Raw genomic sequence first — 50,925 nt, 5'->3', positions numbered from 1 at the left:
GTCAGGGCCAGGCCCAGCATCAGCACGCCGAGTCCGACCGCGAAGTTGAGCCCGATCTGCCGTGCCAGCGCCGGCGTGCCGCTGCGCCAGAACAGGCGCGCCCCCAGCGCGAGTCCGACGGCCAGGAACAGCGCCGGCGCCACGAAGCCGGCCAGGTGCCAGATCAGATCGACAAGGTCCACCGCGCGCGCCGTTCTTGATACGAGTCAAGTTCATATCTCATCATGAGACACGAGCCAGCGGTCAATTTTATAATCGACGCCCATGACCGTCTGGGCTCTCGGACTGAACCACCACACCGCGCCGCTTGATCTGCGCGGCCGGTTCGCGTTCGCGCTGGATCAGATCGCGCCGGCGCTGCACGGTTTGCGCCAGTCGCACGCGCGTCACCCCGAGGCCGCCATCCTGTCGACCTGCAACCGGACCGAGGTGTACTGCGCCTCCGACAAGCCGCAGATCGACCACACGCTGGACTGGCTGGCCCAGGCCGGCCACGTGCCGGCCGACGCGCTGCGCGAGCACACCTACGTGCTGCAGGACGGCCAGGCCGCGCGCCACGCCTTCCGCGTCGCCAGCGGGCTCGACTCGATGGTGCTGGGCGAGCCGCAGATCCTGGGCCAGATGAAGAGCGCGGTGCGCGCCGCCGAGGATGCCGGCGCGCTCGGCCGCACGCTGAACCAGCTGTTCCAGCGCAGCTTCGCGGTCGCCAAGCAGGTGCGCTCGTCGACCGAGATCGGCGCCCATTCGATCAGCATGGCGGCCGCGGCGGTGCGGCTGGCCGGCAACCTGTTCGAGGACCTGAGCCAGATCAAGGTGCTGTTCGTCGGCGCCGGCGAGATGATCGAGCTGGCCGCCACGCATTTCGCCGCCAGGGACCCGGCCACCATCGCCATCGCCAACCGCACGCTGGAGCGCGGCGAGAAGCTCGCCACCCAGTTCGGCGGCGAAGTCATGCGCCTGGCCGATCTGCCGGCACGCCTGCACGAGTTCGACGCCGTGGTCAGCTGCACCGCCAGCACGCTGCCCATCATCGGCCTCGGCGCGGTCGAGCGCGCACTGAAAAAACGCCGCCACCGCCCGATCTTCATGGTCGACCTGGCGGTGCCGCGCGACATCGAGCCGGAAGTGCGGCAGCTCAACGACGTCTACCTGTACACGGTGGACGACCTGGCCCAGGTGGTGCAGACCGGCCACGCCAACCGCCAGGCCGCGGTGGAGCAGGCCGAGGTCATCATCGACGCCGGCGTGCAGAGCTTCCTGCACTGGCTGGACCAGCGCGACCCGGTCACCGGCGTGGTGCCGCTGATCCAGCAGCTCCACTCGCAGGCCGACGAATGGCGCGCGCTGGAACTGCTCCGTGCGCGCCGTCGCCTGGCCCGGGGCGAGGACGTCGAGGCGGTGCTGGAAGCGCTGTCGCGCGGGCTGACGCAGAAGATGCTGCACGGCGCCATGGCCGAGCTGCACACCGCCGACCCCGAGCACCGCCAGCGCACCACGCAGGCGATCGAGCGCCTGTTCCTGCGCGGCGCGCGGACCAGCCCCGGCTCCCGGCCTTAGCTGCGCTGGCAGACCACGGGCAGCGTCGCGCAGCCCGGGCACGGCGTCACCCGTGCCGCATCCGTGGCCCTCAGGCCGACCGCGCCAGCGCTGGTGCCCCGCCCCCCTCATCCCGCCCATGAAAGACTTCCTCCGCCGGCAACTCGACCGCTACACCGACCGCCTGGGCGAGCTCGACTTCCTGCTCTCGCGACCCGACATCATGGCCGACATGACGCAGTTCATGCAGCTGTCGCGCGAACACACCGAGGTCGGCGCCATCGCCGAGCGCTGGGCGCGCTACCGCCAGCGCGAGCGCGACCTGCAGGCGGCGCAGGAACTGCTGGACGACGCCGACATGGCCGCCATGGCCGAGGAGGAAATCACCGCCTGCGAAGCAGAGCTGACCGAGCTGGAGGCCGAACTGCAGCGCATGCTGTTGCCCAAGGACCCGGATGACGCGCGCAACGCCTTCATCGAGATCCGCGCGGGCACCGGCGGCGACGAATCGGCCCTGTTCGCGGGCGACCTGGCCCGCATGTACACACGCTACGCGCAAAGCCAAGGCTGGCGCGTCGAGGTGATGAGCGAATCGCCGGCCGAGCTGGGTGGCTACAAGGAGCTGGTGCTGCGCATCGAGGGTGAGGACGTGTATGGCAAGCTGCGCTACGAATCCGGCGGCCACCGGGTGCAGCGCGTGCCGGTGACCGAGACCCAGGGCCGCATCCACACCAGCGCCGCCACCGTCGCCGTGATGCCCGAGCCCGATGCGGCGGAGGCGATCACGCTGAACCCGGCCGATCTGCGCATCGACACCTTCCGCGCCAGCGGCGCCGGCGGCCAGCACATCAACAAGACCGACTCGGCGGTGCGCGTGGTGCACCTGCCCACCGGCATCGTCGCCGAGTGCCAGGACGGGCGCAGCCAGCACGCCAACAAGGCCAAGGCGCTGCAGGTGCTGCAGGCGCGGCTGCAGGACAAGGAGCGCAGCGAACGCGCCAGCAAGGAAGCCGCCACGCGCAAGGGCCTGATCGGCTCGGGCGACCGCTCGGACCGCATCCGCACCTACAACTTCCCGCAGGGGCGCCTGACCGACCACCGCATCAACCTGACGCTGTACAAGCTGGCGCAGGCGATGGAAGGCGATCTGCACGAGGTGGTCGAGGCCCTGCAGGCCGAGCGCCAGTCCGAGATGATGGCCGAGCTGGAAGTCAACGCCTGACCTCCGGGAACGTTGAAAGCGCGCCGGGCGGGCGCTGGCTATGATGCGGCAGCGGCCCGGCACCGAACCCGAGCAAGGAATTCGCCCATGCACAAGCTGACCACCAAGACCTCGCGCGCCCTGCTGCTGGCCGCTGCCGCCGCGCTGCTGGCGGGCTGCCAGGGCGGCACGCCCTGGGGCGCGACACCGCGCGAGATCCCGCTGCCGGACATCCGCCTGCCGAACCTGGAGGCGATCCCGGCGCACGTCGAGGCCGGCACCACCGCCGGCTCGCAGCGACTGGCCGAGCGCGTGCGTGCGGCGCTGGCGGCGCAACCCGGCTTGAGCGATGCCCGGCTCACGGTCGACGGCTACGAAGGCGGCGTCATCATCCTCGGCGGCACGCTGGCCAGCGCCGCCGACCGGTCGCTGGCGATCCAGACCACGCGCCAGGTGTTGGGCGTGCGCGACGTGGTCGACCGGATGAGCGCGCCGTGAGCGCCCGCGCACGGTCCGATCGACATCCGCCCGACGCCAGCCGCATCAGCCGCCCATCGTCAGCATGACCCTGGCCGAGGCCTTGGCGCAGGTGCAGGCGCGCGGCCTGCCGCGCCTCGAAGCGCAGATGCTGCTGCTGCACGCGCTCGACCGACCCAGTCACGCACGCGCCTGGCTGCTGGCACACGACCGCGAGCCCTTGCCGCCGGAGGCGGGCCAGCGCCTGCGCGCGCTGACGACGCGCCGCCTGGCTGGCGAGCCGATCGCCTACCTGATCGGCAGCAAGGCCTTCCACGGCCTCGAACTGCAGATCGATGCCCGCGTGCTCGACCCGCGCGACGACACCGAAACCCTGGTCGACTGGGCGCTGGAACTGCTGCCAAGCGATCAAGCCAGCCGCGTGCTCGACCTGGGCACCGGCAGCGGCGCCATCGCGCTGGCGATCGCACAGCAGCGGCCGCGGGCATCAGTGCTAGCGGTGGATGCCAGCACCGATGCGCTGGCCGTCGCCGACGCCAACGCCCGGCGCCTGGGTCTGGCCGTCGAGTTGCGCCACGGCGACTGGTTCGCGCCGGTGGCTGGCGAACGCTTCGATGTCATCGTCAGCAATCCGCCCTACATCGCCGAGGCCGATCCGCACCTGGCGGCGCTGCGCCACGAGCCACGCCAGGCCCTGGCCAGCGGCGCCGATGGGTTGCGCGATATCCGCCGCATCATCACCAGCGCACCCGCACATCTGGCACGGGGCGGCTGGCTGCTGCTGGAGCACGGCTGGGACCAGGCCACCACGGTCCACGGGCTGCTGACCGTGGCCGGTTGCACGCAAATCCAGTCACGGCGCGACCTGGCTGGCATCGAACGCTGCACGGGCGGCTGCTGGCCTGCAACTGGCGGCGTCGGCTGACAAGCGCCCGGGTGCGTTAGGGCTAGTATCGAGCCATCGTGCAAAGGAGCCCCGACATGATCCGAATCCACCTTCGTTCGCTCACCCTGCCCGCGCTGGCAACCGGTCTCATGGTGCTGGCCGGCTGCGCGGGTGGCGGCTATGGCTGGGACGCGCCGCGCGAGGGTCCGATGTCGAACCGCGAGGCCGCGCGCCAGGCACAGGAGCAGAACCTGGAGGATCGGGTGATGGCCGCCTTGCGCGCTGACCCGCGCGTAGGCGCACAAGGCCTGTACGTGCACTCGCAGGGTGACGGCGTGATCGTCATCAACGGCACGCCCGCCAACGGCCCGGCCGGACGCGACCTGGCGCTGCGCATCGCCAAGGGCGTCTGGGGCGTGCGCCGCGTGGTCAACAACATGGTCATGAACTGACCGCGGCCGGGTCCGGCGCGGGATCGACGTCCAGCGCCGGATAGCGCAGCGGCAGCAGCGACAGCAGTCCGAACTCGCCCAGCAGAGCGCGCAGCCGCTCGCCGGCGCTGCGCTTTCGGTGGCCGGTGAAGCGGGCGATGATCAGTTCGTTTTTCAGGCTGTGCTCCCAGCCGACCAGTTCGGTCACCGTGACGGCGTAACCCTGCGACTCGAGATAGAGGCAGCGCAGCACGTTGGTGAGCTGGCTACCCATTTCGCGCGTGTGCAGCGGGTGGCGCCACAGTTCGGCCAACGGCGTGCGCGACAACTGCAGCGCCTTCGACTGCCGCAGGCGCGCCGCCAGTTCGGCCTGGCAGCACGGCACCAGCACCATCGCCTGCACCTGCTTCGCCAGGCCGAAGGCGATCGCATCGTCAGTGGCGGAGTCGCAGGCGTGCAGTGCCGTGACCACGTCGATGACGGCCGGCAGCGCCGCGTCGTGCGCGGCATCGGCGGCGCTCAGCTCGTGGAAGCGCATGCGCTCGAAACCCAGGCGTTCGGCCAGCGCCCGCGAGCGCTGCACCAGCTCGGGCCGGGTCTCGATGCCGTGAACCCAGCCGCTGCCGTGCCCCTTGAACCAGCCGTCGTACAGCATGAAGCCCAGGTAGGACTTGCCGGCACCGTGGTCGGCCAGCGTCGGCTCGGCGCCAGCCGGGCTCAGTTCGTCCAGGATCGGGGTGATGAACTGCAGCAGGTGCCCGACCTGCTTGAGCTTGCGACGCGAATCCTGGTTCAGCCGGCCGTCGCGGGTGAGGATGTGCAGTTCCTTCAGCAGCTCGATCGACTGGCCGGGGCGCAGCTCGGCCAGCACCGGGTCCGCGGCGCCAGCCGGCGGCTTCCCGCCTGCCGTATGCGTCGGAGTCGCTGCCGACATCGAAGCGCGAGAAACGGGTTTGCCACGTGCGCGGCTCATGGCGCCGGCTCCTCGCCGGTCACGCCGTCGCCCCCACTCGGCCCCACGTCCAGCGCCGCCCAGCCGGCGTGGCCCAGCTGCTCCAGCGTCGCCATGTTGGCCTCGTAGATCGTCTCGGCCTCGGGAAAGGCATCCACCGCGCGGTCGATGCTGGCCTCGCGGATCAGGTGCAGGGTCGGGTACGGTGACCGGTTGCTGGCGTTGGTGATGTCGTCGTCCGCCGTGCCGGCGAACTGGAAACGCGGATGGAACGGCGCGATCTGCAGCACGCCCTCGAGCTCGAGCTCTGCCAGCACGGCATCGGCCCGATCAAGCAAGTCGTTGAAGTCGAGAAAATCCGCCAGCATGCGCGGCGCCATCAGCAGCGTGGTTTCTCGTTCGGTCGGCTCGACCGCGGCCAGCGCCTGAAGTTCGGCACGCAGCAGCGCCAGCAGATCCTGCGGATCGTCGCTGTCGCAGACCGCGTAATGGATCTGGCCCTTCACGTGCGGCGCCTTGGCGAACGGGCACAGGTTGAGCCCGATCACCGCGCGCTCCAGCCAGCGGCGGGTGTCGGCGATGACGGTGTCGGTGGTGTTCATGGCCGTATTAGACCGCCAGGCGCCGGCCCAGCCGCCAGGCCAGCAGCGCGCCCAGCAGGCTGCAGGTGCCCAGCACCACCCAGGTCCACTGCCAGGTCCCGCTGCGGCTGGCGACCCAGGCCACCAGCGGCGGGCCGCTCATCTGCCCTACCGCCGACCACTGCGTGAACCAGCCCACGGTGGTGGCGACGGTGCGCTCGCTCGGCGCCAGCCGAGGCGCCAGGCCGAACAGGCTGCCCGGAATCAGTCCGCCGACGGCCGAGAACACGATAACGCCCAGGTAGCGCAGCACCGGGCTTTGCTCGGTGAAGCTGGCAAAGCCCAGCAGCGTACCCAGCGCCATGGTGCCGAAACCCAGCCACAGCAGGCGCTGCGGCGCCACGCCGTGCGACAGCAGCCGCCCGGCCGCGACGTTGCCGATGATGTTGGCGGCCGCCACCAGCGCCGTCAGCACCGCGCTCAAAGCGCCGCCCCAGCCGGATTCGGCGTACAGCGCCGGCAGGAAGCCGATCACCGCCAGCCACTGGGCCGAATACACGCTGAAGACCAGCGCGCCCAGCCAGGGCCCCGCCGAGCCCAGCGTCTGCGTCAGGCGCCGACGCCAGTCGCTGACCGCGATCACCGGCCCCGCGTGCGGCGGATCGGCCGGCACGCGCGCCCGCACCCAGAGCGCCATCGCCGCCGTCAGCAGCGCGATCAGCCACCACCAGCCCGGCCAGCCGGCACCGGCGATGACCGCCGGACCGAACAGCAGGGCCATAGCGGTGCCGAACGGCATGAAGGCGCCCCAGAAACCCAGCATGCGCGTCAGCTTCGATGGCGCCACGGTGCGCCGCACCAGGCTGGGCGCCGCCACCGTGACCATCAGGAAACCCACGCCCTCCAGCGCGCGCAGCACCAGCAGGGTGCCGATCTCGCGCGCCCAGCCGCCGGCCAGGCTGGCGGCAAACAGCAGCCACAGGCCCGCCATCATGCTGCGCCGCAGGCCGACGCCGTCGGCCGTCAGACCGGCCATCACGCCCAGGCTCATGCCGGCCAGCTGCACCAGCGACAGCAGGAATCCGGCCTGCACCAGCGTGATGCCGAGCGCCTGTTGCAGCGCCGGGATCGCCGGCGGCAGCTTGGCCACGTGCAGCGCGGCGCAGACCCCGGCCAGGATCACGACCCAGGCGGCCCCGGTTTCACTGCGCAGGTTCATGTCGCCAGCAACCGGCGCCCGGTCAGCCGCTCGTGCTCGCGCAGGGCGAAGCGGTCGGTCATGCCGGCGATGTAGTCAGCCACGGCGCGCTCGCGGTCGGCGCGCGCGGCGAAGCTGGGGCGCAGCTCACCCGGCTGCGCCAGGTAGGCGGCAAACAGTTCGCGCACCACCTGCTGCGCCTGCGTGGTGGTCTCGATCACCTGCGGATGGCGGTACAGGTTGGCAAACAGGAAGCGCTTGAGCTGCAGCGAACGCTGCCGCATGTCGTCGCCAAAGCGCACCAGCGGCCCGGCCATGCGCGCAGCGTCGGCACTGCCCGGCCCAGCCTGGTGCAGCGCCGCGCCGGTGGCGTCGATGACGTCGTAGACCTGCGCCGACAGCATGCGGCGGATCGACTCGTACAGCACCCGCCGGCCCTGCAGCCCCGGATGGTCGCGCTGCACGGCCGCCAGAAAGCCGGCGAACAGCGGCACCTCGGCCACCTGCTCCAGCCGCAGCAGGCCCGAACGCACGCCGTCGTCGATGTCGTGAGCGTTGTAGGCGATCTCGTCGGCGAGGTTGGCCAGCTGCGCCTCCAGGCTCGGCTGCGTGCCGTCGAGAAAGCGCCGCGCCACGCCGTCCGGTTCGGCAGCCTCCAGCCGGCGCGCGTTGGCGGCCGAGCAATGCTTGAGGATGCCCTCGCGCGTCTCGAAGCTCAGGTTCAGCCCGTCGTGGTGCGGATAGCGGTGCTCCAGCTCGTCGACCACGCGCAGGCTCTGCAGGTTGTGCTCGAAGCCGCCGTGCGCCGCCATGCATTCGTGCAGCGCATCCTGCCCGGCATGGCCGAACGGCGTGTGGCCCAGGTCGTGCGCCAGCGCGATCGCCTCGGTCAGGTCCTCGTGCAGCCCGAGCGAACGCGCGATCGAGCGCGCCAGCTGCGCCACCTCGAGCGAATGCGTCAGGCGCGTGCGGAACAGGTCGCCCTCGTGGTTGAGGAACACCTGCGTCTTGTAGACCAGGCGCCGGAACGCAGTCGAGTGAACGATGCGGTCGCGGTCACGCTGGAAGGCGTTGCGCGTCGGCGCCGGCGAGGCCGGGTGGCGCCGGCCGCGCGAATGGGCCGGGTCGCTGGCGTAGGGAGCCAGCGTTGCCGTCACCTGCATTGCCTCGCCCTGGTTCATGAGCCGTGATAAACGCCCCGCTGACGGCTCAGGCGCAGCAGCGGTCGATCACCTGGCGCACCAGCGCATCCGGCACCGCACGCACGACCGCGCGACCCGGTCCGTCAATGAGCACGAAGCGGATCTCGCCGCCCTCGGCCTTCTTGTCGATGCGCATCAGCTGCAGGTAGCGGCCGGCGTTGTCCTGCGCGTCCAGCACCGGGCCGCGCGTCGGCAGGCCGGCGCGCTCGATCAGCGCCGTCAGCCGCTGCACGAAGCCGGCGTCCACCAGCCCCAGTTCGCGCGACAGCTCGGCCGCCATCACCATGCCGGCGCCCACCGCCTCGCCGTGCAGCCAGGCGCCGTAGCCCATGCCGGCCTCGATCGCATGGCCGAAGGTGTGGCCGAAGTTGAGGATCGCGCGCAGCCCCGACTCGCGCTCGTCCTGGCCCACCACCTCGGCCTTGATCTCGCAGCTGCGCTTCACCGCCTGCGCCAGCGCAGCCGGATCGCAGGCGCGCAGCGCGTCGACGTGGGTCTCGATCCAGTCCAGGAAGTCCATGTCGGCAATCGGGCCGTACTTGATCACCTCGGCCAGGCCGGCCGACAGCTCGCGCGGCGGCAGCGTCTTCAGCACGTCGAGGTCGCACACCACCGCCAGCGGCTGGTAGAACGCGCCGATCATGTTCTTGCCGAGCGGGTGGTTGATGGCGGTCTTGCCGCCGACCGACGAATCGACCTGCGCCAGCAGCGTGGTCGGCACCTGCACGAAGGGCACGCCGCGCATGTAGCAGGCGGCGGCAAAGCCGGTCATGTCGCCCACCACGCCGCCGCCCAGCGCATACAGCGTGGTCTTGCGGTCGGCGCCGCTGCCGAGCAGTTCATCGAAAACCAAGTTGAGCGATTCCCAGCTCTTGTGCTGCTCGCCATCCGGCAGCGCCAGCTGACGCACCTGCGGGTGGCGCCGCGCCAGCACGCGCGCCAGCCGTTCGGCGTACAGCGGACCGACGGTGGCGTCGGTGACGATCAGCGCCTGCGTGCCGGCGCGCGCGGCGTCGAACGAGGCTGGATCATCGAGCAGGCCGGCGCCGATGGCGATGTCGTAGCTGCGCTCGCCGAGCGCGATGTGCACCTGCTGGGCGGAAGAAGAACCGTTCATGCCGGCAAGTGTAGGGGCTGGCGCACGCGCTCAGCCGCGGTCGCGCGCCGGTTGCAGCTCGAGCTGCATCAGCACCCGGTTGACCAGCATCGACAAGGATGTGCTCTGCACGTCGATGACGTAATGCGCCACCTCGCGATACAGCGGATCGCGCTCGTGGTACAGCGCCTGCAGGCGCTTGTACGGATCGGCCACCTGCAGCAGCGGGCGCTTGGTGTCGCGGCGCAGGCGCCCGATCAGCTTGTCGGGGCTGGCGTGCAGGTAGACCACCGTGCCACGCGCGTGCAGGCGCTCGCGCGTCGCTTGGCGCAGGACCGAGCCGCCACCGGTAGCCAGCACGCCGCGCGCGCCGAGCGTCAGCTCGTCCAGCACGCGCTCTTCCAGATCGCGAAAAGCGTCCTCGCCGAACTCGTCGAAGAAGGTGCGTATCGGCATGCCGGCACGCCCCTCAATCACCGCGTCCGAGTCGATGAACGGCAGGCCGACACGCCGGCCCAGCTGTCGGCCCACGGTCGATTTTCCGCAGCCGGGCAGGCCAACCAGAATGATGTGCATGGCGCGATTGTTGATGAAAAAAGCCAGCCGCGCGGGCTGGCTTGAGTCACTGTCCCGATTGGATCCGCATCACGGACACGGGATCTCGATATCGTCCTTGTTCTTGCCCTGGTCCTTGATCACCAGCGTGGCGACTGCCGACGTGCCCTGCGCATCGATCACCAGCATCTGGATCGTCCGGTCACCGCCCGTGATGCACAGGTTGGAGCCCAGCGTGGCCGTCATCAGCGCATTGTCGGCCGACACGCTGGCGCCAGTCACGAAAGCTCTGTCGGCACTGCCGACCGACACGCGGAACGGCGGCGCATCACCGGACAGTGCATAGGTAATGTTGCCGCCGCCCGCGGTCTCGCTCAGGGTGCGCGTTTCGGGGTTGATCGCCAGCTTGGATGCAGTCACCGTGACGCCGAACAGCACCGTCGTGCCGATGCTGTCACGGACAGCGACCTGGGTTTCCCCGGGCAGCAGCAAACCCACTTTCACCGTACTGGCCGACAGTGCTGCATTAGCAACCGAGGGATTGCTCACACTCACCGCATAAGGCGCGACGCCACCCGCTATGCCGAATGTCAGTTGCGAACCGACGACGCCGCTGCCTTGTGTCGGCGCGACGACCAGCGTGCTGACGTTCACGCTCACGTTGATGGTGTAGGCCTGACCAAAAGCATCGGTGACTTGCAGATTGGCCGTGCCCGGCAAATGGCCAGTCACGACGTAGGAACCTGCAGCACCGGCTACGGTGGCCACTGCATCGTCACTGCTGAGCACGGCGTAGGGGCCTACTCCGCCCGCGATCGTGAACATCTTTGACTGATTCGGCATCAGGTTGATGGCCGAACCGACCGAACTGATCAGTGCCGTGGTCTGCGATTCGACCGTCAGCTTGATGGTCCGCTGGCTGACACTTGAATCCTGCACCGACACCTGGGACTGTCCGGGCGACAACGCCCAAACGCGCAAGGTGCCGTCATCCAGCAGATCAGCACGGACGGAAGCATCCGACGACATGACGTAGTAGGGTTGGACACCCTGCGAGATCACCGCCAGATCGGTGAAGTACCCCACCGGAAGCGCTGCCGAGTCGAGCAGCGGCGACATCCTCAACTCATTCGTTGGCCCGGTATCCCCCGCATAGCCGCCACCGCCGCCGCACGACGACAGCAGCAGTGTCAGCACGACTCCCAGCAGCCCGATCAGTTTGCGCATACAGCCTCCGAATAAGACGTTCTGGTTCGTTTCAATCCGCACCTCAGCGCACGGACCCATAGTCGGAAATGGTCTTCGGCGTGATGAAGACCAGCATCTCCTGTTTGTCGGCCTGCCGGGTGCGCTGCTTGAACAGGTTGCCGACCACCGGGATGTCGCCGAGCAGCGGCACCTTGTTCTCGCTTTCGGTCTCGGTCAGCTCGAAGATGCCGCCGATCACCACGGTGCCACCGTTCTCCACCAGCACCTGCGTACGCACGCGCTTGGTGTTGATCGACATGGCGCCGGCCACCAGGCCGCCCGGACTGTCCTTGTTGACGTCCAGGTCCAGGATGATGTTGCCCTCGGGCGTGATCTGCGGCGTGACTTCCAGCTTCAGCACCGCCTTGCGGAATGCCACCGCCGTGGCGCCGCTGGAGGTGGCCTGCTGGTAGGCGAACTCGGTGCCCTGCTCGATCAGCGCCTTGGTCTGGTCGGCGGTCACGACGCGCGGGCTGGACACCACCCGGCCCTTGCCGTCGGCCTCCAGTGCCGAGATCTCCAGATTGAGGAAGCGGTTGGCGGCGGAGTTGAAGAGCGAGATTGCGAAGTTGGCCGGCGCCGCGCCCTTCAGCGCCAGCGCGGGCAGGTTGATGATCTGCGAGCTCAGCAGGTCATGGTTGTTGATGCGCGTCTCGTCGAGATAGGGGTACGGCCCCTCGCGCGTGGTGCGCGTGATGGCGTCGTAGGTGCCACCGAAGGCCACGCGGTTGTTGCCGCCGACCCGGTAGCCGGCATCCCCCCCGCGCACACCGCGCAGGTCTGCACCACCCAGCTTGACGCCCAGCGACTTGCCGAAGGTGTCCGTCGCCTCGACGATGCGCGCCTCGATCAGCACCTGACGCACCGGCACGTCAAGCTTGGCGATCATCTCCTGCACCTGCGCCAGGCGCGAGGGGATGTCCGAGACGAACAGCTGGTTGGTGCGGGGTTCGGCGATGACCGAGCCGCGCGCGCTCAGCAGCCGGGTGCGGTCGCCGGACCGGCCCATGCCCATGCCTTGCGCGCCACCGATCGATTCGCCGGTCAGCTGCGCCGCGATCTCGGGCGCCTTGGCGTAGCTGAGCTGGAACGACTGCGTGCGCACCGCCTCCAGGTCGCGGATCGCCGCCTGCGCCTCCAGCTCAGCCTTTTCCTTGGCAGCGATCTCCTCCTTGGGCGCGATCTGCAGCACGTTGCCGACCCGCTTCATGCCCAGATCCTTGGCGTGCAGGATGATGTCCAGCGCCTGGTCCCAGGGCACGTCCTTCAGCCGCAGGGTCAGGCTGCCCTGCACGCTGTCGGAGGTGACGATGTTGAAGTTGGTGAAATCGGCGATCACCTGCAGCAGCGAACGCACGTCGATGTTCTGGAAGTTCAGCGACAGCTTCTCGCCGCTGTAGCCAGGCCCCTTGGTCAGCTTGTCCGGGTTGCTGCGCTGCTGGCGCACCTCGACCACCAGCTGGTTGTCGCTCTGGTAGGCGCTGTGCTCCCACGGGCCCCGGGGCTCGATCACCATGCGCACCCGGTCGCCCGACTGCACCGTGGTGATGGTCTGCACCGGAGTGCCGAAGTCGCTCACGTCGAGGCGCCTGCGCAGCCCTTCGGGCAGGCTGGTGCCGAGGAACTCGACCACCAGGTTCTGGCCCTGCTGGCGGATGTCGACCCCGGTCTGGTTGCTGGCCAGGTCGACGATGACGCGGCCGGTGTTCTCGACACCGCGGCGGAAGTCGATGTCCTTCAGCGGCAGGGCGCCGCCCGCACGGCTGTCGGCCGGCGCCGGCGCCAGCGCGCTGGGCACCTGCGTCGCCACCGCCACCGGCTCGAGCGTGACCAGCAGCGAGCGGCCCTGCAGTTCTGCGCGGTAGCCGGTGGCCTGCTTCAGGTTCAGCACCACGCGGGTGCGGTCGCTGGCCTGCACCACGTTGGCGCCCAGCAGGTTGCCCTGGTTCAGTTCGACCACCGGCTTGGCCAGTCCCGAGCTGACGCCGGGGAAGTCGAGCGCGATGCGCGCCGGCGACTGCACCATGAAACCGGTCGGCACCGCAGTCAGCGGCTCGGACAGCTCGATGCGCACCATTTCGGCACCGCCCTGCACCGAACCGCTGAGCGATTCGATGCGCGCCTGCGCCCACACCGCTGACGCCAGGCCCTGCGCCAGCAGGGCCACAACCACGGCGCGCCAGGCCACCCTCCCGTTGCCGAACCAGTTTCTCATCTTGTTTTCTCCTGCAACTGCAACACCGCCTTGCGCTCGACCCAATCGCTGGCGGCGTCCTGCACGATCTCGCGCAAGGCGACCTCACCTTCGGTGATCGCCGTCACCCGGCCGTAGTTCTGGCCCAGGTAGTTGCCGGCACGCACCTGGTAGAGCAGCTCGTTGACCCGCACCAGCGCCACGCGCTGGCCGCCGCGTTCCATGCTGCCCACCAGCGTCATCGCGTCCAGCGGGTAGGCCTCGAGCGGCTCGCGGCGCCGGATCAGCTCCGGCGCAATCAGCGCGGCACCGGCGCTGATCGGCCCCGAATCACGGCGCAGGGCCTGCGTCAGGCGCTCGGGGCCGAACGGATCGGCCGCCGCGGCCTGCGAATAGTGCAGCGGGATGTAGCGGCTCGGCGCCTCGACCGGCGTCACCTTGGGCACCATCTGGCGCCGCTGCTCGGCCATCCATTGGCGCAGATCCTCGTGCGCCGGCATGCAGCCAGCCAATCCCAGCCCGACCAGCGCGAACAGGAACCCGGCGGCAGCGGCGCGCAGCATCATTTCTTGGCCTTTGCCTTTTTTTCCGCCGCCCGCTGGGCCGCGACCTCGTCGGCGTCCAGGTAGCGGAAGGTCTTGGCCGTGGCCTCCAGCGACAGCATGCCGCTCTTGTCCTTGTCGGTGCTGGGCGTGATCGACAGGTTGTTGAGCGTGACGATGCGCGACAGGTTGGCGACGTCGGCGGTGAAGGCGCCGAGATCGTGGTAGCGCCCGGTGACCTTCAGGGCGATCGGCAGCTCGGCGTAATAGTCCCTGATGGCGATCTGGCCCGGCCGGAACAGCTCGAACTGCAGGCTGCGGCCCAGGCCCGCTTGGTTGATGTCCGACAGCAGCGCGTCCATCTCGGCCTTGCTGGGCAACTGCTTCTCCAGCAGGTTGACGTAGTGCAGCACCTCGACGCGCTGCTTCTTGAGCTCTTCCAGGCTGACCGCCTTCTGCAGCTTGGCCCGGTAGTCCGCGCGCAGCGTGACCTCGCGCTGGCGTGCGGCATCCAGTTCGTCGTTCAGGTGGCGCAGCCAGACTACCCACAGCAACCCGACCACCAGCGCCGTCACCAGCAGCAGCAGCAGCTGGCGCGGCAGCGTCGGCCAGGCCCAGGCCTGGCGCAGCTCGAGGTTACGGAACTGCGCGCCAAACGGGCGGCGCGGCGCGATCGGAGCGGCGTTGGCGGAAGTCTGGCGTGCCATGGGGATACCCGTCGCGGCCTTCAGCGCTGCAGCGTTGCACGTTCAGCGCTGGCGGTACCCGCTGGTGTGGCCACCGGCTGCGCGTCGGCGCTGCGCTGCAACTGCGCCCGCACCACGAAGTTGTGGACGCGGCGCTGCTCCTTCGGGCTCAGGGCCAGGTTAGCCGCCACGATCTCGACCAGCTCGGGCCTGGTGACCCGGTCGCCATGCCGCGACAGGTTGCGCAGCAGCTCGGACACGCGCTCGTTGGACTGGGCCGCGCCCGTCAGCACCACGGCCTGGTTGTCCTGTTTCAGGCTGCGCATCACCATGCCGTCCGGCAACTGGCGCACCACCTCGTTGAGCAGGTGCACCGGCAGGTTGCGGTCGGCCTGCAGGTTCTCCACCGCCTCCTGGCGCGCCTTCAGGGCGGCGATCTCCTCCTGCAGCGTCGCGACTTCCTTGATCTGCTGCTCGAACTGCTTGATCTCGCCCGCCAGCAGCGCATTGCGCTCGCGCTGCCCGTCGATCTCCTGCTGCTGGAAGATGTAGATCGCACCCGCGATCAGGGCGCCGACCAGCACCGACAGGCCGAGCGCCACCCTGAACAGCTGGCGCGCGCGCTGGCGTGCCAGCTCGCGGTGCGGCAGCAGGTTGATCAGGATCACCGCACGAACCTCCGCAGCGCCAACCCGCAGGCAGCCAGGTAGGCCGGCGCCTCGTGCAGCGCCTGCTGGTGGCGCAGGTGGCGCCCCATCTGCATGCCCTCGAAGGGGTTGGCGATCTCGCACGGCATGCCGTTGCGCTGCGTCACGAGTTCGGCCAGGCCATCCAGCCCGACCACCTCGCCCGCCAGCATGATGCGGTCGACGCGCTGGTACGAGGTGCTGGTGAAGAAGAAGCGCAGCGCGCGCTCGATCTGCGACGCCAGATCGTCCATGTAGGGCAGCAGCACCGCCTCGACGTGATCCTGCGGCAGCTCATCGGTGCGTCGCCTGGCCCGCGCCTGCTCGAAGCTCAGGCCGTAATGGTCCGCCAGCATCTGCGTCAGCTGCCCGGTGCCGAACGGGAAATCGCGCTCGAACAGCAGATCATCATTGCGCGAAACCTGCAGGTTCGAGGTCGTCAGCCCCAGCTCCACCAGCGCGACCAGCGCGCCGTCGGCACTGCCCGGCAGCCGCTCGATTAGGCGTGCGACCGCCAGGCGCGACGCGTAGGAGTCGACGTCCAGAATCGCCGGCGTCAGGCCGACGGCTTCGGCCAGGCCCTGCCGATCCTCGACCTTCTCCTTGCGCGAGGCCGCGATCAGCACCTCGACATCGCCCGGCGACGTGCGGCTGGGGCCGATGACGCAGAAGTCGAGGCTGACGTCATCGGGCGGGAACGACAGGTACTGACTGGCCTCGGCTTCGACCTGGAATTCCATCTCGCGCTCGCTCAGGCCGGCAGGTAAAATCACCCGCTTGCTGATGACCTCCGAGGCCGGCAAGGCCATGGCGACGCTCGAGGCACGGGTGCCGGTCCGGCGGATCAGGCGCCGGGTGGCATCGACCACCTCGTCGAACTTCTCGATGTTGCCGTCGATGATCCAGTCGCGCTCCAGCGGCTCCATGCCGCAGCGCTCGAGAACCAGATGACCGGCACGATCCTGACTCAACTCGACCAGCCTGGCGCCGCCAGCGCTGACGTCCAGCCCCAGCATCGGCGCCGACTGACGGCTGAACCACGAACCCAGTACCAAGTCAACTCCCTGTCGTCATTGTTGTAAAAATTTTCTTCGATTCCGTGAATTTGTTGTTCTTGTTGCCGCGATGCTAGCAGCATCGCCAGCACCGGAACAAGGAAACACGCGCAGACTCGAAGAACGGCTGTTACCAAAAACTAACGTCACCCACATTTGATTACACCAAGCCGCCGTTTGCCATCCACCGCGTCCAGCCATACTGCGGTCGACCAGCACGCCGTGTCGACCGTTTCCAAGCTAGGATGCGACCCATCGTCACGCAGACGCAACCCGTGGGCCGGTACGCCGGCCCGCCGCCTGGCGGCCGGCCGCTGAGCTTCTTCCATGGCCACTGAACGTTCCCAATCCCCCAAGCGCCAAGTCCCCGCCAAGTCGAGTGGTGGCTGGTTGAGCTGGCTCACCAAGCTGGTGGGCTGGACCGCCGGGCTGGCGCTGGCCGCCGTGCTGTGCGTCGGCATGGCCGGGCTGATGGCGCTGGCGATCGCCTACCCGAACCTGCCCGACGTGTCGCAGCTGTCCAACTACCGGCCCAAGCTGCCGCTGCGCGTCTACACCTCGGAAGGCACGCTGATGGCCGAGTTCGGCGACGAGCGCCGCAACCTGACGCCGATCAACCAGGTGCCCAAGGTGATGAAGGACGCGGTGCTGGCGATCGAGGACGCGCGCTTCTACGAGCACGGCGGCGTCGACTACGTCGGCGTGGCGCGCGCGGCGCTGGCCAACCTGGGGCGCGAGAAGGCGCAGGGGGCGTCCACCATCACCATGCAGGTGGCGCGCAACGTCTACCTGTCGTCCGAGAAGACCTACACGCGCAAGATCTACGAGGTGCTGCTGACCTTCAAGCTGGAACACCTGCTGAGCAAGGACCAGATCCTGGAGATCTACATGAACCAGATCTTCCTCGGCAACCGCGCCTACGGCTTCGCCGCCGCCGCCGACACCTACTTCGGCAAGCCACTGCAGGATCTCACCGTGGCCGAGGCGGCGATGCTGGCCGGCATCCCCAAATTCCCCTCCACCGCCAACCCGATCGCCAACTTCGCGCGCGCGCGGGAACGCCAGCTGCACATCATCGACCGCATGCTGGAGAACAACTTCATCACTGCCGAGCAGGCCGCCGAGGCCAAGCAGCAGGAGCTGCAGATCCGGCCGCCGCGCGACGGCAAGCGCGTGCATGCCGAGTACGTGGCCGAAACCGTGCGCCAGATGGTGTTCGCGCAGTACGGCGAGGAAACCTACAGCCGCGGCCTGAATGTCTACACCTCGATCAACAGCGAGGACCAGGACGCCGCCTACGAGGCCCTGCGGCGCGGCATCCTCGACTACGAGCGCCGCCAGGCCTACCGCGGCCCGGAGAAGTTCGTCGAGCTGCCGAAGGACCCGAAGCTGCTCGAGGAAGCCGTCGACGACGCGCTGGCCGACCGGCCGAACGTCGGCGACATGCTGCCGGCCATCGTGCTCGAAGCCAGCGCGCGGCGCGTGACCGCCATGCGCCAGGGCGGCGAGCGCATCGAGATCAACGGCAACGACCTGCGCGCGACGCAGTCGGGCCTGTCGGCCAAGGCGGCGCCGGGCATCAGGATCCGCCCCGGCGCCGTGATCCGCGTGGTCCAGAACGCGCGCGGCAACTGGGAAACCACGCAGTTGCCCGAAGTCGAGGGCGCGCTGGTGGCGCTCGATCCGCGCAACGGCGCGGTCAAGGCGCTGGTCGGCGGCTTCGACTTCGACAAGAACAAGTTCAACCACGTCACCCAGGCGTGGCGCCAGCCGGGCTCCAGCTTCAAGCCCTTCATCTATTCGGCCGCGCTGGAAAAGGGCTTCTCGCCCACCACCATGATCAACGACACGCCGCTGTTCTTCGACTCCAGCGTCACCGGCGGCCAGCCCTGGGAGCCGAAGAACTACGAGGGCGGCTTCGAGGGGCCGATGACCATGAAGCGCGGCCTGGCGCGCTCGCGCAACATGATCTCGATCCGCGTGCTGCAGACCATCACGCCGCAGTTCGGCCAGGAATGGGTGACGCGCTTCGGCTTCGACACCGACAAGCACCCGCCCTACCTGACCATGGCGCTGGGCGCCGGCTCGGTGACGCCGATGCAGCTGGCCAGCGGCTTCGCGGTGTTCGCCAACGGTGGCTACCGCGTCAACCCCTTCCTCATCACCCGCATCACCGACCACACCGGCAGGATCCTGGTCGAGAGCCAGCCGTCGGTGCCGACCGAGGCCAACCGCGCCATCGACGCGCGGAACGCCTTCATCATGAACGCCATGCTGCAGGACGTGACGCGCAGCGGCACGGCCTCGCGCGCCCAGGCCACGCTCAAGCGCTCGGACATCGCCGGCAAGACCGGCACCACCAACGATTCGATGGACGCCTGGTTCGCCGGCTACCAGCCGAGCCTGGTGGCCGTGGTCTGGATGGGCTACGACACGCCGCGCAACCTGGGCGCGCGCGAGACCGGCGGTGGCCTGAGCCTGCCGATCTGGATTAACTTCATGCAGAGCGCGCTCAAGGGCGTGCCGGTGGCCGAGGCCAAGCCGCCCGAAGGCGTGGTGAAGGTGGGCGGCGACTGGTATTACGAGGAATACGCGCGCGGCGGCGGCATCAGCAACCTGGGCGGCGCCGGACTGGCCCCGCGGGAGCCGGAACCGGCCATGCCCGAAGCCGGCAACGTGCCGGCGCCATCGGAGGAGCGCAACCGCATTCTCGATCTGTTCAAGAACTGAGATCGCCCGCACGCGCCCAGCGATGCAAGTCTGAGCCGGCGTTCGAGCCGAAGCGAGCGTGGCGCCCGCCGCCACGCTCGGCGCGCGGGCACCTTGCGACCGGCACTTGAACAATTGCCCATCCGCCCTGCTGCTGCACCACCGAATCCATGGGCGGTCATTACAATTCCGCCCATGCCTTTTCTGCCACGGCGCCGCCGCATTCCGTTCAGCATCCCGGCGCTGATGCTGGCCGCCGCGCTCGGCGCCTGCGGCCAGAAGGGGGCCCTGTACCTGCCCAACACACCGGCCGCGGCCCAGCGCGCCACCCTGCCGCAAACGGTTTTCGGCACGGGCAGCGGCAGCGCCGCGGAGCCCGCGAGCAGGACCGCGCCGCCGGCACCGCCTCCACCCGCGCTACCGAACCTGCCCGACATCCAATGAACCCAAGCCCGTCGACGCCGGCGCCGCTGCCCGGCGCGCCCTTCCTGCACTACCAGGACGGCCAGCTGATGCTCGAACAGCTGCCGCTGGCCGAACTGGCGCGCCAGCACGGCACGCCGTTGTTCGTCTATTCGAAAGCTGCCATCCTGGCCGCGCTGGCCGCCTACCAGCGCGGCCTGGCTGGCCGCCAGGCGCTGGTCTGCTACGCCATGAAGGCCAACTCGTCGCTGGCCATCCTCAAGCTGTTGGCCGAAGCCGGCTGCGGCTTCGACATCGTCTCGGCGGGCGAACTGGAACGCGCGCTGGCCGTCGGCGCCGAGCCCGGAAAAATAGTCTTTTCCGGCGTCGGCAAGACGCGTGCCGAGATGCGTTGCGCGCTCGAGGTCGGCGTCGGCTGCTTCAACATCGAGAGCCAGGCCGAACTCGACGTGCTGAGCGAGGTGGCTACCGCCGGCGGCCACGTGGCGCCGATCAGCATCCGTGTCAACCCCAACGTCGACGCCCGCACGCACCCCTACATCTCCACCGGCCTGAAGGGCAACAAGTTCGGCATCGCGCACGAACAGGCGCTGGCCGCCTACCGCCACGCCGCCACCCTGCCCGGCTTGCGCGTGACCGGCATCGACTGCCACATCGGCTCCCAGATCACCGAGTCCACGCCCTACCTGGAAGCCATGGACCGCGTGCTCGATCTGGTCACCGCCATCGAAGCCGCCGGCATCCCGATCCAGCACATCGACTTCGGTGGCGGCCTGGGCATCGACTACAACGGCGACACGCCGCCGGCCGCCGACCTGCTGTGGCAGCAGCTGCTGGCGAAGATGGACGCGCGCGGCTTCGGCAAGCGCAGGATTTTGATCGAGCCCGGCCGCTCGCTGGTCGGCAATGCCGGCATCTGCCTGACCGAGGTGCTGTTCCTCAAGCCCGGCGAGCAGAAGAACTTCTGCATCGTCGACGCCGCCATGAACGACCTGCCGCGGCCGGCGCTGTACGAGGCTTTCCACCGCATCGTGCCGCTGGCGGAAGCGGCGGCGGATGCCGTCACCACGACCTACGACGTGGTCGGCCCGGTGTGCGAAAGCGGTGACTGGCTGGGCCGCGACCGTGCGCTGGCGGTGCGGCAGGGCGAGTTGCTGGCCGTGCTGTCAGCCGGCGCCTACTGCATGAGCATGGCGAGCAACTACAACACCCGTCCGCGTGCCGCCGAACTGCTGGTCGACGGCACCAGCGCCCGCGTGATCCGGCAGCGTGAAACGCTGCCGGACTTGTGGCGCGCGGAATCAGTCTGATCAGCCACCGCCGGCGCGTCATGCGAAATCGCGTTCAGTAAGCATGAGGCGTCCGGGCCGAACTTGTCGAAGCCCGGTCCCGACCCCGCACTTCGACAGGCTCGGTGCGAACGGACTCCTGGATGTTGAACGCGAATCGGTATCAGGCCTGCTTCGGCTCGAAGTAGCGCAGCAGCCGCTCCAGCAGCAGCACACCGATGACGACGGCGTACATCGCCACCTCCGCGTAGTCGTTCTTGCCGCTGCGCATAGAGAAGAAGTGCAGCAGCGCCAGCGGCGCGATCAGGTAGATGAGCCGGTGCAGTGACCGCCAGGCGCGTCCGCCCAGCGCCCGCACGGCGCGGTTGCTCGAGGTCAGCGCCAGCGGCAGCAGCAGCAGCCAGGTGGTGAAGCCATCCAGGATGAACGGCCGCTCGAGGATATCGCGGCTGATCTCGATGACGTCGAAACCCTTGTCGAGCCAGCCGTAAGCCAGCATGTGCAGGCAGGCGTAGAAGAACACGAACAGCCCGAACATGCGCCGAAAGCGCGCCAGCTGCGGCGTGCGGGTGCGCAGGCGCAGCGGCGTCACCGCCAGCGTCAGGCACAGCATGCGCAGCGCCCAGTCGCCCAGGCCGCGCGTCAGCGCCTCGGCCGGGTTGGCGCCCAACTGGTCGGTGGCAGCGCCGAACACCAGCCAGGCCAGCGGCAGCAGGCAGAGCAGGAAGACCAGCGGCTTGGCCAGCGGGTGGAGCAGCAGCGAACGCACGTATGACTTGACAGCCGGCGGCTCAGTAGTTCTTGCGCAGGTCCATGCCCGCGTAAAGCTGCCCGACCTGCACTTCGTAGCCGTTGAACAGCAGCGTCTTGCGCTTCTTGTCGAACAGGCCATCCTCGCCGATGCGGCGCTCGGTCGCCTGGCTCCAGCGTGGATGCCGGACATCCGGATTGACGTTGGAGTAAAAGCCGTACTCGTTGGCGGCGGCCTTGTTCCAGGCCGTGCGCGGCTCCTGCTCGACGAAGCGGATCTTCACGATCGACTTGGCGGACTTGAAGCCGTACTTCCACGGCACGACGACCCGTACCGGTGCGCCGTTCTGGTTCGGCAGCACTTCACCGTACATGCCGAAGGCCAGCAGCGTCAGCGGGTGCATGGCCTCGTCCATGCGCAGCCCCTCGGTGTAGGGCCAGTCGATCACGCGCGAGCGCACGCCAGGCATCTGCTCGCGGTCGGCCAGCGTGACGAACTCGATGTATCTGGCGCTGCCCTGGGGTTCCACCCGCCTGATCAGTTCCGACAGCGAGTAGCCGACCCAGGGGATCACCATCGACCAGGCCTCGACGCAGCGCAGGCGGTAGACGCGCTCTTCCATGGGGCTGAGCTTGAGCAGGTCCTCGATGGCGTAGCGGCCCGGCTTATTGACCAAGCCCTCGATCTCCACCGTCCACGGGCTGGTCTTCATCTGCGCCGCATGGCGCGCCGGATCGTCCTTGTCGGTGCCGAACTCGTAGAAGTTGTTGTAGCTGCTGACGTCGGCGTAGCCGGTGAGCTTTTCCATCGTCACCGCGCCGGCCACCTTGGACAGCGATCCCGGCAACGGCGGCAGCTTGCCCGGGCGCGCCGTCTGCGCCTGCGCATCGCGTGCGGGCCAGCCGGCCATGGCAGCGCCCGCAGCGCCGGCCGCCAGACCCTGCAGCCATTGGCGCCGGTTCTCGTAGACGCCACGCGGCGTGATTTCGCTCGTCAGCCGATGAGTGAAACCGCGGCGATCGCTGCGGATCAGCATGATGGTTCCTTTCCTGCTCCGGCGGATGCCGGCATCATGCCCGGACGCGTTACAGCGAACCGTAGCTGTGCAGCCCCGACAGGAACATGTTGACGCCGATGAAGGCGAAGGTGGTCACCGCCAGCCCGGCCAGTGCCCACCAGGAGGCGACGGTGCCGCGCAGCCCCTTCATCAGCCGCATGTGCAGCCAGGCGGCGTAGTTCAGCCAGACGATCAGGGCCCAGGTTTCCTTCGGATCCCAGCTCCAGTAGCCGCCCCAGGCCTCGGCCGCCCACAGGGCGCCGAGCACCGTGGCAATGGTGAAGAAAGCGAAGCCGACCGCGATCGACTTGTACATCACGTCGTCGAGCACTTCCAGGCTGGGCAGGCGCTCCGCAATGCGCTTGCGGCCGAGCAAGATGCCGCCGACGATCAGCGCCGCGATCAGCGAATAGACGAACCAGTAGGTGCCACCGGCCTCGTCAATGCCGCGCTGGCGGAAGGCGATCGGCACGAAGCACAGCGCGATGCCGAAGATCCACAGCGGTGCCAGCTTGTGCCAGCGCCGCTCCTCGGCCTGCTGCTTGACCAGGTAGGCGAAGCCCAGCATGGCCGCCAGCGCGAAGGTGCCGTAGCCGATGAAGTTGGTCGGCACGTGCAGCTTCATCCACCAGCTCTGCAGCGCCGGAATCAGCGGCTGGATCTCGTGCGCCTCGCGCACCAGCGTGTACCACAGCAGAAAGCCCACGGCGGCGCTGACCACCAGCATCACGAAGGCGCCCATGGCGCGGGTCTTGTACTGCGCCTCGTAGTAGAGGTAGAACAGCGCCGTCATCCAGCAGAACATGACGAACACTTCGTACAGGTTGCTGACCGGGATGTGGCCGATGCCGGGACCGATCTGGTGGCTTTCGTACCAGCGCACCATGGTGCCGACCAGCGCCAGCGTCACCGCCACCCAGACCAGCTTGCTGCCCAGGCCTTCGAGCGCGTCCTGCTGGCCGCGGATGAACATGCCGCCCCAGTAGAACACCGTGCTCATGAAGAAGATCACGCACATCCACAGGATGGCCGACTGGCTCGACAGGAAGTACTTCAGCCAGAACACGCTGTCGCCGCGCCGCAGGTCGGCGCCGGCCTCACCCTGGTAGCTGTAGATGGCCAGCAGCGCCAGCGCCGCCACCACCAGCATCAGGTTGCGCAGCGGGCGCCAGAACCAGCCGAGCCAGATCACCATCGGCACAGCGCCGACCAGGATCGACTTCTCGTACACGTCCATGGCGCCGTGGTACTGCTGGAACGCGAACAGCGCGCCGACGACGGCCAGCAGCGCGAACAGCCAGTCGCCCCAGTCGCGGCGGGCGAAGTAGCCTTCGTTGAGAGTCAGCGTGCCATTACTGGCCAGCACGGTGGTGTTCATCGGCGAACTCCATCAGGTGAGATTCAACAATTTCTGACGCAACTGCGCGAACTCGCGGTCGGCGTCCAGGGTCTTGCGGTTGCTTGACAAGGCCATCATGGCCTTGGCCCCATCGCCGTCGGGTGCCAGCCAGACCCACAAGCGCCGCTCGCGCACGTAGAGCATGGCAAAAACGCCCAGGATCAGCAGCAGACAGCCCAAGTAAACCACGTTCTGGCCCGGCGCGCGCGCGACCTGGAACACGCTGGCCTGCACGTGCTTGAAATCCTGCAGCTGGAAGGTCACCGGCGCCGGGTACAGGCTGACGTCGGACAGCGCCAGCACCGCCTGCGTCATGTAGCGGCTGGCGGCCTCACCCTCGACCAGCGGCGGCTTGCCCTGCGACTCGCGCGCCACCGAACTCAGCTCGAACAGCGTGCCGTTAAGGATGCGCAGCAGCATCTCGCCGGCGCGTTCGCGGTCGCCCTCGGGCACCGCCACCTCCATGAAGTCGGCGATCGCCTGCAGGCCGGCCACGGTCTTGCCGCTCACCGGCTCGGCGCCGGCAAACAGATCCAGCGCACGCGAGGCCGACAGCGTCAACTGATCGGCCAGCTCCGGACGCCCGGCCTCGACCGCCTGGGCGACGTAGCGCGCCACCGCGCGCTGGCGCTGGGCCGGATCCTGCAGCGCCGCACGCAGGCGCACGAAGCCCTCCATCGAGCTTTCCTCGTCGGCCGGCACGCGCAGGTAGCGGAACGGCTCGGCCTGGGTGTCGCGCACGCCCAGCAGGAACACCGGCGCGCCGTCGCCCATGTCGACCGGCAGCATGTAGTTGTGGAACTCGCGCGCCTGGCCGGCGGTGTCGCGCAGCTTGTAGGTGATGCTGGGGCCGACGTTGCGCAGGGTGCGCTCGCTCACGGTCTTGTCGGCCGCGCCCAGGCGCTGCGCCAGCGTGTTGCCCAGATCCACCCGGCGCACATCGGCGCCGCCGCCGCGCTCGGAGCCCGCCAGGTTCTCGACGTTGATGACGCGCAGCGCCGTGTATTCCAGCGTCAGCTGCTGGTCGCCGTTGGTGATCTGCGAGACGCCGCCGATGGTGCCCTCGACCTCGAACGGCAGCGCCGCGCCATTGATCGGCAGCGCCTTGAGCCGGACGTTGGAGCCGCCGTCGTCGAAGCTGCTCTGGTAGATCTGCACCCCCTTGTAGCTCGCCGGGTGGTTGACCTCGACGCGTGCATCCCGTTTCTCGCCGGTCTCGCGGTCGTGGATCACGATGTCGCTGGCGAACAGCTTGGGCATGCCGGTCGGGTAGTAGTCGACGGTGAATTTCTTCAGCTCGACCGCGAACGGCAGTTCCTGCAGCAGCACGCCGTCGGACTGGCTCAGGATCGCGGTGGAGGATGCCGTGCCCTCGGTCACCACCAGGTTGCCGCGGAAGGTGGGGTTGTTGGGCGGCAGCCGGTGCTCCGGCTTGACGTCCGACACCAGCCCGCCGCCCGAGTACACCGTCTTGCCGCCGAACCAGGTCAGCGCCCGCACGAACAGATCACCATCGAACAGGCCGCCCAGACAGATCATCACGATGGCGCTGTGGGCCGCGATGTAGCCGATCTTGTTGAAGGCACCGGTCTTGGCGGCCACCATCCAGCCCTTGCCACCGGCGGTGTCGCGCTCCTGCAGCTTCACCTTCCAGCCGCTGCCGGCCAGCATCTGGCCGATGCGCTGGGCCTCGGCCTGCGGCGCCTGCGCCAGTCCGGCCTCGGCCTTGTGGTGGAAGGCCTTGAGGCTGCCCTCGCGGATGTTTTCCTTGTAGTTGCGGATGTCGGCCAGGAACTTGGGCGTGTTGCGCAGGATGCACAGGCTGGTGCTGATGACCAGGAAGGCCAGGATCAGCAGGAACCACCAGGCGCTGTAGACCGCGTTCAGCTTCAGCGCCAGGAACAGCTCGGCCCAGAACGGCCCGAACTGGTTGGTGTAGTTGATCGCCGGCTCGTGCTGCTTGATGACGGTGCCGATCACCGAGGCGATGCAGATCACCGTCAGCAGCGCGATGGCAAAGCGCATCGACGACAGCAGCTCGACGCTGGAGCGCCAGGCACGCGAGCCGTGCCGGACTTCAAAGCCTTGGGTATGGAAGGATGCGCTCATGCGTAACTGAAATCGCGCGCCGCAAGCCTGCCGCCGCGCGCGCCGTCAAGTAGAGTCGGCGCGGGCGGCGAGGGTTCCGTCAGCGGCGCACTTTCTTGACCGGGGTCCACTGTGCCACGTTTGAAAAAACAAGACCGCGCCGGGGGTACCGGGCGCGGTCTGGGTTGCCGGCGAGCCGATGCTCAGCGCAGGCCGGCGATGTAGTCCGACACCGCCTTGATCTCGCGGTCGTTCATCCGGGCCGCGACACCCTGCATCACCGCGTTGTTGGCGCGCGTGCCATCGCGGAAGGCCACCATCTGCTTGACGGTGTACTCGGCGTGCTGGCCAGACAGACGCGGGTACTGCGACGGGATCCCGGCGCCGTTGGGGCTGTGGCAGCCGGCGCAAGCCGGAATGTGCCGATCCGGGATACCGCCGCGGTAGATGCGCTCGCCCATGACCACCAGTTCAGGCTGCGTGGCCACGCCCGGCTTCGCTTTCTGCGACGCCAGCCACCAGGAGATGTTGCGGGAATCCTCCTCGCTCAGCGCGGCAGCGAAGCCCTGCATGATCGGATCCTGGCGCGCCCCGCTCTTGAACTCCATCAGCTGCTTGTGCAGGTATTCCGGGTGCTGCTGCGCCAGGCTGGCCTGCAGCGGCACCGCCGAGTTGCCGTCGGCACCGTGGCAGGCGACGCAGATGGCGGCGTAGCTCTCGGCACCTTTGGCCACGTCCACTTTGGGTGCGGCCGGCGCGTCGGCGGCCATGGCGCCGGCCGAAACCAGCGATGCGAACAGGAGGGCGACAAGCGGCTTCATGGGCGGAAAGTCTTCTTGAAAGAGTTATCGTCAGGCGCTGAACCCCGCGATTCTACAATGCACCACCGGCCGATCCCCTTGGAATGCCCAGGATTTGGCCAGTTCTTGATCCATGTCTTCCCCACGCGCCGCCAAGCCCCCCACCGCGCCTGCAGCCGCTGCCGGCGACGCCGACCGCGAAGCCATGGGCTGGCTGCACACCGCGCGCTTTCTGACCACTGCCGCGCAACTGCACCAGCTGCCGGCGCTCGAGGTGCCTGAAATCGCCTTCGTCGGCCGCTCGAACGCCGGCAAGTCGACCGCCATCAACACCCTGACGCAGCAGACGCAGCTGGCCTTCGCCTCCAAGAAGCCGGGGCGCACCCAGCACATCAACCTGTTCGCGCTCGGCCGCCAGGGCATGACCGATGCCGTGCTGGCCGACCTGCCCGGCTACGGCTACGCGGCGGTGCCGCTGGCCGACAAGCAGCGCTGGCAGCGCGTGATGGCCAACTACCTGGTCTCGCGCCCCAACCTGGCCGGCATCGTCATGCTGGCCGACCCCCGCCACGGCCTGAAGGAGCTGGACGAGGCGCTGCTGGAGGTGATCCGTCCGCGCGTCGAGGACGGCCTGAAGTTCCTGGTGCTGCTGACCAAGGCCGACAAACTCAACCGCACCGAGCAGGCCAGGGCGCTGCAGATCACGCGGCTGCAGGCCGGCGGCGGCGAGGTGATGCTGTTCTCGGCGCTCAAGCGCCAGGGTGTGGAGCAGGCGGCGCTGTGGCTGCGTGGGCTGGTCGATGAACAGCCGCCGGCCAGCACCGCGCCACCGACCACGGATACCACCGAGACGTAGCGCCCGCCACTGCACAGCACCCATGATCGACACCTGGATGACCGACCTGCCGCACGGCATCGAGCTGAGCTGTCGCTCGGCCGGCGCGCACGGGCGGCCGGTGCTGATGTTCCTGCACGGCTTTCCCGAAGCAGCCTTCGCCTGGGACGAGTTGCTGGTGCATTTCGCGCACCCCGAGCACGGCGGTTACCGCTGCGTGGCGCCCAACCTGCGCGGCTACGAGCACTCCAGCAATCCGCCCGAGGCGGTGGCCTACCACCCGAAGCTGCTGGCACAGGACATCGCCGCACTGGTCGCCGCCGAATGCGGGCCTGACGGGCAGCTCGCGGCACTGGTGGCGCACGACTGGGGCGGCGCCGTGGCCTGGAACCTGGCGGCGCAGCAGCCCGCGCTGATGCAGCGCCTGGTGATCATCAATTCGCCGCATCCGCAGACCTTCTTGCGCGAACTGAAGCACAACCCCGCACAGCAGGCCGCCAGCGCGTACATGAACTTCCTGATCCGCCCCGATGCCGAGGCGCTGCTGGCCGAACACGATTTCGCGCGCCTGTGGCCGTTCTTCGACCTGATGGGCGCTTCCGGTGCCATCCCGGCCTCGGCCGGCGCTGCCGTCGGCTTCGGGCAGCCGCCCACGCTGCCCGACGGTGCCGGCTGGATGACCGACACGCTGCGCGCGCGCTACCGCAGCGTGTGGACCGGTGACGCCTCGCGCCCCGGCGCCGGCCTGACCGGCAGCCTGAATTACTACCGCGCGTCGCCGCTGCGCCCGGCGCACGCGGGCGATCCAGCGGCCGCGGCAGTCGAACTGCCACCCGAGGCCTTCACCGTGGCGGTGCCGACGCTGCTGCTGTGGGCGATGCAGGACAGCGCCCTGCTGCCCGGCCTGCTCGACGGCCTGGAGCGCTGGGTGCCGCGGCTGCAACTCGAGCGCATCGAACGCGCGACGCACTGGGTGGTGCACGAGCAGCCGCAGCGGGTGGCGGCCAGTATCGGGCGCTTCCTGGCCGCCTGAGTCGGCCACCGGCTGGCCTTCGTGTCAGTACAGCGACGGCTCGCCCGGTGGCCGGGTCTTGAAGCGCTTGTGCACCCAGTAGTACTGCTCCGGCATCTCGTCGATGTAGCCCTGCAGCCGCTGGTTCATCAGCGCCGCGTCCGCTGTTGCGTCGGCCGTCGGGTAGTCCGTCCAGGCCGGGTGTACCCTGACTTCGTAGCCGAAGCTGGTCAGGCGCGTGACCACGGGCACCACGCGCGCCTGCCCCAGCTTGGCGAAGCGCGACAGCGAGGGCACGGTGGCGGTCGGCACGCCGTAGAAAGGAACGAACACCGACTCGAGCGGCCCCAGGTCCATGTCGGGCAGCAGGTACAGCATCTTGCCTTCGCGCAGTGCGCGCACGATCGGCTTCACGCCCTCGGTGCGCGACAGCAGGGTGGCGTCGCCGAAGCGCTGGCGGCCGCGCCGCATCCACTCGTCCACCACGGCATTGTTCTGGGTCGAGTAGATGGTGCAGGCCGGTCGATCGATCTGCTGCATGACGGCGCTGCCGCCGGCATCCATGCCGTAGAAGTGGGGCGCGAACATCACCACCGCGCCCTCGCGCGTCAGATCCTGCACTGCGCCGGTGATGCGCAGGCGCCGGCGCACCAGCGCGGGCTCGCCATGCCACAACCAGGAGCGGTCCAGGAAGGCCTGGGCGAAGTACACGAAGTTGCGCCGTGCCAGCGCCACCCGCTCGGCCTCGCCGAGCTGCGGGAAGCACAGGCGCAGGTTGGTCAGCGCGATGCGGCGGCGCGAGCGCGCCAGCACGAACAGCAGCCGCCCCAGCAGGCCGCCCAGCGCGCGCACCAGGCCCAGCGGCAGCAGCGCCAGGGCACGCATGAACAGGATGCCGGGGTGCATCATGCGCCGAGCGACCTCGGCGTCTTGTAGCGACCGTAGCCCCACAGGTACTGCTGCGGGCACTGGCGGATAAGCCCCTCCATGGCGCGGTTGATCTGCGCCACACCGGTCTCGAGATCGCTGCTGAGCGGCTCGGGAAAGGCCTGGATGTGGATGCAGAAACCCTGCGCGCGCGGCAGCCGCTCGCCCCAGACCAGCAGCGGCGTGGCACCGGTCTGCCCGATCAGGCGCGCTGCCAGCGTCATGGTGTAGGCCGGCTTGCCGAAGAACGGCAACCACAGGCCCATGCCCTCGGGCGGCACCTGATCGGGCAGCAGCCCCACCGCGCGGCCGGCGCGCAGCGCCCGGATCATCTGGCGCACACCGGCCAGGGTGGTCGGTGCGGTCTCCAGCCCCTCGCGTCGGCGCGCGGTCTCGATCACCTCGGCCAGCGCAGCCTGGCGCGACGGCCGGTACAGCACGGTGATCGGGCCATGCTCGGCGTGGTAGCGCGCCCCGACCACCTGGGCGGTGATCTCGAAGCAGCCCATGTGCGGCGTCATGAAGACGATGCCCTTGCGCGCCGCGTAGGCCTGATCGAGCAGGTCGGCGCCCTGCCACGATACCGCCACCGGCGCGCCGAACCACAGCCGCGGCGTCTCCAGCGCCATGCGGCCGGCGTGCGCCACGCTGGGCCGCACCTGGGCGAAGCCATAGCCGGCCAGGCGCGCGTTCTCCCTGATGCGGCGCCGGTAGATCGGCGAGGCCAGCCAGGTCAGCCAGCCCAGCGCCGCACCCAGGGCATGCAGCAGCCCCAGCGGCCAGCGCGAGGCGAAGCGGTACAGGGCCAGCATGACGATTGGATTAAAATGCCTCGGTCGCCGAGTTACGGAACTACTTGCAGGGCGACGTTAAACAAGTGCTGCTAAAGCGTTCGCCAGGGCTCCGGAAAAGTTTGGCAACGCGATTGTTCAAACCCAAGGAGTTTATTCAATGGAACTGGCGAACAGCTTTCTCTTCACATCCGAATCCGTTTCCGAAGGCCACCCCGACAAGGTGGCGGACCAGATTTCCGACGCCATCCTCGACGCCGCCCTGGCGCAGGATCCGCTCTCGCGCGTGGCCGCCGAAACGCTGACCAACACCGGCCTGGTGGTGCTGGCCGGCGAGATCACCACCAACGCCACCATCGACTACATCCAGGTGGCGCGCGACACCATCAAGCGCATCGGCTACGACAACACCGAATACGGGATCGACTACAAGGGCTGCGCGGTGCTGGTCGCCTACGACAAGCAGAGCAACGACATCGCGCAGGGCGTCAACCAGGCCAGCGACGACCACCTGAACACCGGTGCCGGCGACCAGGGCCTGATGTTCGGCTACGCCTGCGACGAGACCGACACCTTGATGCCGGCGCCGATCTACTACGCGCACCGCCTGGTCGAGCGCCAGGCACAACTGCGCAAGAGCGGCAAGCTGCCGTTCCTGCGCCCCGACGCCAAGAGCCAGGTGACGATGCGCTACGTCGACGGCAAGCCGCACTCGATCGACACCGTGGTGCTGTCGAGCCAGCACAGCCCCGACCAGAGCGAGACCCAGACCAAGATGAAGGCCAGCTTCACCGAGGCCGTGATCGAGGAAATCATCAAGCCGGTGCTGCCCAAGGAGTGGCTGCAGGAGACCCGCTACCTGGTCAACCCCACCGGCCGCTTCGTCACCGGCGGCCCGCAGGGCGACTGCGGCCTCACGGGCCGCAAGATCATCGTCGACACTTACGGCGGTGCCTGCCCGCACGGTGGTGGCGCGTTCTCGGGCAAGGATCCGACCAAGGTCGACCGCAGTGTCGCCTACGCCGCGCGCTACGTGGCCAAGAACATCGTCGCCGCCGGCATTGCGCGCCAGTGCCAGATCCAGCTGGCCTACGCGATCGGCGTGGCCGAGCCGATGAACATCACCGTCTACACCGAGGGCACGGGCAAGATCAGCGACGAGCAGATCGCCAAGCTGGTGCGCGAGCATTTCGACCTGCGCCCGAAAGGCATCATCCAGATGCTCGACCTGCTGCGCCCGATCTACCAGAAGACCGCCGCCTACGGCCACTTCGGCCGCGACGAACCCGAGTTCAGCTGGGAGCGCACGGACAGGGCAGCAGCACTGCGCGCAGCTGCAGGCCTGTAAGGCCCTGCGCACAAGCGCAGCCTGGCCGGAAGCGGGCGAAGTTCATATGGCGCAGCCATGTGAACGCAGACCACAGGACCGACAAGGCTGCAGCCCTGAAGGCTGCAGCCGGGCTGTAAGCCCGCCGCGCGAAAGCCCGTGTCGGTCCTTCAGCGCAGGCTCATATCCGCGAAGCGGATGTGAAGGCGCCCATAAGGCGCCGCGCCGAAGCTATAAGCCGGACAGGGCAGCGACGCTGCGCGCTGCTGCAGGCCTGTAGGGCCCTGAGCGAGGCGAGCCCGGCTGATCCTCAGCGCCGGCTCACAGCCGGAACCACAGGGCAGCACTGCGCAGCGGGCGCGGAATGCACCGCTGCTGGCCCGGATGCGCACCCGGCGAGCGGTACCGCAAACCGTTCAGGCCGCGAACACGCTCCGGCCGCCCAGGTAGCGCGGCGCGAAGTAGCGGCTGTTCAGGCTGTCCTTGCGCACCGTGCCGCCGCTTGACGGCGCATGCACGAACTGGTCGCCGCCGACATAAATGCCCATGTGCGAGAACGGCGCGCCCGAGGTGTTGAAGAACACCAGATCGCCGCGCTGCAAGGCAGACTCGCTGACCGGCGTCGTGGCCGCCGCCCACTGGGCCGTGCTGCGCGGCAGTCGCGCGGCCCCTGGGGACACTTGGCCGAACACGTACTGCACCAGGCCGCTGCAGTCGAAGCCGCCTTCCGGCGTGTTGCCGCCGTAGCGGTAGGGTGTGTTGACCAGCAGCATGGCCTGCGCCACGCTGGCCTCACGCCCCGCGGCATCGAGCGCCAGCGCCGGCTGGGTCGGCGGCATCGGCTGCGGTGCCCGACGCGTCAAGCCACCGCCCGTCGGCGCGGTGCCGCGCGCGGCAGATTCGTACCGCCGGCTGGCGCAGCCGGCCAGCAAGGCGCCGGCTGCCAGCGTGGCCAGCAGGTGGCGCCGCCGCGGTGCCGCAGGCGCCGGTGCAGTCGAATCGGAGAACGTCATTCGAGACCTCTGGCGTTTGCCCAATCACCACTTCAAGCTATTCTATGTATAGCATCCCCGCTTGCCAAGCCAGTTGCCGCATGCGCACCACGACCAAGCCAGGACGCCATCCAGCATGACCCTGCCCGCACACCCGCTCGCCATCGCCGCCGTGTTCGTGCTCACGGCGGTGCTGGAAATACTGAGCTGCTACCTGCCCTGCCTGTGGCTGCGCGGCCGCGTCGGCGCCTGGGTGCTGCTGCCGGCGGCGCTGGCACTGATGGCCTTCGTGGTCCTGCTGGCGCTGCACCCGACCGCGTCGGGCCGCGTGTATGCGGCCTATGGCGGCGTCTATGTGGCGACCGCCATCGCCTGGCTGTGGCTAGTGAACGGTGTAAGGCCGACACCCTGGGACCTGGTCGGCAGCGTGGTGGCGCTGGCCGGCATGCTGATCATCGTCTGGGGCTGGCGCCAGGGCGCCTGACGCCCGACGCCAGCCGGTGTTCACCGGATCCGATTCCTGGCGTCCGCGAGATCCCGCTCAGATGCGCCCGCGGTAGCGCGCCAGGGCCTGCGGCAGCGCATGCCGCATGTGCAGGGACAGACCCAGCGCCGCCTTGTGCTTGTCGTCGCGGCCGAGAATGGTTTCCGACAGCGGCAGGAACTCGCGCTCCTCGTACGCGGCGTGGCCCTCGTAGCGGTGCACCAGTGCCTCGAACGCGTCCATGTCGAGCTGGGCGTCGCGGCCGCGGGCGATGTCGCGCAAGGCCGGCTCGAGCCGCGCCCATTCGGCCTCGACCTCGCGGTGTTCACGCGTCAGCCGATCGACGATCTGCTGCACCTGGCGCTGCTCGTCGCCGGCTCGCGCGCTGCCCAGCACCGCCGGGAACAGCTCACGCTCTTCCTGCGCATGGTGCTCGTGGATCACGTCGCGGAAGAACTTCAGCGCATCCGCGGCGGCCTGCCGCGCCTGCGCCGCCGCGCGCACCAGCGCCGGCAGCTCGGCCAGCGCGTGCAGCTGGTTCAGGATGCCGTCGTGGCAATGCGAGAAATGATCCAGCGGATCTTCCCCGGGCGCGGGTTGAAATGCGTCTGAACTGCTCATGAATGCCTCCTCCTGGCGAATCAGCCCATGGTGACCTGCGGCAGCCAGGTCGACAGCGCCGGCAGCGCGGCAATCAGCACCAGGCAGACGATCACAGCGAACAGGAACGGCACCGTGGCCTTGAACAGCCGGCCCATGCGGATGTCGGCCGCCACCATGGCGATGTACAGGCCGGGGCCGACCGGCGGCGTCACCAGGCCGATCACCGTGGCCACCGTGCAGACCACGCCGAAGTGGATCGGATCGATGCCCAGGCCAGTCACCACCGGCATCAGCAGCGGCACTACCACGATCAGTACGCTGATGCTCTCGAGGAACATGCCCAGCACCAGCAGCATGGCGATCACCAGCAGCAGGAACAGGAACGGCGACGTGGTCAGCCCCGACATGAACTCGACCAGCAGGTCGGGCACGCCCTGGAACGCCAGCGCCCAGCTGAGCACCGAGGCGGCGGCGATCAGGCCGGTGATGGTCGCCGTGCTCAGCGCCACGGCGAGGAAGATCGGCCCGAGATCGCGCAGCTTCAACTCGCGGTAGATGAAACCCAGCACCAGCGCGATGATCGAGGCCACCGCGCCGGATTCGGTGGGCGTCATCACGCCGGCCATGATGCCGACGATCACCACCAGCGGAATCAGCGCCGGCACCAGGCCCTCGAACAGGATGCGGCCCCTGGAGCCGAGCGCACGGCCGGCACCCGACGGCAGGCCGCCGCCGAACACGCCCCACAGGAAGATCACCAGCGCCAGCGCGGCCACGATCAGCACCCCGGGCAGGATACCGGCGATGAACAGCGGGCCGATCGGCTGCACCGCGACCACGCCGTAGATGATCATCAGCATCGACGGCGGGATGATCGGCCCCAGCAGGCCGGCCGAGACGGTGACGGCGCCGGAGAACGCGCGGTCATAGCCCTTGCGTTCCATCTCGGGGATCATCACCTTGCTCATGACGCCGATCTGCGCCACCGCCGAACCGAGGATCGACGCCGCCATGGCGTTGGTGAACAGGTTGGCGTAGGCCAGCCCGCCCTTGAGGCCGCCCACCAGCACCTCGGCCACCGCCACCAGGCGCTGCGTCAGGCCGGCCTTGTTCATGACCTCGCCCACCAGCATGAACAGCGGGATCGCCAGCAGGCTGTTGATTTCGAGCGCGCCGTAGATCTGGATCGGGATCGAGTCGTACAGCACCGCCAGGTCGTTGCTGGCCAGGAACGCGATGGCGCCGGCCAGGATCACGCCGACGATCGGCAGGCCCAGCAGCAGCAGGCCGAAGAACACCACCAGCGTGATCATGCGCACGTTTCTCCCGCCCGCCGCATGCCCTGCAGGTGACGCAGGATGACCGCGACCTGGTGCAGCGCCATGCAGCTCAGCCCCAGCGGCAGCACCACGTAGGTGTACCAGCGCGGCGTCTGCGTGGTGGCCGACAGCTCCATGCGCACGTCGGCGCGGGCAATCCATTCCCAGCCGAGCCAGGCGATGAACACCAGCATCGCCAGCATCACCAGGCCCAGCGCCGCCATCAGCGCGTGGCTGGCGCGCGGCGACAGCGCGCGCGGCAGGAAGTCGATGCTCACCAGTTCGCCGCGCCGCGTCAGCAGCGACAGGCCGAACACGCTGGCGAACACCAGCAGTTGCACCGAGACTTCCTCGGCCCAGAACAGCGGCGCACCGAAGAAGTAGCGCAGCACCACCTGGACCATCATGATCGCGGTGATGCCACCGATCAGCAGCACCACCAGCACCTGCTCGATCGCGGCCAGGCCGGCATCGGCGCGCTCGACCAGTGTCGATCCGGCCATCGTCGTCTCCTCGTCGTCGGGTTCGTGTCGGGTCGCGGCCGCCGGATCAGAGATCCTTGGCCTGCTTGTAGAAGTCGGCGATCAGCGGGTTCTTGGCGATGTACTTGTCGCGCACCGGCGCGGCCACGCTCTGGAACGCCTTGACGTCGAACGGGATCACCTTGACGCCATCGGCCTGCGCCTTCTTCAGGTTGCTTTCCTCGGCGTCGGCGGCGGTCTTCATGCCCCACTTCTCGGCCTCAGCGACCACCTTGCGGATGGTCTCGCGCTCGGCCTCGCTGCGCGCATCCCACCACTTCTTCGACACCGCGATCACGGCCGGGAAGGCCATGTGGTTGGTCAGCGACAGGTTGGGCGCCTGCTGGTAGAACTTCAGGCCGACCAGCGCGTCGAGGTCGACGTCGACCGCGTCGAGCAGCTTGGTGGTCAGCGAGGGCGCCACCTCGGACAGCGGCATCGCCGTCGGCGCGGCGCCGTTGGCCAGCCACCAGTCGTTGTAGACCGGGCTCGGGAACGAGCGCACCTTCTTGCCAGCCAGATCCTTGGGCCCCGACACCGGCTGCAGCGACAGCACCTGGCGCATGCCGGCGAAGGCGTAGCCGAGGCCCACCAGGCCGCTGCTCTCCAGGCGCTTGAGCATCTCGCGCGCGGCCGGCGTCTGCGCCGCGCGGGCCGCGTGCGGCACATCCTTGAACACGTAGGGCAGCGACCAGCCGAGCAGCGACTCCTCGCGGTTGGACAGGCTGCCGACCGTGAACAGGGAGAAATGCACCGCACCGGCCTGCATCAGGTTGACCACCTGGGCCTCGTTGCCGAGCTTCTGCAGCGGACTGACGGCGATCTTCATCTTGCCGCCGGTGGCGCTGGCCAGGTCGGTGGCGATCTTCTCCGACACCTGGTGCCAGACATGCGTGGGCGGCGTGATGTGCGCCAGCTTGAGCGCCTGCGCCGAGGCGCCGGGTGCGGCGGCGAGGGTGACGGCGGCAACGGCCGCCGTGGCCACGCCGGACAGGGTCTTGAGCAGTTTCTTCATCGAGGTCTCCTGGGGTTCAGCGACAACGCTGCGGTGGGGCTTGCGGAAAACGGGGTGGCGGCCGGTCTCAGGCCGGATCGACCTGCACGCGGTGCGCATGCAGCGCTTCGAAGATCGGCGCGTCGCCGAAGCGGAACAGGTCCAGCGCGGCATCACCCTCGGCCTGGGCCGAGAACGGCACCCACGAAGGCACGACGAACATGTCGCCGCGCGCCACGCTCCAGCTGCGTTCGCCGACCTGCACCGTGCCGCGGCCGTCGAACACCTGGAACACCGAGGAGCCGACCTCGCGCCAGGTGCGCGTGCGCGCGCCGGCGCGCAGCCGGTGCATCTCGGTGCGGATGGTCGGCAGCACGTCGCGGCCGCTGGTCGGGTTGGTGTAGCGCACCGCGGCATGGCCGGGGCTGAGGGTCACCGCCTGGCCTTCCTGCTCCAGCGCCAGCTGCTCGGCGAGCGCGCGGTCGGTGTCGACCCAGCGGTAGGCCAGCAGCGGCGTGGCCGGCAGCGCATCGGGTTGCGAGACCGGGCGCAGGCCGGGATGGCCCCACAGGCGCTCGGAGCGCGAGCGCTCGGACGTGCCCATCTCGGCCGGCGACAACTTGTCGCGGCCGAACTCGAAGAACTGCGACTCAGTGTAGTAGGAAAACGGGATGTCGAGGCCGTCGATCCAAGCCATCGGCGCGGTGGCGGCGTTGTGGTGCGCGTGCCAGTTCCAGCCCGACTGCGGCAGGAAGTCGCCGCGCGACATGCGGATCGCGTCGCCATTCACAACCGTCCACACGCCCTCGCCTTCGACCACGAAACGGAACGCGTGCTGGGTGTGGCGGTGCTCGGGCGAATCCTCGCCCGGCATCAGGTACTGGATCGCGGCCCACAGCGTCGGCGTCGCGTAGGGCTTGCCGCCGAGCGAGGGGTTGGCCAGCGCGATCGCGCGGCGTTCGCCGCCGCGGCCCACCGGTACCAGCCGGCCAGCCTGCTCGGTCAGCGCCTTCAGACGCTCCCAGCGCCACAGGTGCGGCGTCGCCTTGGTCTTCGGGTGCAGCGGCATCAGGTCGCCGATCTCGGTCCACAAGGGCACCAGCAGTTCCTGCTCGAAGCCGCGGTAGAGCTGCTCGAGCGCCGGCGACGGATCGGGCTGGCCGTGGCCGGCTTCCATCTTCAGGCGCACGGGGGACAGGGCGGTTTCAGCACGCATGGTGGTCACTCCTTGCCAGGTTCACTCGGCCGCGCCGATCTGCAACACGATCTCACCGACGCCGGCCACGCTGCCTTCCAGGCGATCGCCCGGCTGCACCGGGCCGACGCCCTCGGGGGTGCCGGTGTAGATCAGATCGCCCGGCTGCAGGTGGTAGTACTGCGACAGGTCGGCGATCAGTTCGCGGATGTTCCAGATCAGCTTGTCGACGTCGGAGCGCTGGCGCAGCTGCCCGTTGACCGTGAGCACCACCTCGCCATGCTCGATGACCACGCCGGGCATCGGCACGACCTCGGAGATCACCGCGCCCTGCTCGATGTCCTTGCCCAGGTCCCAGGGCCGGCCTTTCTCTCGCGCCACCAGTTGCAGATCGCGCCGGGTCATGTCCAGGCCGCAGGCATAGCCGTAGATCAGCTCGTGCGCATCGGCTGCGGCGACGCGAAAGCCGGGCTTGCCGACCACCAGCACCAGTTCCATCTCGTACTGGTAGTCCCGCGTGCCGGACGGGTACGGCACGGTGGCGCCAGACTCGACCAGGCTCGAGGGCGACTTGGTGAAATAGAACGGCACCTCGACCGATTTGTCGACCGGGCGGCCCATCTCGACCGCGTGCGCATGGTAGTTGCGGCCGACGAAGAACAGGCGGTTGACCGGCGCGCGCTCGGCGCGGCCGCGGACCGGCACCGACGGCACGGCGGGCGGGGTCCAGAGGTAATGGCTGGTGCTCATGGCTGGTGTTGCAGCGGTTTGCTGGTTTCGTATGGGTTGTATTGGTTGTTCAGACGGTTTCTAGCCCTTGGGCCGTGCCACCCTTCAGGCGGCCTTCCGGTCAGGCTGGATGACGACGCCAGCGCCGCTGATCACCGTGACCTGCCTCCGCGGTACGACCTCGACGCCGCGCCGCAAGACGGTGACCACCGGTCCGCTGATGCGCTGGCCGTCGCGGCACCGGAAAAGCTCCAACCGGGCGGTCTTCATCACCATCGTCGAATTATTATGTGTACTGATCATTTGTATACTGACGATTAGTATACTGCTATGATGCACTTTAATGCATCAGGGTTTACCCTAGATTGAACTCAAGCCCACCTTCACCCACACCAGTCGTCGCGCTCGATGCGCAACCCGGCTTCCACATCCGCCGCCTGCAGCAGATCGCCGTCGCCATCTTTCTGCAGGAAACGGAGGACAGCGGCGTCACGCCGGTCCAGTACGCGGCGCTGCAGACCGTCGTCAACCAGCCCGGCATCGACCAGCGCACGCTGGCGCGCACCATCGGCCTCGACACCTCGACCGTGGCCGGCGTCATCGATAGGCTGGAAGCACGCGCGCTGCTGCAGCGCAACGCCTCGCCCGACGATCGGCGCGTGCGCCTGCTGACGCCCACCGACGAGGGTTGCACCCTGGTGGCGCAGGTGGTGCCAGCCATGCTGCGGGCGCAGCAGCGCGTCCTGGAACCGCTGCCCGAGGCCGAGCGGATCGAGTTCATGCGCATGCTGCGCACGCTGGTGAGCGAAAACAACGAACTCAGCCGCGCGCCCAGCGAAACGGGTTGAGGCCGGCGCCGCACCACCGAGTCGACCGAACACCGGGGACCAGGCGGAACACCATCGAGACGCCTCCTCGCAGCGCCCGCATCCCGGGCCGCCAGCGCTCAGGCAAGCCGGGACTTGATCTCACGCGCGCACGGGTTCGCGCAAGCCTGATGCGGCGCCATCGCGCGCACCCTGCGCCGCCAACCAGGCCTCGTGGCCACCGCGCAACGGCTGCGCGTTGACGAAGCCACGCCGCTGCAACAGGTGCGCGGCACGGATCGCGGTGGCGTCCTCGGGGCAGGCGCACAGGGTGACGATGCAGGCATCGCGCGGCCAGCCGCCAACGGTGCGCAGCAGGTGGCGCAGCTCGACCGGCGTGGCGCGCGCGATGGCACCGGCCTCGGCGATCAGCGCCGGGGCGCGAAAGTCCAGCACGCGCGGCGGCGCGTCGGAGCCCAGCGCGGACAGCAGTTCATCGACCTCGATGTGCGGCATCTCGGCCAGCCGCCGAAAGCGCTGGCGGCGCCAGACCTTGCTGCCCAGCCACAAGCCGAGCGCCACGCCCAGCGCCAGCAGCGCGACGACGCCGTGCGCCTGCATCCAGGCCAGCAGCCCGGCAACCTGGGATCGCAGCAGCCAGCCCAGCAGCAGCGCCAGGCCGGCCCACAGCGCGGCGCCGCTGGCTGCAGCCAGTGTGAAGCGCGCCACCGGCATGCGCACCAGGCCGGCCACCGGCGCCGCCACGGCGGAAAAGCCGGGCACGAACTTGGCCGCCAGCAGCGATACCGCGCCCCAGCGCACGAAGCGCTGCTCGGTGCTGGTGACGCAGCTGCCCGGGTTGATCGACAGGCGGCATAGCAGCGCCAGCACCTTGTAGCCGTGGGCACGCCCAAGCAGGTACCACAGGCGGTCAGCCAGCATCGCCGCCAGCACCGCAGCCGCCAGCGCCCCGGCCAGGTCCAGCCAGCCCGCCGCCAGGCTGCCGACCACCAGCAGCGTCGGCCACACCGGCACCGGCAGGCCGAGCTGCTGCATCAGCACGTTGCCGAACACCAGCCAGACACCGTGCTGGCTGACGCCGGCGAGCAACGGTTCAGGCGCCATAACCGACCACGCGTTCAGGCCGTCGCCCAGGGCACCGGCGGCGCGTCCAGGCGCGGGCCGTCGAAGCCGCGTACCTCGCCGAAGCGCGCGCTGCCGGCCTGCCAGTCGCGCTGCGCCTGCGTGATGTAGGGCTTGCCGTGGCCGACGAAATTCCACCAGATGGTGATGTCCTCGCTGAACGGCTCGCCACCGATCAGGATGGCGCGCGTGCCGGCGGCCAGGTGCAGCGCCAGTTCGCTGGCGCCGGGTGGCAGGTACAGCAGTTCGTCAGGCGCCAGCGCCTCACCCTGCACCGTGGCGGCGCCGGTGAGCGGCATCACGCCGTGCTCGAACATCGGATCGAGCGGCAGCGTCAGCGTGGCTCCGTCGGCGGCGAACACATCGGCCCCCATCAGCGGCGTGTGCACCAGCGCCGGCGAGCGGTGGCCCTGCCATTGGCCGGCCAGCAGCACGAAGTCGGCACCATCCTGCTGCCAGCGCGGCAGGTCGGGGTAATGGTCGAAGCGCGGCGCCATGTCGGCCACCCGCGCGGGCAGCGCGATCCACAACTGGGCCGCGTGCAGGCGGGTTTCGCCGGCCGCCGATTCCTCGGTGTGCGCGATGCCGTGGCCGGCGGTCATCAGGTTGACCTGGCCGGGGCGGATGAGCTGCTCGTTGCCCAGGCTGTCGCGGTGCAGCACCTCGCCTTCCAGCATCCAGGTGAAGGTCTGCAGCCCCGTGTGCGGGTGCGGGCCCACGCGCATGCCCGCGCCGTCGTCGAACGTGGCCGGCCCGGCGTGGTCGAGAAAGCACCAGGCGCCGATGGTGCGCTTCAGGAGCGAGGGCAGCGTGCGCGCCACGGCGACGCCGCCGCCGATCTCGGCCGTGCGGGCGGGAATGCGGATGAAGTCCGTCATGCTCAAGCTCCGTGGGGGTGTTCGCGCGACGTTTTCATCTTGGCACAGCCGCGTTCGGGCCGCGTTCGGGTGGGTTGCGGTCAGTTCAGCCCCTGGCCGAAGCGGCCGCTGTTGAAATCGTTGATCGCATCGACGATCTGCTGCTGGCTGTTCATCACGAACGGGCCGTAGCCGACCACCGGCTCGTCGATCGGCTCGCCGGCCAGCAACAGCAGCCTGGCGTTGCTGTCGGCCTGCACGCTCACGCCCTCGCCCGCCGCGGACAGCGTGACCACGGCCGGCCCGGTGACGGGCTCGGCGCCGTTGACCGACGCGCTGCCCGAGGCGACCACGACCAGCGTGGTCCAGCCTGCCGGCTGCGGCAGGTCGACGGCCTTGCCGGCGCCCAGCCTCAGGTCGAGCACGCGCATCGGGCTGAAGGTGCGGGCGGGGCCGTGGGCGTCGCCCCAGGCACCGGCAATCACGCGCACGCTGCCAACGCCACCAGGCAGGTCGACCACCGGAATCTGCGCCGCCGTGATCGGCTGGTAGCCGGGCGGCGTCATCTTGTGCTCAGCGGGCAGGTTGACCCACAGCTGCGCCATCTCCAGCGTGCCGCCCGTCTGGGCAAAGCTGGGCGAGTGGAATTCCTCGTGGATGATGCCGCCGCCGGCCGTCATCCACTGCACGTCTCCGGGACCGATGGTGCCGCCGCCGCCCGCGTTGTCGCGGTGCGCCAGCTCGCCCGAATAGACGATGGTGACGGTCTCGAAACCGCGGTGCGGGTGCTGGCCCACGCCCAGCTGCTTGGTCGTCGGGCCGAAGTCGTAGGGCGCGCCGTAGTCCAGCATCAGGAAGGGGCTGCGCTCGGCCACGCCGGGGCCGTTGTAGCCGAACAGGTTGTGCACCGGCAGGCCGTCGCCGACCCAGTGGCGGCCGGGGGCGCTGCGGATGTCGAGGACGCGCTTGAGCGCGGTTGTGGTGGCGGTCATGGTGATGTCTCGCTTTCGATGAATAGGCGCCGGCCGATCCGCCAGCGCATGATTGAATGGTAAGGTCGAGTCAATCACGTTTAAATAGCCGGATTTCCATCATATCGTTCCATTCATGGAACGATATGAATCCAGTCCAGACCGCGATGCGATCCGGCTGGCGCGATCGCCTTCCATCCAGTTTCAGCAGTCAGACCAGCCTTCAGCGCTAATCAGGCAAGCATCAGCAGCCACATGCTCCGGAGCGAATCACCCCATGGATGACCTCAACGACTTGGCCTACTTCGCGCACGTGGCCGAGCACGGCGGCTTTGCCGCGACCGAGCGCGCCACCGGCATCCCCAAGAGCAAGCTGAGCCGCCGCATCAGCGCGTTGGAAGCCCGCCTGGGCGTGCGCCTGATCCAGCGCACCACGCGGCGCTTTGCACTCACCGACATCGGCCAGCGCACGCTGCAGCACGCGCGTGCCATGCTGGCCGAGGCCGCGGCCGCGCAGGCGCTGGCCACCGAGCAGACCAGCGCTCCGCGCGGCACGGTGCGCCTGTCGTGCCCACCGGCGCTGCTGCAGCACGGCGTGGGCGACATGCTGGCACGCTTTCTCAACGCCTGGCCGCTGGTCAACCTGCACGTGCAGGCCACCAACCGCAACGTCGACGTGTGGCAGGACGGCGTGGACCTGGCGCTGCGCGTGCGTGCACCCGGCGCCGCGTTGCCGCAGGACGAGGTGGTCAGGCCCCTGGCACTGAGCCCGCACGTGCTGGTGGCCGCACCCGCGCTGCTGACCAGCGCCGCACCGCCGGCCACACCCGCCGAACTGATGCGGCTGCCCACGCTGGGCCTGGGCAACTCGCCCGACGAAGCCCGCTGGCAGCTGGTCGGCCCCGAGGGCGCGCGGGCCGAGGTGCCGCTGGCACCGCGCCTGGTGGCCGACGACATGGGCGCGCTGCTGTGCGCCACGCTGGCCGGCGTGGGCTGCGCCGCGCTGCCGCGTCTGATGGCGCACGAGCTGCTGGCGGGCGGCGCACTGCAGGAGGTGCTGCCTGGCTGGGCGCCACCGCCGGGTCTGGTGCAGGCCGCCTTCGCCAGCCGCCAGGGCATGCGCCCGGCCGTGCGGCAGTTGCTGGACACGCTGGCAGCGGGGTTCGATGCGCTGGTGCACGAGGGGCGCTGCCTGCGGGTGCCGCCGGGGTGACCGCGTTGACGAGGGGGCCGTGCAGGCGGGCCGGCCGGACCTGCGCCGACCGCTGGCGCCACTCGCCTTGCGCAGCAGAAGCGAGCGTGCCGCCAGGCGCTCAGGCAGTCAATCCGCCATCTCTATGGCCGGGCTGTCACCCTTGCGCGTCGCGGTGAAGCGCTCGCTCCGGCGGCCATCATTCACCTGGCCCTCGATGCGGTCGCCGCTCACCTTGCCCTCGAAGCTGCGCAGCACGCCGTCGGTGCCGGTGAAGGCGAAGCGCACGCGCTCGCCGATCACGCGGGCGTCGCGCAGCGACGTCTCGGCCGTGCCGAGCTGCACCGTGCCCTCTGGGAACTGGTAGCGCTGGCGCTCGACATGCACGGCGTGCTTCACGGCCCGGCCGCCCTGCGGATAGCTCAGCTCCCACTGGCCGTTGACGTTGGCCGGCACCAGCCACAGGTAGGCGCTGGCGCCGCCGGCACGCGAGGTCTCGTCGGGCTGCCAGCCGCCCATGGTGAAGGCGTGCGTGACCAGCCGCGTGCCGGGCCGGAGCTTCATCAGCTTCGGCCGCAGCTTGAGGTTGAGCGTCGGCAGCAGGTACATGGTGATGACGTCGGCCTTGGAGAAGTCTGACTCGAAGATGTCGGCCTTCTCGAAGCGTGCGCGGTCGGCCACGCCGGCTTCCTTGGCGCGGCGCTGGGCGTGTGCCACCATGTCGGGGTTGTATTCGATGCCCAGCCCGCTGGCGCCGAACTGCTTGGCGGCGGCGATGACGATCTTGCCGTCGCCGGCACCGAGGTCGATCACGTAGTCGTTCTTGGTCACGCTGCCGAGCTGCAGCATGCGCGTGACCAGCTCGTCGGGTGTCGGCACCCAGATCACGTCCTTGCCGGCCTGGCCGGTCTGCGGCTCGTAGGCCACGGGTGGCGCCTCGGCCTTCTGTGCCCACGCCCAGGGCGTGGTGCCGAGGCCGGCCAGCAGCAGCGCACCGCCGCCGGCCAGCAGGCGACGGCGCCGGGGCGCTTCGGTGTCGACGGGGGTGGCGGCGGACGGCAGGCAATCGGTTCGCATCATGGGCTCACTCCTTGGGGAAACGCGGGTTGCGGGTTTCGGAATGCCGGACCGCGCCGCGCGCGGCGGTGGCTCGGGCCTCATGGTAGCGGCCGAAGTGCCGGCATGTTGTGACGGCTCGCATCAGCAACCGGCGGTTGCCGGACGCAGCGCCGCCAGCAAGCCATCGCAGGCATCCTCGATCAGGTCCAGCGCGGCCTCGAAGCCGGCTGCGCCGCCGTAGTAGGGGTCGGGCACCGCGCTGGCGCTGTGCCGGGTGCAGAAGTCCGTCAGGCGGCGCAGCTTGTGGCGTTGTCCGGGCGGGCACAGGGCGCTGGCATCGCGCTCGTTGGCCTCGTCCATCACCAGCACCAGATCGAAGTCATCGAAGTCCCGCCGGCCGAGCTGGCGCGCGCGCTGGCGGCTCAGGTCGATGCCGCGGCGCGCCGCATGCTGCTGCGCACGCTCATCGGGCGGCTTGCCGATGTGGTAGTCGCCGGTGCCGGCCGAATCGACGTGCACGCAGCGTTGCAGCCCGGCCTGCTGCAGCCGCTGCTCCAGCACGCCCTGGGCGCTGGGACTGCGGCAGATGTTGCCGAGGCAGACCATCAGCACGCGAACCGGCTGCGCCGGCGTGGCGGTCAGCGCGCCCAGATCGGGCATGGATTGCGGGGTCGAAGATGGGGTCATGGTCATTCATGGCCGCTGGTTTGGTGCGGCATCGGGATTCAGGGTGCCGGCAGTGGCATTGGCGAATGGCGCGAGTGGCGCCAGGCGCGGCAGCGCCGCGACCGCGTTGGCCGTGGTGACGGCGGCCCACTCGTCGGCGGCCACGCCACGCAGCCGGGCCAGTTCGGCGCCGATGCGCGGCAGCTGGCAGGGCTCGTTGCGGCCCTGGGCCTGCCCTTCGGCCCGCTGGTCGGCGGTGGTGTACAGCCAGTGCGGCGGGATGTCGGGCGCGTCGGTTTCCATCACGATGGCATCAGGTGGCAACTCGGTGGCCAGGGTGCGCAGGCGGGTCGCCCGCTCGTAGGTCACGGCGCCGCCGAAACCCAGCCTGAAACCCATCGCCAGCAGCATGTCGGCCTGCTGCCGGCTGCCGCTGAAGGCATGCGCGATGCCGCCCACGGTGCCGATGTCGCGCAGGCCCTTCAGGATCCGGTCGACCGAGCGCCGCACGTGCAGGATCACCGGCAGGCCATGCCGACGCGCCAGCCCGAGCTGCTCGCGGTACAGATGCTCCTGCCTGTCGCGCAGGCGGCCCTCGGCCAGCTCGGGCACGAAGTAGTCGAGCCCGATCTCACCCACCGCCACCAGGCGCGGATCATCGGCGTGCGCGGCCAGCGCGGCATCGAGCCGCTGCAGCGCATCGTCGGCCGCGCCACCCACGTACATCGGGTGCACGCCGAGCGCGTAGGCGTCGCCGAAGCGGTGCGCCAGCGCGCGCACCGCCTCGAACGCCGACACCTCGACCGCCGGGATCACGCACAGCGCCACCTGCGCCGCGGCCGCGCGCGCGCGCACCACGCTCACGTCGTCGGCGAACTCGGCGGCATCGAGATGGCAATGGCTGTCGATCCAGGCGCCCATGGGCACATCATGCCCCAGGAGCGCGCCAGCAACTCGACCGCGACACGAATCGGCGGAAGCGTGGTACCGTGTGCCTCCACGTGTCCCGCAGTCAGGTGACCCGCATGCGTCGAACCGCGCTTTACAGTCGTTCCACCCCCGGCCGCCGCACCGAGCCGCTGGCGGCCGATGCGATCGCCGCCGAGCCAGCCGCTCCGGCGGCCGGGACACCCGCCCCACCAAGCCGGCGCCGCCAGCGCCTGGCAGCGGCCGCGCGTCACCCCGGCACGCTGTGGGCCGCCATCGGCGCGTTGGGCCTGGCACTGGCATTCGCGGCCGGCCCATGGCAGAAGGCGGCGCAGCGCGCGCTGACGCAGGACGACATCGACAAGGCGGTGCTGCACACGCTGAGCCAGCAGGTGCTGCCCTCGCAGGCCACGCGCGCGGCGGCGGCGGTGGGTCCGTCGCTGGTGCGGGTCGAGGGCGAGGTGGCAGGCAAGAAGGACAAGCGCGGCCAGACCGAGATGGGCCGCGGCATCGGCACCGGCGTGGTCATCATCGACAACGGCACCATCCTGACCAACCTGCACGTGGTCGAAGGCGCCGAGAACGTCAAGGTGACCTTTGCCGACGGCCTCGAGTCGCCGGCCTTCATCGTCAACATGCAGCCCGAGAACGACCTGGCGGTGCTGCGCGCGCAGAAGATTCCGGACGACCTGCAGGCCGCCACCATGCGCTCGACCGGCGACCTGCTGCCGGGCGACGGGGTGGTGGCGATCGGTTTTCCGTTCGGCATCGGGCCTTCCGTGTCGGCCGGCGTGGTGTCGGGCCTGAAGCGCGGCTTCAAGTCGCCCGAGGGCGGGCAGGTAATGAGCAACCTGATCCAGTTCGACGCCGCCGCCAATCCGGGCAACTCGGGCGGCCCGCTGGTGACCATGGACGGCCAGGTGGTCGGCATCGTCACCGCCATCCTCAACCCGACGCCGGCGCGCACCTTCCTGGGCATCGGCTTCGCGGTGCCGATCGAGAACGCCGCCAGCGCCGCCGGCCAGCCACCGTTCTGATTCACTCCTTTTTCTTGGAGCATTTCCCGCATGACCGACGCCGAGAACCGCCCCCTGGAGCAAGACCCCGACACCGCCGAACTGATGGAGCAGATCCTCTACGAGGTCAAGCGCGTGGTGGTCGGACAGGACCGCTTCCTCGAGCGCGTGATGGTCGCGCTGCTGGCGGGCGGGCATCTGCTGGTCGAGGGCGTGCCGGGGCTGGCCAAGACGCTCACCGTGAAGACGCTGGCGCAGGTGCTGCAGGGCCAGTTCAAGCGCATCCAGTTCACGCCCGACCTGGTGCCGGCCGACCTGATCGGCACCCGCATCTACAACCAGAAGACCGGCGACTTCTCGACCGCGCTGGGCCCCGTGTTCACCAACCTGCTGCTGGCCGACGAGATCAACCGCGCGCCGGCCAAGGTGCAGAGCGCGCTGCTGGAGGTGATGCAGGAGCGCCAGGTCACCATCGCCGGCCAGACGCACTTCGTACCCGAGCCGTTCCTGGTGATGGCGACGCAGAACCCGATCGAGACCGAGGGCACCTACCCGCTGCCCGAGGCGCAGGTGGACCGCTTCATGATGAAGGTGCTGGTCGACTACCCCAGCGACGAGGAGGAATTCGTCATCGCCCAGCGCGTCACCGGCCCACGCATCGACGTGGGCGCGGTGGCCAGCATGGAGCAGCTGGCGGTGCTGCAACGCCAGTGCCGCCAGGTCTACGTCGATCCCTCGCTGGTGCAGTACGCGGTCAGGCTGGTGTCGGCCACGCGCACGCCGGCCGACATCGGCCTGGATGAGCTGGCGCCGATGATCAGCTTCGGCGCCAGCCCGCGCGCCACCATCGGCCTGATCGAGGGCGCCAAGGCGCTGGCCATGATGCGCGGGCGCGGCTACGCGCTGCCGCAGGACATGAGCGACCTGGTGCCCGACGTGCTGCGGCACCGCCTGGTGCTGTCGTACGAGGCGCTGTCCGATGGGCTTTCAGCCGACCAGATCGTGCTGCGCATCATGGCCCGCGTGCCGCCGCCGCCCAAGCCGCTGGCGCACGACAGGCTGGCGGCCTGAGATGCTGCGCTGGCTGCGCCGCGACCCGCCGCCGCTGCCGCACGCGGTGCCGAATCCACCGCGTGCGCGCGCCGGCGACGACGCCGCGCCACCGAACGCCGAGCTGCTGCTGCGGCGGCTCGAATGGTCGGTGCTGCGCCGGCTCGACGGCATGCTGCAAGGCGACTACCGCACGCTGCTGCGCGGCAGCGGGCTGGATCTGGCGGATCTGCGCGAATACCAGCTGCACGACGACGTGCGCCACATCGACTGGAACGTCAGCGCGCGCATGCAGACCCCCTACGTGCGCGTGTTCACCGAGGACCGCGAGATGGCGGCCTGGTTCCTGCTCGACCTCAGCGCCTCGGTCGACTTCGGCTCCGGCCGCCACGCCAAGCGCCAGGTCTCGGCCGAGTTCGTCGCCGTGCTGGCGCGCCTGCTGACACGCCACGGCAACCGCGTCGGCGCCCTGCTCTACGGCGCCGGGGTCGAGAAGATGATCCCGGCGCGCGCCAGCCGCACGCATGTGCTGCACCTGCTGCACGCGATCCGGCACCGCCCCGCGCCGGCTGCACCCACGGCACGCACCACCACGCGCCTGTCGGATCTGCTGCTGGCCGCCGCCAACGCCACCCGACGCCGCTCGACCATCTTCGTGGTGTCGGACTTCATCAGCGAACCCGGCTGGGAGAAGCCGCTGGCGCAGCTCGCCACCCGGCACGAGGTGGTCGCGGTGCGCCTGCTCGATCCGCTGGAGCTGGAACTGCCCGACCTCGGCCTGCTGACCCTGCGCGACGCCGAAACCGGCGAGCACCTGCTGGTCGACACCCACGATCCGCGCTTTCGCCGGCGCTTCGCCGCCATTGCTGCGCAGCGTGAGGCCGAACTGCGCGCGGCACTGGCGCGTGCCGGCGTCGACACACTGGAGCTGTCGACCGAGGATGATCTGGCCAGCGCCATCGTGCGCTTCACCGAGATGCGCCGGCAGCGCGCCCGGCTGGCCGCCGGCGGCGGCATGCCGGCGCACCTTCGCAAGAGCGCCTGATCGCGCGACAATGATTTGCAGCAGTCGATCATGAACATCGCTTGGCCCGCCTTCCTGAAGTGGCCTGCGGGTGTGCCGCAGCCGGGCTTTCTGTGGCCGCAGTTCCTGTGGCTGCTGCTGCTGCTGCCGCTGCTGGTGCTGCTCTACCTGTGGCTGCAGCGGCGCAAGAAGAAGCTGGCGCTGCGCTACGCCAGCCTGACGATCGTCAAGGAAGCCATGGGGCGCGGCCCCGGCTGGCGCCGGCACCTGCCGCCCCTGCTGCTGCTGGCCGCGCTGGCCGCGATGTTGCTGGCCAGCAGCCGGCCGGTGGCGGTGATTGCCCTGCCGTCGAACCAGCAGACCATCATCCTGGCCATGGACGTGTCGGGCAGCATGCGCGCCGCCGACGTCGAGCCGAACCGCCTGGTGGCGGCGCAGAACGCGGCCAAGGCGTTCCTCAAGGATCTGCCGCGCGACGTCAAGGTCGGCATCGTCGCCTTCGCCGGCTCGGCACAGGTGGCGCAGCTGCCGACGCTGAACCGCGACGACCTGGCCACCGCCATCGACCGCTTCCAGCTGCAGCGCGCCACCGCCACCGGCAATGCCATCGTGATCTCGCTGGCGACGATCTTCCCGCAAGCCGGCATCGAGTTGCAGCAGTTGAGCTTCGACCGCATGCGCGGCATGGGTCGCTCGCTCGACCAGCCGCCGCCCAAGCAGAACGAGTTCATCCCGGTGCCGCCCGGCTCCTACACCTCGGCCGCCATCATCATGCTGACCGACGGCCAGCGCACCACCGGCGTCGATCCGCTCGAGGCAGCCAAGATGGCGGCCGACCGCGGCGTCAAAGTCTACACCGTCGGTGTCGGCACCGTCGATGGCGAAACCATCGGCTTCGAGGGCTGGTCGATGCGGGTACGGCTGGACGAGGAAACGCTCAAGGCGATCGCCCAGAAGACCGCCGCCGAGTACTACTACGCCGGCACGGCGCAGGACCTGAAGCAGGTGTACCAGAACCTGAGCAGCCGGCTGACCTTGGAGAAGAAGGAGACCGAGGTGTCGGCACTGTTCGCGCTGGTCGGGGCGCTGCTGGCCTTGCTGGCGGGGGGGTTGTCGATGCTGTGGTTCAACCGGGTTCTCTGAATTGCTGTTTTTCTAGCTGCGTTCTGGCGTTAGGGAATGCCGCTGGCCGGGAATTGCGCCCGGCGGCGCACCTACTTTCTTTTGCTCCGCCAAAAGAAAGTAGGCAAAGAAAAGGCGGCCCCGCTGGCCGTGTCCCCTGCGCTTCGCTACGGGGCAACCTGCGATGCTCGGCCCTGGGGCGGCGCTGCGGAACTCGCTTCGTTCACTGCGTTCTCTTCGCTCGAACAGCCGCAGCGAGTCAGATTACGAAGCGCGGCATGCTGCGCTGCCGCGCCCGCCCCACGCCCTGCGCTTCTCGGC

The 50,925-nt window shown here is 69.2% G+C and carries 52 protein-coding genes; 18 read left to right on the top strand and 34 right to left on the bottom strand.

The window, feature by feature from the left end; all coding sequences use genetic code 11:
* Positions 1–182: hypothetical protein (locus PK606_RS04010; protein ID WP_324560958.1), on the bottom strand; the 182-nt coding region annotated here is incomplete at its 3' end.
* 82 nt (positions 183–264) lie between these two features.
* On the opposite strand from PK606_RS04010, the gene hemA reads away from it, so the two are divergent.
* From hemA to PK606_RS03985, 5 genes are all read left to right on the top strand, one after another.
* The gene (hemA, locus tag PK606_RS04005) at positions 265–1,557 is read left to right on the top strand and encodes a glutamyl-tRNA reductase (RefSeq protein ID WP_324560956.1); all 1,293 of its coding nucleotides are present in this window, start codon (positions 265–267) and stop codon (positions 1,555–1,557) included.
* Positions 1,558–1,675: 118 nt separating this feature from the next.
* Positions 1,676–2,758 (top strand): peptide chain release factor 1, encoded by a 1,083-nt coding sequence (prfA, locus tag PK606_RS04000; RefSeq protein WP_324560955.1) that lies wholly within the window; start codon positions 1,676–1,678, stop codon positions 2,756–2,758.
* Positions 2,759–2,845: 87 nt separating this feature from the next.
* A complete protein-coding gene (locus PK606_RS03995) occupies positions 2,846–3,235 on the top strand; it encodes a BON domain-containing protein (protein ID WP_324560953.1) in 390 nt (129 codons plus the stop codon).
* A gap of 64 nt (positions 3,236–3,299) precedes the next feature.
* Complete coding sequence (gene prmC, locus PK606_RS03990) at positions 3,300–4,139, top strand: peptide chain release factor N(5)-glutamine methyltransferase (protein ID WP_324560951.1); 840 nt, start codon at positions 3,300–3,302, stop codon at positions 4,137–4,139.
* Between the two features lie 56 nt (positions 4,140–4,195).
* The gene (locus tag PK606_RS03985) at positions 4,196–4,552 is read left to right on the top strand and encodes a BON domain-containing protein (RefSeq protein ID WP_324560949.1); all 357 of its coding nucleotides are present in this window, start codon (positions 4,196–4,198) and stop codon (positions 4,550–4,552) included.
* Here the strand turns inward: PK606_RS03985 and PK606_RS03980 are convergent.
* From PK606_RS03980 to PK606_RS03925, 12 genes are all read right to left on the bottom strand, one after another.
* Positions 4,542–5,465: a class I SAM-dependent methyltransferase gene (locus PK606_RS03980; protein ID WP_324561101.1), complete on the bottom strand. Its 924-nt coding sequence runs from the start codon at positions 5,463–5,465 to the stop codon at positions 4,542–4,544. The two genes, PK606_RS03985 and PK606_RS03980, sit on opposite strands and share 11 nt — an antisense overlap.
* Positions 5,466–5,500: 35 nt before the next feature.
* A complete protein-coding gene (locus tag PK606_RS03975) occupies positions 5,501–6,085 on the bottom strand; it encodes a DUF1415 domain-containing protein (RefSeq protein WP_324560947.1) in 585 nt (194 codons plus the stop codon).
* Between the two features lie 7 nt (positions 6,086–6,092).
* Positions 6,093–7,283, bottom strand: coding sequence for an MFS transporter (locus PK606_RS03970; RefSeq protein WP_324560945.1), 1,191 nt, complete (start codon positions 7,281–7,283; stop codon positions 6,093–6,095).
* A complete protein-coding gene (locus PK606_RS03965) occupies positions 7,280–8,443 on the bottom strand; it encodes a deoxyguanosinetriphosphate triphosphohydrolase (protein ID WP_324560943.1) in 1,164 nt (387 codons plus the stop codon). The genes PK606_RS03970 and PK606_RS03965 overlap by 4 nt, the downstream gene beginning before the upstream one ends.
* 28 nt (positions 8,444–8,471) lie before the next feature.
* A complete protein-coding gene (aroB, locus tag PK606_RS03960) occupies positions 8,472–9,581 on the bottom strand; it encodes a 3-dehydroquinate synthase (RefSeq protein ID WP_324560941.1) in 1,110 nt (369 codons plus the stop codon).
* A gap of 30 nt (positions 9,582–9,611) precedes the next feature.
* The gene (locus PK606_RS03955) at positions 9,612–10,136 is read right to left on the bottom strand and encodes a shikimate kinase (RefSeq protein ID WP_324560939.1); all 525 of its coding nucleotides are present in this window, start codon (positions 10,134–10,136) and stop codon (positions 9,612–9,614) included.
* Positions 10,137–10,205: 69 nt separating this feature from the next.
* Positions 10,206–11,342, bottom strand: coding sequence for a hypothetical protein (locus tag PK606_RS03950; protein WP_324560937.1), 1,137 nt, complete (start codon positions 11,340–11,342; stop codon positions 10,206–10,208).
* Positions 11,343–11,385: 43 nt separating this feature from the next.
* Positions 11,386–13,578, bottom strand: coding sequence for a type IV pilus secretin PilQ (locus PK606_RS03945; protein ID WP_324560935.1), 2,193 nt, complete (start codon positions 13,576–13,578; stop codon positions 11,386–11,388).
* Positions 13,575–14,120: a pilus assembly protein PilP gene (locus PK606_RS03940; RefSeq protein ID WP_502920785.1), complete on the bottom strand. Its 546-nt coding sequence runs from the start codon at positions 14,118–14,120 to the stop codon at positions 13,575–13,577. Before PK606_RS03940 ends, PK606_RS03945 begins: the two co-directional genes overlap by 4 nt.
* Entirely contained in the window at positions 14,120–14,806 is a 687-nt protein-coding gene (locus tag PK606_RS03935) for a type IV pilus inner membrane component PilO (RefSeq protein ID WP_324560932.1), read from the bottom strand. The genes PK606_RS03940 and PK606_RS03935 overlap by 1 nt, the downstream gene beginning before the upstream one ends.
* Before the next feature lie 20 nt (positions 14,807–14,826).
* Positions 14,827–15,453, bottom strand: coding sequence for a PilN domain-containing protein (locus PK606_RS03930; protein WP_324560930.1), 627 nt, complete (start codon positions 15,451–15,453; stop codon positions 14,827–14,829).
* Complete coding sequence (locus PK606_RS03925; protein ID WP_324561099.1) at positions 15,450–16,487, bottom strand: pilus assembly protein PilM; 1,038 nt, start codon at positions 16,485–16,487, stop codon at positions 15,450–15,452. The genes PK606_RS03930 and PK606_RS03925 overlap by 4 nt, the downstream gene beginning before the upstream one ends.
* Before the next feature lie 366 nt (positions 16,488–16,853).
* On the opposite strand from PK606_RS03925, the gene PK606_RS03920 reads away from it, so the two are divergent.
* From PK606_RS03920 to lysA, 3 genes are all read left to right on the top strand, one after another.
* The gene (locus PK606_RS03920; RefSeq protein ID WP_324560928.1) at positions 16,854–19,256 is read left to right on the top strand and encodes a penicillin-binding protein 1A; all 2,403 of its coding nucleotides are present in this window, start codon (positions 16,854–16,856) and stop codon (positions 19,254–19,256) included.
* Between the two features lie 174 nt (positions 19,257–19,430).
* On the top strand, positions 19,431–19,679 hold the full coding sequence (lptM, locus tag PK606_RS03915) for an LPS translocon maturation chaperone LptM (RefSeq protein ID WP_324560926.1): 249 nt from the start codon (positions 19,431–19,433) through the stop codon (positions 19,677–19,679).
* Positions 19,676–20,968 (top strand): diaminopimelate decarboxylase, encoded by a 1,293-nt coding sequence (lysA, locus tag PK606_RS03910; protein WP_324560924.1) that lies wholly within the window; start codon positions 19,676–19,678, stop codon positions 20,966–20,968. Before lptM ends, lysA begins: the two co-directional genes overlap by 4 nt.
* 142 nt (positions 20,969–21,110) lie before the next feature.
* On the opposite strand, the gene msrQ is transcribed toward lysA, so the two are convergent.
* The 5 genes from msrQ to PK606_RS03885 form a co-directional block, all read right to left on the bottom strand.
* Complete coding sequence (msrQ, locus tag PK606_RS03905; protein ID WP_324560922.1) at positions 21,111–21,716, bottom strand: protein-methionine-sulfoxide reductase heme-binding subunit MsrQ; 606 nt, start codon at positions 21,714–21,716, stop codon at positions 21,111–21,113.
* A gap of 22 nt (positions 21,717–21,738) precedes the next feature.
* Entirely contained in the window at positions 21,739–22,734 is a 996-nt protein-coding gene (gene msrP, locus PK606_RS03900) for a protein-methionine-sulfoxide reductase catalytic subunit MsrP (RefSeq protein WP_324560920.1), read from the bottom strand.
* A 49-nt stretch (positions 22,735–22,783) separates the two neighbouring features.
* Entirely contained in the window at positions 22,784–24,133 is a 1,350-nt protein-coding gene (gene ccsB / locus PK606_RS03895) for a c-type cytochrome biogenesis protein CcsB (protein WP_324560918.1), read from the bottom strand.
* 12 nt (positions 24,134–24,145) lie between these two features.
* On the bottom strand, positions 24,146–26,263 hold the full coding sequence (locus tag PK606_RS03890) for a cytochrome c biogenesis protein ResB (RefSeq protein ID WP_324560916.1): 2,118 nt from the start codon (positions 26,261–26,263) through the stop codon (positions 24,146–24,148).
* A gap of 182 nt (positions 26,264–26,445) precedes the next feature.
* Positions 26,446–27,063 (bottom strand): c-type cytochrome, encoded by a 618-nt coding sequence (locus PK606_RS03885; protein ID WP_324560914.1) that lies wholly within the window; start codon positions 27,061–27,063, stop codon positions 26,446–26,448.
* A gap of 112 nt (positions 27,064–27,175) precedes the next feature.
* Here PK606_RS03885 and yihA point away from each other — a divergent pair, with 112 nt between their 5' ends.
* Both yihA and PK606_RS03875 read left to right on the top strand, forming a co-directional pair.
* Positions 27,176–27,898 (top strand): ribosome biogenesis GTP-binding protein YihA/YsxC, encoded by a 723-nt coding sequence (yihA, locus tag PK606_RS03880; RefSeq protein WP_502920782.1) that lies wholly within the window; start codon positions 27,176–27,178, stop codon positions 27,896–27,898.
* Between the two features lie 22 nt (positions 27,899–27,920).
* Entirely contained in the window at positions 27,921–28,910 is a 990-nt protein-coding gene (locus PK606_RS03875) for an alpha/beta fold hydrolase (protein ID WP_324560912.1), read from the top strand.
* A gap of 24 nt (positions 28,911–28,934) precedes the next feature.
* Here PK606_RS03875 and PK606_RS03870 read toward each other — a convergent pair whose 3' ends face one another.
* A complete protein-coding gene (locus tag PK606_RS03870) occupies positions 28,935–29,798 on the bottom strand; it encodes a lysophospholipid acyltransferase family protein (RefSeq protein ID WP_324560910.1) in 864 nt (287 codons plus the stop codon).
* Positions 29,795–30,628 (bottom strand): lysophospholipid acyltransferase family protein, encoded by an 834-nt coding sequence (locus PK606_RS03865; protein WP_324560908.1) that lies wholly within the window; start codon positions 30,626–30,628, stop codon positions 29,795–29,797. Before PK606_RS03865 ends, PK606_RS03870 begins: the two co-directional genes overlap by 4 nt.
* Positions 30,629–30,773: 145 nt before the next feature.
* Between PK606_RS03865 and metK the strand changes: the two genes are divergently transcribed.
* Entirely contained in the window at positions 30,774–31,955 is a 1,182-nt protein-coding gene (gene metK / locus PK606_RS03860; RefSeq protein WP_324561095.1) for a methionine adenosyltransferase, read from the top strand.
* 395 nt (positions 31,956–32,350) lie between these two features.
* On the opposite strand, the gene PK606_RS03855 is transcribed toward metK, so the two are convergent.
* Positions 32,351–32,947: a C40 family peptidase gene (locus tag PK606_RS03855; RefSeq protein ID WP_324560907.1), complete on the bottom strand. Its 597-nt coding sequence runs from the start codon at positions 32,945–32,947 to the stop codon at positions 32,351–32,353.
* 115 nt (positions 32,948–33,062) lie between these two features.
* Between PK606_RS03855 and PK606_RS03850 the strand changes: the two genes are divergently transcribed.
* Positions 33,063–33,410 (top strand): YnfA family protein, encoded by a 348-nt coding sequence (locus tag PK606_RS03850; RefSeq protein ID WP_324560905.1) that lies wholly within the window; start codon positions 33,063–33,065, stop codon positions 33,408–33,410.
* Positions 33,411–33,467: 57 nt separating this feature from the next.
* Here PK606_RS03850 and PK606_RS03845 read toward each other — a convergent pair whose 3' ends face one another.
* From PK606_RS03845 to PK606_RS03815, 7 genes are all read right to left on the bottom strand, one after another.
* Entirely contained in the window at positions 33,468–34,031 is a 564-nt protein-coding gene (locus tag PK606_RS03845; RefSeq protein WP_324560903.1) for a hemerythrin domain-containing protein, read from the bottom strand.
* A 20-nt stretch (positions 34,032–34,051) separates the two neighbouring features.
* Entirely contained in the window at positions 34,052–35,326 is a 1,275-nt protein-coding gene (locus PK606_RS03840; protein ID WP_324560901.1) for a TRAP transporter large permease, read from the bottom strand.
* Positions 35,323–35,835 carry a TRAP transporter small permease gene (locus PK606_RS03835; protein ID WP_324560899.1) on the bottom strand — a complete coding sequence of 171 codons (513 nt, stop codon included), beginning with the start codon at positions 35,833–35,835 and terminating at the stop codon, positions 35,323–35,325. Before PK606_RS03835 ends, PK606_RS03840 begins: the two co-directional genes overlap by 4 nt.
* 46 nt (positions 35,836–35,881) lie before the next feature.
* On the bottom strand, positions 35,882–36,868 hold the full coding sequence (locus PK606_RS03830) for a TRAP transporter substrate-binding protein (protein WP_324560897.1): 987 nt from the start codon (positions 36,866–36,868) through the stop codon (positions 35,882–35,884).
* A gap of 67 nt (positions 36,869–36,935) precedes the next feature.
* Positions 36,936–38,063 carry a cupin domain-containing protein gene (locus PK606_RS03825; protein WP_324560896.1) on the bottom strand — a complete coding sequence of 376 codons (1,128 nt, stop codon included), beginning with the start codon at positions 38,061–38,063 and terminating at the stop codon, positions 36,936–36,938.
* Positions 38,064–38,084: 21 nt separating this feature from the next.
* On the bottom strand, positions 38,085–38,792 hold the full coding sequence (locus tag PK606_RS03820; protein WP_324560894.1) for a fumarylacetoacetate hydrolase family protein: 708 nt from the start codon (positions 38,790–38,792) through the stop codon (positions 38,085–38,087).
* Positions 38,793–38,876: 84 nt separating this feature from the next.
* Positions 38,877–39,047 (bottom strand): hypothetical protein, encoded by a 171-nt coding sequence (locus PK606_RS03815; protein WP_324560891.1) that lies wholly within the window; start codon positions 39,045–39,047, stop codon positions 38,877–38,879.
* Between the two features lie 89 nt (positions 39,048–39,136).
* On the opposite strand from PK606_RS03815, the gene PK606_RS03810 reads away from it, so the two are divergent.
* Positions 39,137–39,619, top strand: coding sequence for a MarR family winged helix-turn-helix transcriptional regulator (locus tag PK606_RS03810; RefSeq protein WP_324560890.1), 483 nt, complete (start codon positions 39,137–39,139; stop codon positions 39,617–39,619).
* A 120-nt stretch (positions 39,620–39,739) separates the two neighbouring features.
* Here the strand turns inward: PK606_RS03810 and PK606_RS03805 are convergent, their stop codons facing one another.
* The 3 genes from PK606_RS03805 to PK606_RS03795 all read right to left on the bottom strand — a co-directional run bounded on the left by PK606_RS03805 (position 39,740) and on the right by PK606_RS03795 (position 42,569).
* A complete protein-coding gene (locus PK606_RS03805; RefSeq protein ID WP_324560888.1) occupies positions 39,740–40,702 on the bottom strand; it encodes a VTT domain-containing protein in 963 nt (320 codons plus the stop codon).
* A gap of 14 nt (positions 40,703–40,716) precedes the next feature.
* On the bottom strand, positions 40,717–41,598 hold the full coding sequence (locus PK606_RS03800; RefSeq protein WP_324560886.1) for a pirin family protein: 882 nt from the start codon (positions 41,596–41,598) through the stop codon (positions 40,717–40,719).
* A gap of 80 nt (positions 41,599–41,678) precedes the next feature.
* Positions 41,679–42,569, bottom strand: a complete 891-nt coding sequence (locus PK606_RS03795) for a pirin family protein (RefSeq protein WP_324560884.1) — start codon at positions 42,567–42,569, stop codon at positions 41,679–41,681.
* A 256-nt stretch (positions 42,570–42,825) separates the two neighbouring features.
* On the opposite strand from PK606_RS03795, the gene PK606_RS03790 reads away from it, so the two are divergent.
* Positions 42,826–43,761, top strand: a complete 936-nt coding sequence (locus tag PK606_RS03790) for a LysR substrate-binding domain-containing protein (RefSeq protein WP_324560882.1) — start codon at positions 42,826–42,828, stop codon at positions 43,759–43,761.
* A 108-nt stretch (positions 43,762–43,869) separates the two neighbouring features.
* Here PK606_RS03790 and PK606_RS03785 read toward each other — a convergent pair whose 3' ends face one another.
* The 3 genes from PK606_RS03785 to PK606_RS03775 form a co-directional block, all read right to left on the bottom strand.
* Complete coding sequence (locus PK606_RS03785; protein ID WP_324560880.1) at positions 43,870–44,820, bottom strand: class I SAM-dependent methyltransferase; 951 nt, start codon at positions 44,818–44,820, stop codon at positions 43,870–43,872.
* 120 nt (positions 44,821–44,940) lie between these two features.
* Entirely contained in the window at positions 44,941–45,486 is a 546-nt protein-coding gene (locus PK606_RS03780) for a low molecular weight protein-tyrosine-phosphatase (RefSeq protein ID WP_502920781.1), read from the bottom strand.
* A gap of 6 nt (positions 45,487–45,492) precedes the next feature.
* The gene (locus tag PK606_RS03775; protein ID WP_324560878.1) at positions 45,493–46,386 is read right to left on the bottom strand and encodes a TatD family hydrolase; all 894 of its coding nucleotides are present in this window, start codon (positions 46,384–46,386) and stop codon (positions 45,493–45,495) included.
* 104 nt (positions 46,387–46,490) lie between these two features.
* On the opposite strand from PK606_RS03775, the gene PK606_RS03770 reads away from it, so the two are divergent.
* Genes PK606_RS03770 through PK606_RS03755 form a run of 4 tightly spaced genes read left to right on the top strand, consistent with a single transcriptional unit; the run spans position 46,491 to position 50,625 of the window.
* Complete coding sequence (locus tag PK606_RS03770; protein ID WP_324560877.1) at positions 46,491–47,429, top strand: S1C family serine protease; 939 nt, start codon at positions 46,491–46,493, stop codon at positions 47,427–47,429.
* A 30-nt stretch (positions 47,430–47,459) separates the two neighbouring features.
* On the top strand, positions 47,460–48,479 hold the full coding sequence (locus PK606_RS03765; protein WP_324560875.1) for an AAA family ATPase: 1,020 nt from the start codon (positions 47,460–47,462) through the stop codon (positions 48,477–48,479).
* A gap of 1 nt (position 48,480) precedes the next feature.
* A complete protein-coding gene (locus PK606_RS03760) occupies positions 48,481–49,503 on the top strand; it encodes a DUF58 domain-containing protein (RefSeq protein ID WP_324560873.1) in 1,023 nt (340 codons plus the stop codon).
* A gap of 30 nt (positions 49,504–49,533) precedes the next feature.
* Positions 49,534–50,625: a VWA domain-containing protein gene (locus tag PK606_RS03755; protein WP_324560871.1), complete on the top strand. Its 1,092-nt coding sequence runs from the start codon at positions 49,534–49,536 to the stop codon at positions 50,623–50,625.
* Positions 50,626–50,925 lie beyond the last annotated feature (300 nt).

This window comes from Ottowia sp. (genome assembly GCF_035444425.1).
Lineage (GTDB): Bacteria > Pseudomonadota > Gammaproteobacteria > Burkholderiales > Burkholderiaceae_C > Ottowia.
The sequence above is the reverse complement of the archived record's forward strand: the minus strand, read 5'-3'. Positions and strand labels throughout refer to the sequence as shown.

What these genes read in the sequence shown, in the direction of transcription:
- hemA (WP_324560956.1), top strand. Translation starts at nt 265, where the DNA reads ATGACCGTCTGGGCTCTCGGACTGAACCACCACACCGCGCCGCTTGAT.
- prfA (WP_324560955.1), top strand. Translation starts at nt 1,676, where the DNA reads ATGAAAGACTTCCTCCGCCGGCAACTCGACCGCTACACCGACCGCCTG.
- PK606_RS03995 (WP_324560953.1), top strand. Translation starts at nt 2,846, where the DNA reads ATGCACAAGCTGACCACCAAGACCTCGCGCGCCCTGCTGCTGGCCGCT.
- prmC (WP_324560951.1), top strand. Translation starts at nt 3,300, where the DNA reads ATGACCCTGGCCGAGGCCTTGGCGCAGGTGCAGGCGCGCGGCCTGCCG.
- PK606_RS03985 (WP_324560949.1), top strand. Translation starts at nt 4,196, where the DNA reads ATGATCCGAATCCACCTTCGTTCGCTCACCCTGCCCGCGCTGGCAACC.
- PK606_RS03980 (WP_324561101.1), bottom strand. Translation starts at nt 5,465, where the DNA reads ATGTCGGCAGCGACTCCGACGCATACGGCAGGCGGGAAGCCGCCGGCT.
- PK606_RS03975 (WP_324560947.1), bottom strand. Translation starts at nt 6,085, where the DNA reads ATGAACACCACCGACACCGTCATCGCCGACACCCGCCGCTGGCTGGAG.
- PK606_RS03970 (WP_324560945.1), bottom strand. Translation starts at nt 7,283, where the DNA reads ATGAACCTGCGCAGTGAAACCGGGGCCGCCTGGGTCGTGATCCTGGCC.
- PK606_RS03965 (WP_324560943.1), bottom strand. Translation starts at nt 8,443, where the DNA reads ATGAACCAGGGCGAGGCAATGCAGGTGACGGCAACGCTGGCTCCCTAC.
- aroB (WP_324560941.1), bottom strand. Translation starts at nt 9,581, where the DNA reads ATGAACGGTTCTTCTTCCGCCCAGCAGGTGCACATCGCGCTCGGCGAG.
- PK606_RS03955 (WP_324560939.1), bottom strand. Translation starts at nt 10,136, where the DNA reads ATGCACATCATTCTGGTTGGCCTGCCCGGCTGCGGAAAATCGACCGTG.
- PK606_RS03950 (WP_324560937.1), bottom strand. Translation starts at nt 11,342, where the DNA reads ATGCGCAAACTGATCGGGCTGCTGGGAGTCGTGCTGACACTGCTGCTG.
- PK606_RS03945 (WP_324560935.1), bottom strand. Translation starts at nt 13,578, where the DNA reads ATGAGAAACTGGTTCGGCAACGGGAGGGTGGCCTGGCGCGCCGTGGTT.
- PK606_RS03940 (WP_502920785.1), bottom strand. Translation starts at nt 14,120, where the DNA reads ATGCTGCGCGCCGCTGCCGCCGGGTTCCTGTTCGCGCTGGTCGGGCTG.
- PK606_RS03935 (WP_324560932.1), bottom strand. Translation starts at nt 14,806, where the DNA reads ATGGCACGCCAGACTTCCGCCAACGCCGCTCCGATCGCGCCGCGCCGC.
- PK606_RS03925 (WP_324561099.1), bottom strand. Translation starts at nt 16,487, where the DNA reads ATGCTGGGGCTGGACGTCAGCGCTGGCGGCGCCAGGCTGGTCGAGTTG.
- PK606_RS03920 (WP_324560928.1), top strand. Translation starts at nt 16,854, where the DNA reads ATGGCCACTGAACGTTCCCAATCCCCCAAGCGCCAAGTCCCCGCCAAG.
- lptM (WP_324560926.1), top strand. Translation starts at nt 19,431, where the DNA reads ATGCCTTTTCTGCCACGGCGCCGCCGCATTCCGTTCAGCATCCCGGCG.
- lysA (WP_324560924.1), top strand. Translation starts at nt 19,676, where the DNA reads ATGAACCCAAGCCCGTCGACGCCGGCGCCGCTGCCCGGCGCGCCCTTC.
- msrP (WP_324560920.1), bottom strand. Translation starts at nt 22,734, where the DNA reads ATGCTGATCCGCAGCGATCGCCGCGGTTTCACTCATCGGCTGACGAGC.
- ccsB (WP_324560918.1), bottom strand. Translation starts at nt 24,133, where the DNA reads ATGAACACCACCGTGCTGGCCAGTAATGGCACGCTGACTCTCAACGAA.
- PK606_RS03890 (WP_324560916.1), bottom strand. Translation starts at nt 26,263, where the DNA reads ATGAGCGCATCCTTCCATACCCAAGGCTTTGAAGTCCGGCACGGCTCG.
- PK606_RS03885 (WP_324560914.1), bottom strand. Translation starts at nt 27,063, where the DNA reads ATGAAGCCGCTTGTCGCCCTCCTGTTCGCATCGCTGGTTTCGGCCGGC.
- yihA (WP_502920782.1), top strand. Translation starts at nt 27,176, where the DNA reads ATGTCTTCCCCACGCGCCGCCAAGCCCCCCACCGCGCCTGCAGCCGCT.
- PK606_RS03875 (WP_324560912.1), top strand. Translation starts at nt 27,921, where the DNA reads ATGATCGACACCTGGATGACCGACCTGCCGCACGGCATCGAGCTGAGC.
- PK606_RS03870 (WP_324560910.1), bottom strand. Translation starts at nt 29,798, where the DNA reads ATGATGCACCCCGGCATCCTGTTCATGCGTGCCCTGGCGCTGCTGCCG.
- PK606_RS03865 (WP_324560908.1), bottom strand. Translation starts at nt 30,628, where the DNA reads ATGCTGGCCCTGTACCGCTTCGCCTCGCGCTGGCCGCTGGGGCTGCTG.
- PK606_RS03855 (WP_324560907.1), bottom strand. Translation starts at nt 32,947, where the DNA reads ATGACGTTCTCCGATTCGACTGCACCGGCGCCTGCGGCACCGCGGCGG.
- PK606_RS03850 (WP_324560905.1), top strand. Translation starts at nt 33,063, where the DNA reads ATGACCCTGCCCGCACACCCGCTCGCCATCGCCGCCGTGTTCGTGCTC.
- PK606_RS03845 (WP_324560903.1), bottom strand. Translation starts at nt 34,031, where the DNA reads ATGAGCAGTTCAGACGCATTTCAACCCGCGCCCGGGGAAGATCCGCTG.
- PK606_RS03840 (WP_324560901.1), bottom strand. Translation starts at nt 35,326, where the DNA reads ATGATCACGCTGGTGGTGTTCTTCGGCCTGCTGCTGCTGGGCCTGCCG.
- PK606_RS03835 (WP_324560899.1), bottom strand. Translation starts at nt 35,835, where the DNA reads ATGGCCGGATCGACACTGGTCGAGCGCGCCGATGCCGGCCTGGCCGCG.
- PK606_RS03830 (WP_324560897.1), bottom strand. Translation starts at nt 36,868, where the DNA reads ATGAAGAAACTGCTCAAGACCCTGTCCGGCGTGGCCACGGCGGCCGTT.
- PK606_RS03825 (WP_324560896.1), bottom strand. Translation starts at nt 38,063, where the DNA reads ATGCGTGCTGAAACCGCCCTGTCCCCCGTGCGCCTGAAGATGGAAGCC.
- PK606_RS03820 (WP_324560894.1), bottom strand. Translation starts at nt 38,792, where the DNA reads ATGAGCACCAGCCATTACCTCTGGACCCCGCCCGCCGTGCCGTCGGTG.
- PK606_RS03815 (WP_324560891.1), bottom strand. Translation starts at nt 39,047, where the DNA reads ATGGTGATGAAGACCGCCCGGTTGGAGCTTTTCCGGTGCCGCGACGGC.
- PK606_RS03805 (WP_324560888.1), bottom strand. Translation starts at nt 40,702, where the DNA reads ATGGCGCCTGAACCGTTGCTCGCCGGCGTCAGCCAGCACGGTGTCTGG.
- PK606_RS03800 (WP_324560886.1), bottom strand. Translation starts at nt 41,598, where the DNA reads ATGACGGACTTCATCCGCATTCCCGCCCGCACGGCCGAGATCGGCGGC.
- PK606_RS03795 (WP_324560884.1), bottom strand. Translation starts at nt 42,569, where the DNA reads ATGACCGCCACCACAACCGCGCTCAAGCGCGTCCTCGACATCCGCAGC.
- PK606_RS03790 (WP_324560882.1), top strand. Translation starts at nt 42,826, where the DNA reads ATGGATGACCTCAACGACTTGGCCTACTTCGCGCACGTGGCCGAGCAC.
- PK606_RS03785 (WP_324560880.1), bottom strand. Translation starts at nt 44,820, where the DNA reads ATGATGCGAACCGATTGCCTGCCGTCCGCCGCCACCCCCGTCGACACC.
- PK606_RS03780 (WP_502920781.1), bottom strand. Translation starts at nt 45,486, where the DNA reads ATGACCCCATCTTCGACCCCGCAATCCATGCCCGATCTGGGCGCGCTG.
- PK606_RS03775 (WP_324560878.1), bottom strand. Translation starts at nt 46,386, where the DNA reads ATGGGCGCCTGGATCGACAGCCATTGCCATCTCGATGCCGCCGAGTTC.
- PK606_RS03770 (WP_324560877.1), top strand. Translation starts at nt 46,491, where the DNA reads ATGCGTCGAACCGCGCTTTACAGTCGTTCCACCCCCGGCCGCCGCACC.
- PK606_RS03765 (WP_324560875.1), top strand. Translation starts at nt 47,460, where the DNA reads ATGACCGACGCCGAGAACCGCCCCCTGGAGCAAGACCCCGACACCGCC.
- PK606_RS03760 (WP_324560873.1), top strand. Translation starts at nt 48,481, where the DNA reads ATGCTGCGCTGGCTGCGCCGCGACCCGCCGCCGCTGCCGCACGCGGTG.
- PK606_RS03755 (WP_324560871.1), top strand. Translation starts at nt 49,534, where the DNA reads ATGAACATCGCTTGGCCCGCCTTCCTGAAGTGGCCTGCGGGTGTGCCG.